General features: G+C 37.1%; 50 protein-coding genes, 1 tRNA gene, 1 rRNA gene and 1 pseudogene (1 of these 53 running past the window's edge). 22 read left to right on the top strand and 31 right to left on the bottom strand.

The genetic code is table 11. The annotated features are described in order from the left end of the window. Together DV356_RS05590 and birA are read right to left on the bottom strand one after the other, a co-directional pair. Positions 1-199: ribosomal RNA gene (locus tag DV356_RS05590) — 16S ribosomal RNA — on the bottom strand; the annotation flags it as partial. Positions 200-555: 356 nt separating this feature from the next. Next, positions 556-1,461 (bottom strand): bifunctional biotin--[acetyl-CoA-carboxylase] ligase/biotin operon repressor BirA, encoded by a 906-nt coding sequence (birA, locus tag DV356_RS05595; protein ID WP_162628638.1) that lies wholly within the window; start codon positions 1,459-1,461, stop codon positions 556-558. A 129-nt stretch (positions 1,462-1,590) separates the two neighbouring features. Here birA and guaB point away from each other — a divergent pair, with 129 nt between their 5' ends. Continuing rightward, a complete protein-coding gene (gene guaB / locus DV356_RS05600; RefSeq protein ID WP_118806647.1) occupies positions 1,591-3,057 on the top strand; it encodes an IMP dehydrogenase in 1,467 nt (488 codons plus the stop codon). A 109-nt stretch (positions 3,058-3,166) separates the two neighbouring features. Beyond that, positions 3,167-4,738 (top strand): glutamine-hydrolyzing GMP synthase, encoded by a 1,572-nt coding sequence (guaA, locus tag DV356_RS05605; RefSeq protein ID WP_105872773.1) that lies wholly within the window; start codon positions 3,167-3,169, stop codon positions 4,736-4,738. 61 nt (positions 4,739-4,799) lie between these two features. On the opposite strand, the gene rarD is transcribed toward guaA, so the two are convergent. After that, positions 4,800-5,690 (bottom strand): EamA family transporter RarD, encoded by an 891-nt coding sequence (gene rarD, locus DV356_RS05610; RefSeq protein ID WP_162628636.1) that lies wholly within the window; start codon positions 5,688-5,690, stop codon positions 4,800-4,802. Between the two features lie 119 nt (positions 5,691-5,809). Here rarD and DV356_RS05615 point away from each other — a divergent pair, with 119 nt between their 5' ends. Next, complete coding sequence (locus DV356_RS05615; protein ID WP_013525489.1) at positions 5,810-6,271, top strand: Lrp/AsnC family transcriptional regulator; 462 nt, start codon at positions 5,810-5,812, stop codon at positions 6,269-6,271. 38 nt (positions 6,272-6,309) lie between these two features. Here DV356_RS05615 and nhaA read toward each other — a convergent pair whose 3' ends face one another. Beyond that, complete coding sequence (gene nhaA, locus DV356_RS05620) at positions 6,310-7,512, bottom strand: Na+/H+ antiporter NhaA (protein ID WP_005668803.1); 1,203 nt, start codon at positions 7,510-7,512, stop codon at positions 6,310-6,312. A 187-nt stretch (positions 7,513-7,699) separates the two neighbouring features. On the opposite strand from nhaA, the gene brnQ reads away from it, so the two are divergent. Further along, entirely contained in the window at positions 7,700-9,010 is a 1,311-nt protein-coding gene (gene brnQ / locus DV356_RS05625; protein WP_065251724.1) for a branched-chain amino acid transport system II carrier protein, read from the top strand. 107 nt (positions 9,011-9,117) lie between these two features. Here brnQ and nanQ read toward each other — a convergent pair whose 3' ends face one another. Further along, the gene (gene nanQ, locus DV356_RS05630) at positions 9,118-9,585 is read right to left on the bottom strand and encodes an N-acetylneuraminate anomerase (protein ID WP_005668233.1); all 468 of its coding nucleotides are present in this window, start codon (positions 9,583-9,585) and stop codon (positions 9,118-9,120) included. A 75-nt stretch (positions 9,586-9,660) separates the two neighbouring features. Further along, the gene (locus tag DV356_RS05635; RefSeq protein WP_239990309.1) at positions 9,661-10,032 is read right to left on the bottom strand and encodes a glycosyltransferase family protein; all 372 of its coding nucleotides are present in this window, start codon (positions 10,030-10,032) and stop codon (positions 9,661-9,663) included. 300 nt (positions 10,033-10,332) lie between these two features. Between DV356_RS05635 and pnp the strand changes: the two genes are divergently transcribed. The 5 genes from pnp (at position 10,333) to DV356_RS09865 (ending at position 17,172) form a co-directional block, all read left to right on the top strand. Further along, positions 10,333-12,462 (top strand): polyribonucleotide nucleotidyltransferase, encoded by a 2,130-nt coding sequence (gene pnp, locus DV356_RS05640; protein ID WP_118806648.1) that lies wholly within the window; start codon positions 10,333-10,335, stop codon positions 12,460-12,462. An 81-nt stretch (positions 12,463-12,543) separates the two neighbouring features. Continuing rightward, on the top strand, positions 12,544-13,488 hold the full coding sequence (nlpI, locus tag DV356_RS05645) for a lipoprotein NlpI (RefSeq protein WP_112119635.1): 945 nt from the start codon (positions 12,544-12,546) through the stop codon (positions 13,486-13,488). 118 nt (positions 13,489-13,606) lie between these two features. Continuing rightward, positions 13,607-15,448 carry a DEAD/DEAH box helicase gene (locus tag DV356_RS05650; protein ID WP_118806649.1) on the top strand — a complete coding sequence of 614 codons (1,842 nt, stop codon included), beginning with the start codon at positions 13,607-13,609 and terminating at the stop codon, positions 15,446-15,448. Between the two features lie 118 nt (positions 15,449-15,566). Then, complete coding sequence (mltF, locus tag DV356_RS05655; protein WP_118806650.1) at positions 15,567-17,015, top strand: membrane-bound lytic murein transglycosylase MltF; 1,449 nt, start codon at positions 15,567-15,569, stop codon at positions 17,013-17,015. A gap of 4 nt (positions 17,016-17,019) precedes the next feature. Beyond that, a complete protein-coding gene (locus DV356_RS09865) occupies positions 17,020-17,172 on the top strand; it encodes a hypothetical protein (protein ID WP_005648810.1) in 153 nt (50 codons plus the stop codon). Between the two features lie 133 nt (positions 17,173-17,305). On the opposite strand, the gene DV356_RS05660 is transcribed toward DV356_RS09865, so the two are convergent. From DV356_RS05660 to arsC, 3 genes are all read right to left on the bottom strand, one after another. Continuing rightward, on the bottom strand, positions 17,306-17,602 hold the full coding sequence (locus DV356_RS05660) for a DUF5377 family protein (RefSeq protein ID WP_005648811.1): 297 nt from the start codon (positions 17,600-17,602) through the stop codon (positions 17,306-17,308). 19 nt (positions 17,603-17,621) lie between these two features. After that, positions 17,622-17,867 (bottom strand): alternative ribosome-rescue factor A, encoded by a 246-nt coding sequence (locus DV356_RS05665; protein ID WP_071162767.1) that lies wholly within the window; start codon positions 17,865-17,867, stop codon positions 17,622-17,624. A 67-nt stretch (positions 17,868-17,934) separates the two neighbouring features. Next, positions 17,935-18,285 (bottom strand): arsenate reductase (glutaredoxin), encoded by a 351-nt coding sequence (arsC, locus tag DV356_RS05670; RefSeq protein ID WP_118806651.1) that lies wholly within the window; start codon positions 18,283-18,285, stop codon positions 17,935-17,937. A gap of 77 nt (positions 18,286-18,362) precedes the next feature. Here arsC and DV356_RS05675 point away from each other — a divergent pair, with 77 nt between their 5' ends. Beyond that, complete coding sequence (locus tag DV356_RS05675; protein WP_005664109.1) at positions 18,363-19,412, top strand: AI-2E family transporter; 1,050 nt, start codon at positions 18,363-18,365, stop codon at positions 19,410-19,412. A gap of 115 nt (positions 19,413-19,527) precedes the next feature. Here the strand turns inward: DV356_RS05675 and secF are convergent, their stop codons facing one another. From secF to uvrA, 10 genes are all read right to left on the bottom strand, one after another. Next, positions 19,528-20,502 (bottom strand): protein translocase subunit SecF, encoded by a 975-nt coding sequence (secF, locus tag DV356_RS05680; protein WP_005686665.1) that lies wholly within the window; start codon positions 20,500-20,502, stop codon positions 19,528-19,530. Positions 20,503-20,512: 10 nt separating this feature from the next. Then, complete coding sequence (gene secD, locus DV356_RS05685) at positions 20,513-22,363, bottom strand: protein translocase subunit SecD (protein WP_005653411.1); 1,851 nt, start codon at positions 22,361-22,363, stop codon at positions 20,513-20,515. A gap of 69 nt (positions 22,364-22,432) precedes the next feature. Further along, positions 22,433-22,726, bottom strand: coding sequence for a preprotein translocase subunit YajC (yajC, locus tag DV356_RS05690; protein ID WP_005648822.1), 294 nt, complete (start codon positions 22,724-22,726; stop codon positions 22,433-22,435). Between the two features lie 107 nt (positions 22,727-22,833). Then, entirely contained in the window at positions 22,834-23,055 is a 222-nt protein-coding gene (locus tag DV356_RS05695; protein ID WP_005634417.1) for a sulfurtransferase TusA family protein, read from the bottom strand. Continuing rightward, the gene (locus DV356_RS05700; RefSeq protein WP_005648824.1) at positions 23,052-23,570 is read right to left on the bottom strand and encodes a hemerythrin domain-containing protein; all 519 of its coding nucleotides are present in this window, start codon (positions 23,568-23,570) and stop codon (positions 23,052-23,054) included. The genes DV356_RS05695 and DV356_RS05700 overlap by 4 nt, the downstream gene beginning before the upstream one ends. Positions 23,571-23,634: 64 nt before the next feature. Next, positions 23,635-24,783: a tRNA guanosine(34) transglycosylase Tgt gene (gene tgt, locus DV356_RS05705; protein WP_005645731.1), complete on the bottom strand. Its 1,149-nt coding sequence runs from the start codon at positions 24,781-24,783 to the stop codon at positions 23,635-23,637. Positions 24,784-25,126: 343 nt separating this feature from the next. Then, on the bottom strand, positions 25,127-26,218 hold the full coding sequence (queA, locus tag DV356_RS05710; protein ID WP_048946952.1) for a tRNA preQ1(34) S-adenosylmethionine ribosyltransferase-isomerase QueA: 1,092 nt from the start codon (positions 26,216-26,218) through the stop codon (positions 25,127-25,129). A 123-nt stretch (positions 26,219-26,341) separates the two neighbouring features. Then, the gene (locus tag DV356_RS05715) at positions 26,342-26,788 is read right to left on the bottom strand and encodes a hypothetical protein (protein WP_005648827.1); all 447 of its coding nucleotides are present in this window, start codon (positions 26,786-26,788) and stop codon (positions 26,342-26,344) included. 143 nt (positions 26,789-26,931) lie between these two features. Beyond that, positions 26,932-31,257, bottom strand: coding sequence for an adhesion and penetration autotransporter Hap (gene hap, locus DV356_RS05720; RefSeq protein ID WP_118806652.1), 4,326 nt, complete (start codon positions 31,255-31,257; stop codon positions 26,932-26,934). 318 nt (positions 31,258-31,575) lie between these two features. Continuing rightward, a complete protein-coding gene (gene uvrA / locus DV356_RS05725; protein ID WP_118806653.1) occupies positions 31,576-34,407 on the bottom strand; it encodes an excinuclease ABC subunit UvrA in 2,832 nt (943 codons plus the stop codon). Between the two features lie 152 nt (positions 34,408-34,559). On the opposite strand from uvrA, the gene DV356_RS05730 reads away from it, so the two are divergent. Beyond that, positions 34,560-35,066: a single-stranded DNA-binding protein gene (locus DV356_RS05730; RefSeq protein WP_005668849.1), complete on the top strand. Its 507-nt coding sequence runs from the start codon at positions 34,560-34,562 to the stop codon at positions 35,064-35,066. A 177-nt stretch (positions 35,067-35,243) separates the two neighbouring features. On the opposite strand, the gene DV356_RS05735 is transcribed toward DV356_RS05730, so the two are convergent. The 4 genes from DV356_RS05735 to bcp all read right to left on the bottom strand — a co-directional run bounded on the left by DV356_RS05735 (position 35,244) and on the right by bcp (position 37,583). Continuing rightward, positions 35,244-36,038, bottom strand: coding sequence for an energy transducer TonB (locus DV356_RS05735; RefSeq protein ID WP_038440830.1), 795 nt, complete (start codon positions 36,036-36,038; stop codon positions 35,244-35,246). A 9-nt stretch (positions 36,039-36,047) separates the two neighbouring features. Continuing rightward, positions 36,048-36,491: a TonB system transport protein ExbD gene (exbD, locus tag DV356_RS05740; RefSeq protein ID WP_005648853.1), complete on the bottom strand. Its 444-nt coding sequence runs from the start codon at positions 36,489-36,491 to the stop codon at positions 36,048-36,050. A 3-nt stretch (positions 36,492-36,494) separates the two neighbouring features. After that, positions 36,495-36,947: a TonB-system energizer ExbB gene (exbB, locus tag DV356_RS05745; protein ID WP_005648856.1), complete on the bottom strand. Its 453-nt coding sequence runs from the start codon at positions 36,945-36,947 to the stop codon at positions 36,495-36,497. Between the two features lie 168 nt (positions 36,948-37,115). Continuing rightward, a complete protein-coding gene (gene bcp, locus DV356_RS05750; RefSeq protein ID WP_005653400.1) occupies positions 37,116-37,583 on the bottom strand; it encodes a thioredoxin-dependent thiol peroxidase in 468 nt (155 codons plus the stop codon). A 100-nt stretch (positions 37,584-37,683) separates the two neighbouring features. Between bcp and dapA the strand changes: the two genes are divergently transcribed. From dapA to hpf, 3 genes are all read left to right on the top strand, one after another. After that, on the top strand, positions 37,684-38,580 hold the full coding sequence (gene dapA, locus DV356_RS05755; protein WP_005648859.1) for a 4-hydroxy-tetrahydrodipicolinate synthase: 897 nt from the start codon (positions 37,684-37,686) through the stop codon (positions 38,578-38,580). 110 nt (positions 38,581-38,690) lie between these two features. Beyond that, entirely contained in the window at positions 38,691-39,320 is a 630-nt protein-coding gene (gene bamC, locus DV356_RS05760; RefSeq protein ID WP_038439193.1) for an outer membrane protein assembly factor BamC, read from the top strand. Between the two features lie 189 nt (positions 39,321-39,509). Next, positions 39,510-39,833 carry a ribosome hibernation-promoting factor, HPF/YfiA family gene (gene hpf, locus DV356_RS05765; RefSeq protein ID WP_005653397.1) on the top strand — a complete coding sequence of 108 codons (324 nt, stop codon included), beginning with the start codon at positions 39,510-39,512 and terminating at the stop codon, positions 39,831-39,833. Between the two features lie 162 nt (positions 39,834-39,995). Here hpf and DV356_RS05770 read toward each other — a convergent pair. The 4 genes from DV356_RS05770 to DV356_RS05785 form a co-directional block, all read right to left on the bottom strand. Beyond that, positions 39,996-40,085: transfer RNA gene (locus tag DV356_RS05770), tRNA-Ser, on the bottom strand. A gap of 182 nt (positions 40,086-40,267) precedes the next feature. Beyond that, complete coding sequence (locus tag DV356_RS05775; RefSeq protein ID WP_042593467.1) at positions 40,268-41,164, bottom strand: glycosyltransferase family 8 protein; 897 nt, start codon at positions 41,162-41,164, stop codon at positions 40,268-40,270. A 202-nt stretch (positions 41,165-41,366) separates the two neighbouring features. Then, positions 41,367-41,954, bottom strand: coding sequence for an RdgB/HAM1 family non-canonical purine NTP pyrophosphatase (gene rdgB, locus DV356_RS05780; protein ID WP_042603012.1), 588 nt, complete (start codon positions 41,952-41,954; stop codon positions 41,367-41,369). 11 nt (positions 41,955-41,965) lie between these two features. Next, positions 41,966-42,691, bottom strand: a complete 726-nt coding sequence (locus DV356_RS05785) for a 3-deoxy-D-manno-octulosonic acid kinase (RefSeq protein WP_075985504.1) — start codon at positions 42,689-42,691, stop codon at positions 41,966-41,968. 76 nt (positions 42,692-42,767) lie between these two features. On the opposite strand from DV356_RS05785, the gene DV356_RS05790 reads away from it, so the two are divergent. The 4 genes from DV356_RS05790 (at position 42,768) to DV356_RS05805 (ending at position 50,867) form a co-directional block, all read left to right on the top strand. Further along, positions 42,768-43,811: a glycosyltransferase family 9 protein gene (locus DV356_RS05790; protein WP_075985505.1), complete on the top strand. Its 1,044-nt coding sequence runs from the start codon at positions 42,768-42,770 to the stop codon at positions 43,809-43,811. 322 nt (positions 43,812-44,133) lie between these two features. Continuing rightward, positions 44,134-46,314, top strand: a complete 2,181-nt coding sequence (gene hxuC, locus DV356_RS05795) for a heme/hemopexin-binding protein HxuC (RefSeq protein ID WP_118806655.1) — start codon at positions 44,134-44,136, stop codon at positions 46,312-46,314. Positions 46,315-46,389: 75 nt separating this feature from the next. Then, positions 46,390-48,087, top strand: coding sequence for a heme/hemopexin-binding protein HxuB (gene hxuB / locus DV356_RS05800; protein ID WP_118806656.1), 1,698 nt, complete (start codon positions 46,390-46,392; stop codon positions 48,085-48,087). 11 nt (positions 48,088-48,098) lie between these two features. Beyond that, positions 48,099-50,867 (top strand): filamentous hemagglutinin N-terminal domain-containing protein, encoded by a 2,769-nt coding sequence (locus DV356_RS05805; protein ID WP_118806657.1) that lies wholly within the window; start codon positions 48,099-48,101, stop codon positions 50,865-50,867. Between the two features lie 95 nt (positions 50,868-50,962). Here DV356_RS05805 and folB read toward each other — a convergent pair whose 3' ends face one another. Continuing rightward, positions 50,963-51,319, bottom strand: coding sequence for a dihydroneopterin aldolase (gene folB, locus DV356_RS05810; protein WP_005668190.1), 357 nt, complete (start codon positions 51,317-51,319; stop codon positions 50,963-50,965). A gap of 82 nt (positions 51,320-51,401) precedes the next feature. On the opposite strand from folB, the gene plsY reads away from it, so the two are divergent. The 4 genes from plsY (at position 51,402) to rpoH (ending at position 55,752) form a co-directional block, all read left to right on the top strand. Continuing rightward, a complete protein-coding gene (plsY, locus tag DV356_RS05815) occupies positions 51,402-52,001 on the top strand; it encodes a glycerol-3-phosphate 1-O-acyltransferase PlsY (RefSeq protein ID WP_005656208.1) in 600 nt (199 codons plus the stop codon). A gap of 41 nt (positions 52,002-52,042) precedes the next feature. Continuing rightward, the gene (gene narQ, locus DV356_RS05820; protein ID WP_118806658.1) at positions 52,043-53,746 is read left to right on the top strand and encodes a nitrate/nitrite two-component system sensor histidine kinase NarQ; all 1,704 of its coding nucleotides are present in this window, start codon (positions 52,043-52,045) and stop codon (positions 53,744-53,746) included. Between the two features lie 9 nt (positions 53,747-53,755). Beyond that, positions 53,756-54,781, top strand: coding sequence for a UDP-N-acetylmuramate dehydrogenase (murB, locus tag DV356_RS05825; RefSeq protein WP_118806659.1), 1,026 nt, complete (start codon positions 53,756-53,758; stop codon positions 54,779-54,781). A gap of 125 nt (positions 54,782-54,906) precedes the next feature. Further along, the gene (rpoH, locus tag DV356_RS05830) at positions 54,907-55,752 is read left to right on the top strand and encodes an RNA polymerase sigma factor RpoH (RefSeq protein ID WP_005653377.1); all 846 of its coding nucleotides are present in this window, start codon (positions 54,907-54,909) and stop codon (positions 55,750-55,752) included. Positions 55,753-55,791: 39 nt separating this feature from the next. Here rpoH and DV356_RS05835 read toward each other — a convergent pair. The 3 genes and pseudogenes from DV356_RS05835 to pyrE all read right to left on the bottom strand — a co-directional run. Next, positions 55,792-56,198 (bottom strand): annotated as a pseudogene (locus DV356_RS05835) (tRNA-dihydrouridine synthase). 20 nt (positions 56,199-56,218) lie between these two features. Continuing rightward, positions 56,219-57,085 (bottom strand): co-chaperone DjlA, encoded by an 867-nt coding sequence (djlA, locus tag DV356_RS05840; protein WP_005656217.1) that lies wholly within the window; start codon positions 57,083-57,085, stop codon positions 56,219-56,221. Between the two features lie 78 nt (positions 57,086-57,163). Continuing rightward, positions 57,164-57,671, bottom strand: partial view of an orotate phosphoribosyltransferase gene (gene pyrE / locus DV356_RS05845; protein ID WP_005656218.1) — the 3' portion only. Its footprint extends 134 nt past the window's final position; only the last 508 of its 642 coding nucleotides appear in the window; its start codon lies beyond the right edge, outside the window — the gene reads right to left on this strand; its stop codon occupies positions 57,164-57,166.

The following is a 57,671-nucleotide window of genomic DNA, read 5'->3' on the forward strand; positions in this document are numbered from 1 at the left end:
ACTTTCATCTTCCGATAATACGCGGTATTAGCGACAGTTTCCCGTCGTTATCCCCCTCCATAAGCCAGATTCCCAAGCATTACTCACCCGTCCGCCACTCGTCAGCAAGAAAGCAAGCTTTCTCCTGCTACCGTTCGACTTGCATGTGTTAAGCCTGCCGCCAGCGTTCAATCTGAGCCATGATCAAACTCTTCAATTCAAGTTCAATCGCTCAATAAACTGCTTAGCTATAAATAAAATACTACTTAAAAAAGTAATAATGAATTTTCAGTTAAGCACCTATTAAGACTTCAAAATTAAAATATTTTTAAAACAAGTCAATCAACAAGTGCCCACACAGATTGTCTGATACATTGTTAAAGAGCAAAAAATAACGACGCACTTGGAAACTTAAAAAAACTTCACAACAGTGCGTCGTTGTGTGCGGTGCATTATAGGGATTTTCAAATCCCTTGCAAGTACTTTTTGTAAAAATATTTAAAAAAATGATCTTTTGATGGAAATATAAACATTTTATTAAAAAGTGCGGTTAGAATAGTCAAACTTTTATTGCTATTATTTCTTACGTAATGAAACTTCTCCGCCATTAAACATCTGAATTTTATTGCCACATAATACTTTTAAATAACCACGTTCATCTATGCCTTGTTCAATACCTGAAATAACGCCTTGCTCAGTAAGCACATTTATTTCACTATTTGAAAACGCATTATATGATTGCCATGTTTGTTGAAATTCCTCATCAATACCATTTTGTTCAAAGATATTTAAACGTGTATATAAATGTTGTATAAGTTTGGGTAATAAAGTTTGTCGCTCTACATCAGGATCAATTTCACACACTTCCGCATAAGGCTGACTAATTTCTGTTTGTTTTGACAACGACACATTAATACCTACGCCAATCACTAAATTGAGCATGCCATTTTTATGATTAGCAATTTCAACTAAAATGCCACCTAACTTTCTTTCATCAAACAAAATATCATTTGGCCATTTCACTTGTACATTTAGCACTTCCGCAATCGCCAAACCGATGACTAAACTTAACCCCTCAATTGATTTTTTAGGATCAAACATCCAATAAAAACTAAACATGATTTGCCCAGCAAAAGGCGATAACCATTGGCGACCACGCCGACCGCGCCCTGCAGTTTGATATTCAGCCACACAAAGATCACCTTTTTTTAAGGAAGGAATATTTTGTAGTATCCATTCATTTGTAGAGGAAATAATCGGCTGATAATGGATACTATAAGGAAAAAGTGCGGTTGAAATTTGCTGAGGATTTAATAAAGGAAGCATTGGCACTAAGCGATAATCTTGTCCATCAACGAGAATATCCAAACCAATTTCACGTAATTGTTGAATATCTTCCTCTAGATTTTTAGAAAATTTTTCCAATTCAGACCGCACTTTTGTCTGACAATCCGCTAAATATGTCAATAACGTAAAATTCATCATTCATTCCTTATGGCAAATAGTATGAAAATCATAGCATAAATCCTAAAATTTCGTTTTCAAAATAAAGTGAAATCTGTATAATCCCGTCGCAATATTTTTTAACTTCAACTTAGCGAGAATATTGCAATGTCATTACGCATTAAACAAGAAGCCCTTACTTTTGACGATGTTCTACTCGTCCCAGCTCACTCAACAGTGCTTCCAAATACTGCCAACCTTTCAACTCAACTTACCAAAGAAATTCGTTTAAATATCCCAATGCTTTCAGCAGCAATGGATACCGTAACTGAAACCAAACTTGCGATCTCTTTAGCACAAGAAGGCGGTATTGGCTTTATTCATAAAAATATGACGATCGAACGCCAAGCAGATCGCGTGCGTAAAGTAAAAAAATTCGAAAGTGGTATCGTTTCTGAACCAGTAACTGTTTTACCAAATTTAACGCTTGCCGAACTTGCTGAAATGGTGAAGAAAAACGGATTTGCGGGCTACCCTGTTGTAGATGGGGAAAATAATTTAATCGGTATCATTACTGGCCGTGATACACGTTTCGTAAAAGATTTAAGCAAAACAGTTTCACAAGTAATGACGAAAAAAGAAGACTTGGTGACCGTAAAAGAAGGGGCGAGTCGCGAAGAAATTTTGGAATTAATGCATCAACACCGTGTTGAAAAAGTATTAGTGGTTAATGATAGTTTCAAACTTAAAGGTATGATTACCGTTAAAGACTTCCAAAAAGCAGAACAAAAACCAAATGCATGTAAAGATGAATTCGGTCGTTTACGTGTCGGTGCGGCTGTAGGTGCAGGTGCTGGCAATGAAGAACGTATTGATGCCTTAGTGAAAGCAGGCGTAGATGTACTATTAATTGATTCTTCTCACGGTCACTCAGAAGGCGTATTACAACGCATTCGTGAAACTCGTGCAAAATATCCAAATTTGCCTATCGTTGCAGGTAACGTAGCAACGGCTGAAGGTGCAATTGCATTAGCAGACGCAGGCGCAAGTGCGGTAAAAGTAGGTATTGGCCCTGGTTCAATTTGTACAACTCGTATTGTAACTGGCGTAGGTGTTCCACAAATCACGGCTATCGCAGATGCAGCGGCGGCATTAAAAGATCGTGGCATTCCAGTCATCGCAGACGGCGGTATCCGCTTCTCTGGTGATATTGCAAAAGCCATCGCTGCAGGCGCAAGCTGTGTAATGGTTGGTTCTATGTTTGCGGGTACAGAAGAAGCACCAGGTGAAATCGAACTTTATCAAGGTCGTGCATTTAAATCTTACCGTGGTATGGGCTCATTAGGTGCGATGGCGAAAGGCTCTTCAGACCGTTACTTCCAATCGGATAACGCGGCAGATAAACTCGTACCAGAAGGTATCGAAGGCCGTATTCCATATAAAGGTTATTTAAAAGAAATCATCCATCAACAAATGGGTGGCTTACGTTCTTGTATGGGCTTAACGGGCTGTGCAACTATTGATGAACTACGCACCAAAGCGGAATTTGTTCGCATTAGCGGTGCAGGCATTAAAGAAAGCCACGTTCATGATGTTGCTATTACTAAAGAAGCACCGAACTATCGTATGGGCTAATCTTTAAGGTGGGCTTTAGCCTGCCTTTTGCTGTTTAAAGTGCGGTTGGTTTTTGCAAAGTTTTAAATAATATGAACCGCTTACACTATCAATAATAAGAGCATTATAAATGACAAATATCCACAATCACAAAATCCTGATCCTCGACTTTGGCTCACAATATACTCAACTGATTGCACGTCGTGTGCGTGAAATCGGTGTGTACTGTGAACTTTGGGCTTGGGATGTAACCGAACAACAAATCCGTGAATTTGCTCCAACGGGTATCATTCTTTCTGGCAGCCCTGAAAGCACAACTGAAGAAAACAGCCCTCGTGTGCCTGAATATGTGTTTAATGCTAGTGTACCAGTATTAGGCATTTGCTATGGAATGCAAACGATGGCAATGCAACTTGGCGGTTTAACCGAAACGTCTGATCACAGAGAGTTCGGCTATGCTTCCGTTTCTCTTGAAAATTCAACCGCACTTTTTGCAAATCTTAACGATAATTTAACCGCTTCTGAGCCAAAATTAGACGTTTGGATGAGCCACGGCGATAAAGTAACGCGCTTACCAGAAAACTTCAAAGTAACTGGCACAACGCCAACCTGCCCAATTGCTGCAATGTCGGATGAAAATCGTCGTTTCTACGGCGTACAATTCCACCCTGAAGTAACCCATACCAAAAAAGGCTTGGAATTATTAACCAACTTCGTAGTAAACATCTGTGGTTGCGAAACTAAATGGACAGCTGAAAACATTATCGAAGATGCCGTTGCTCGCATTAAAGAGCAAGTGGGCGATGATGAAGTGATTTTAGGCTTATCTGGTGGTGTGGACTCTTCTGTTGTTGCATTACTTTTACACCGTGCTATCGGCAAAAACTTACACTGCGTATTTGTGGATAACGGTTTGCTTCGCTTACACGAAGGCGATCAAGTCATGGAAATGTTTGGCGATAAATTCGGTTTAAACATCACTCGTGTTGATGCTGAAAGCCGTTTCTTAGGCGAACTTGCAGGCGTATCTGATCCTGAAGCGAAACGTAAAATTATCGGTAAAGTATTTGTTGATGTATTTGATGATGAATCGAAAAAACTCACTAATGTGAAATGGTTAGCACAAGGTACGATCTACCCTGACGTGATCGAATCTGCAGCAAGCAAAACCGGTAAAGCACATGTGATTAAATCACACCACAACGTAGGTGGCTTACCAGACTATATGAAACTTGGTTTAGTTGAACCTTTACGTGAATTATTTAAAGATGAAGTACGTAAAATCGGTTTAGCATTAGGCTTACCGGCTGAAATGATCAACCGCCACCCATTCCCTGGTCCAGGCTTAGGCGTGCGAGTATTAGGTGAAGTGAAAAAAGAATACTGCGATTTATTACGCCGTGCGGATGCGATCTTTATCGAAGAATTACGCAACAGCGGTTGGTATGAAAAAACCAGCCAAGCCTTCAGTGTGTTCCTGCCTGTGAAATCTGTAGGCGTAATGGGCGATGGCCGTAAATACGATTGGGTTATTTCCCTACGTGCGGTAGAAACCATCGATTTTATGACCGCACATTGGGCTCATTTGCCTTATGATTTATTAGGCAAAGTGTCTAACCGCATCATCAATGAAGTGAATGGCATTTCCCGCGTCGTGTACGACATCAGCGGAAAACCACCAGCGACAATCGAGTGGGAATAAAAAATCACTTTTTTAGATAATTTCTAATTATTTCAGTAACTTTAATAAGTGCGGTTAATTTTTACCGCACTTTATTTTTGTTTAAAATCCCTTCTATACCAATCATAATGAGACTTAACCAAATAGGCACATAAGTAAAATAGTCGCTTGTGGTTATTTGATTATCTAGCACAAAGACAGCTATTAAAAAAAGCAATATGGGTTCAATATAACTCAACACCGCAAAAATACTAACTGGAATTTGTTGGCTGGATTTTAAGTTGGCTGAAAGCGAAATCGCACTCACAATACCAAGTGCTGGTAGCAATAACCAATAACGATATTCTTGCGTAACCAAAGAAAGCGTATCGCTTTGAGAAAGAATATAAATAAAACAAGGAATCGAAATTAAAATAATATCCAATGTAATTCCTTGTAGAGCAGGGATTTTCATCCATTTACGGCTTAGATAATAAAATGGATAAACCGTACAAACCCACAAACTTGTCCATGAAAAACTTTGAGTGTGCCATAATTCATGTGCAACACCGCAGGCAGCTAGTAAAAGCGCGATTTTCTGAATAAATGATAAACGTTCTTTTAACCAAGCCCATCCTAAAATAGCCATGATCAGAGGGAAAAGGAAATATCCCATCGCAATATTTATCCCTTCGCCATTTAGCGGAGCCCACATAAAGAGCCAGAATTGACTTCCCGCATCTAATGTCCCCAGTAAAAATAAAACCCAACGCGTCCAACTTTTTCCTAACGTTGTCGTGATAAGAGACAAAAGAGAGCGACAACCAATAGTCGGGAATAAAATTAAAAGTAACCCAAAGATCATGGTCAGCATACGCCACGCAAAAACATCCGTTCCGCTAAGTGGTTGGAGCCATATACTAAATAAATACAATATGCCAAATAAACATTGTGAAAAAATGCACAATAATACACCTTGAGTAACTACTTTCATTTTGAACCTCATCTCATCAATGTGATTATTATAAAATCCCAAGGCAATAAAAAATCTCAACTTTATTTTTTATTGTGATAATATTTTTCTCAATAGTTACATTTTTGAGAAATTATCTTATGCAAACACTGGATAAATTAGATCGTAATATTTTGAATGTATTACAACAAGATGCCATGATTCCGTTAAAAGAACTGTCAGAGAAAGTGAATAGTTCCGTTGCAACCTGTCAACGACGTGTGCAATCATTAACTGATTCAGGCGTTATTACAAAACGAGTTGCAGTTGTTTCCCCAAAAGCCGTTGGGCGTACGATTAGCGTATTTGTCATGGTCGAAATGGATAATCAACATTCTTATTATCAAGAGCAATTTGAACGGAAAATGCGTCAAGAAGACGAAGTGGTAAGCTGTTACGAAATCTCAGGGGACTATGATTTTATGTTGCTACTCCATGCAAAAGATATGGAAAGCTATCACGCATTCACACGCCGAGTATTGACGGGTGAATTTCATGTAAGAACTTATAAAAGTTTATTTGTAATGAATTTTACCAAAGCAGATAGTGGAATTATCTTATAGAACAAGTGCGGTAAATTTTTACCGCACTTTGTGTATGATTAACTTAGTTTTGTCGTCTGTTTTAAGAATAAATAACCAAGTATTGCCGAAACCGTTGATCCAAGTAGAATACCTAAACGAGAAAGGGTATTGACACTTTCCCCCGCATTAGCATCAAACGCAAGGCTTGCTAAGAACATTGACATCGTAAAACCGATTCCACATAAAACCGCAACAGCAAAAATTTGTTTAAAATTAATTCCATCCGGTAATTTAGCTAATCCCAATTTAACAGAAATATAACTAAATCCAAATATACCGACTGGTTTACCAATAATTAAACCGCTTGCTATAGCCAATAATAATGGCGACGAAATCATATTCACATCTATGCCTGCAAAACTCACACCAGCATTGGCAAATGCGAAAAGTGGTAAAATAACGAAAGATGACCAAGAGGCTAAAATATGCTCGAAATCATCTAATGGGCGTTCTCCTTTTTTACCTTTCAATGGAATGCTAAAACCAATAATAACGCCTGCTAAAGTAGCGTGCACACCAGACTTTAATACGGAAGCCCATAAAATTGCACCTACGACCATATAAGCGCAAAGTGCGGAAACTTTGAAACGATTTAATAATATCAGCGCAATAATTGCCACGGCAGAAAAAATTAGTGCTTGTACACTCAATCCGTGCGAGAAAAATAATGCAATAACAACTATCGCACCGAGGTCATCAATAATAGCAAGGGCAAGTAAAAATATTTTCAGTGGAAGTGGCACTTGTTTACTCAATAACGCCATAATTCCCAGTGCAAAAGCAATGTCTGTTGCCATTGGAATTGCCCAGCCATTAGCTAAACTTGGATCTTGTTTAGCGATAAACCAATAAACTACAGCCGGTATAACCATTCCGCCAATAGCTGCAATAGCAGGGAAAATAGCTTGTTGATAGGTAGAAAGCGCGCCTTCAAATAATTCTTTTTTGACTTCCATTCCCACTAATACAAAAAACACCGCCATAAAACCATCGTTAATCCAGTGAATTAAGGTTTTATTAATTGAGAAACTACCAATTTGTAAACTTACAGGCAAATTTAAAAAATCATTATATTGGTTGCTTAACGGCGAATTAGCCAGCAACATCGCAACAACAGCTGAAAAAAGCAATAATATACCGCCAGCAGATTCTAATTTAAAAAAACGTTGGATCAATTTTATCACATAAACCCCTTTAAAAATACATAGCAAAAAATTCACAAAGGGGCATCCTAGCATATTTTCGAAGTTAAAGGAAAAAGTGCGGTAGATTTTGTCGGGATTTTTAACGAATTGTCGATAAAATGCCATATATTGTGACAAAATTCACATTTTTAGTTTTACAGAATAGGGATTCTCTACACTTTGTAGTAGAATGCAGGCCTTTTTATTTTTAGAGTCAAAAATTATGTTTTCACGTAAAGATATTATCGTTTTAGGAATGATGATCTTCGCCTTATTTTTAGGTGCAGGTAATATCATTTTTCCGCCTATGGAAGGATTTTCCGCAGGACAACATTGGACGAGTGCTTCCTTAGGCTTTGTTTTAACTGGCGTTTTAATGCCATTTATTACGCTTGTCGTGGTAGCGATTTTAGGTCGTGGCGAAGAACTTACTAAAGATTTACCAAAATGGGCTGGCACAGGTTTCCTCGTTATACTTTATTTAACCATTGGCTCTACCTTTGCAATGCCTCGTATCACGAATGTTGCTTATGAAATGGCGTGGTTGCCTTTAGATCTAGTGGAAGATAATGCGAATGTTCGTTTCCTATTTTCACTCATTTTTAACTTAATCGCGATGGGCTTTATGATTAGCCCAAATACGATCATTTCAAGCGTGGGTAAATTTATGACACCAGCTTTATTAGTGTTACTTATTGCTGTAGCAATTACCGTATTTATTTCGCCTTTATCTGAAATTCAAGCGCCAAGTAATGCTTATGAAAATAGCCATTCTTTATTAATCGGCTTAACCAGTGGTTATCAAACGATGGATGTACTTGCAGCCATTGCTTTTGGTGGAATTGTCGCCCGAGCATTATCAGCGAAAAATGTGACAAAAACCAAAGATATTGTGAAATACACCATTTCAGCCGGATTTGTTTCTGTCATTTTACTCGCCAGTTTATATTTTTCGCTTTTCTATCTAGGTGCAACCAGTGCTGCAGTTGCAGAAGGGGCAACGAATGGTGGACAAATTTTCTCTCGTTATGTAAATGTCTTATTCGGTTCAGCTGGGACTTGGATTATGGCAGGTATTATTGTGTTAGCTAGCTTAACAACACTTGTTGGTGTAACTAGCGCATCTGCTGATTATTTTTCAAAATTCTCTGTGCGTTTTTCTTATCCATTCTGGGCCGCACTTTTTACCGCAATGACAATCACTGTTTCACAATATGGTTTAACGGATCTACTTCGCATAACGATCCCAGCCTTGTTATTAATTTACCCAGTAGCTATTGTGCTTGTTTTATTGCAATTCTTACGAAAAAAACTTCCATCAATAAAATTTACATACAATAGTACATTGCTCGTTACGGTTTGTTTTAGTTTATGTGACAGCTTAAATAACGTTAAAATGTTACCAGAAAGCATCAATTCATTATTGAAACACTTCCCTCTTTCATCTGAAGGAATGGCTTGGTTGGTTCCGACTTTAGTAATGTTAGTTGCAAGCATTTTTATTGGAAAAGCATTGCGTAAAACCCATTCTTAATCTCACAAAGTGTTTTATTTATCAGCCCTGTGCCGTAAAACTCCGTCCTTCAGGGCGGAGATATAAGGCACAGGGCTGATAAATTTCTAACCGCACTTTTTCAAAAATTAAATTAATTTAACAGGTACTTTTACGACTAATTTTTTAATTTTTTCTGTTTTTCCATTCACTACACAGCAAGGCTTGTGCGGTTCATAAGGATAGAATACAGCGAACATTTTTGGTTTCATTGTGACGGTGAATTTATCATCAATATCTGCACAAAGTTGATAATCATCCGCTTCGTTGTAATCTTCATACTTAGATAAATTCGGATAGGTTGCGCCCACTTCGATATTTTCCGTGCCACGAATAAGCACTTGCACATCTAAGTATTCATGATGTAATTCTGCTTTTTTACTGCTTGGTTCTGCAGTTTCTGGTTCCATTACGTTCATATAAATTTGATCGTTAATATCATGGCGACCATTTTCTAACGCATTCAAATCTAACGTATTTAAATAATCACATACTTCAGCAATCACTTTTGGTAAACCAACTTTAAAATTTGGGCTGGTTAAGCTGCTAATAATCATAGAATTTTCCTTATAGTGGATAAAAGTTACACTATGATACCAAGTCGGTTAAATGAAATAAAGCCACCGATTACATCATCTCTCTTGATTAATCCAATTAGCTCTTGTAGTACCGAGTGAAAGAGAGCAAATATTTTGCCAACTTATTGACGCATAAAGTCTAAACAATGAAATTACGGCATTAACACAAGCATTTTCAGAAAAAATATTATCAAGAGGCTTATGAGGACCTGTAAAATGAAAAATAACAGGAGAAATATCAAGAGTATTAATTGAAATCATATGAACTAATTGTAATGTTGAATAGCGTTTAGCAAAATAAAGTTGAAGATCATTTTGCCACGATTCAGAAATATCTCCTGTATGTAAAATAAAAACAGAGAGATTTTCATTGTGCATTAATAAAGATTTCAGTGTAATTTCTACATTAAGGAAGATAATTAGCATCACTAGCCATCATTACATTATACTTCATATAAAAGAACCTAATTTCAGAGAGAACAATCAATTTTTAGGAGGAAAATACTGTCGAAACAATGATAAGAAGTTGGTAATGTGAAATAAAGTTAGCCATTAAAGCCAAACATCCTGTATAATGCACGGGCTTTATTTTCTACATTAGCGTGCGGCTATCAAAAGAAATTTTTAAACGCCAAAAGTGCGGTCATTTTTTCGAAAGATTTCTTTTGCTAGTCGCAATCTGGGAAATAAGGCATTGTTTTTAATATAAATTTTAAGGAAAACATTGTGAATCCAATTGTTAAACAATTTAAATACGGTCAGCATACCGTTACTCTAGAAACTGGCGCGATTGCACGTCAAGCAACGGCTGCGGTTATGGCAAGCATGGACGATACCACGGTATTCGTGACTGTTGTTGCTAAAAAAGATGTGAAAGAAGGTCAAGACTTCTTCCCATTAACCGTAAACTATCAAGAGCGTACTTATGCGGCGGGTAAAATCCCTGGTGGTTTCTTCAAGCGTGAAGGTCGTCCATCTGAAGGCGAAACTTTAATTGCACGTTTAATTGACCGTCCAATTCGTCCATTATTCCCAGAAGGTTTCTTCAATGAAATCCAAGTTGTGGCAACTGTGGTTTCTGTAAACCCACAAATCAGCCCAGACTTAGTGGCAATGATCGGTGCTTCTGCAGCATTAACCTTATCTGGCGTGCCTTTCAATGGCCCTATCGGTGCAGCACGTGTTGGTTTTATTGACAACCAATTCGTATTAAACCCAACTATGGCAGAACAAAAACAAAGCCGTTTGGACTTAGTGGTTGCAGGTACTGACAAAGCCGTATTAATGGTTGAATCAGAAGCAGACGTTTTAACTGAAGAACAAATGTTAGCGGCAGTTGTATTCGGTCATCAACAACAACAAGTTGTGATTGAAGCAATCAAAGAATTTGCAAAAGAAGCGGGCAAACCACGTTGGGATTGGGTTGCTCCACAACCAAACACAGATTTAATCAACAAAGTAAAAGCGATTGCTGAAGCACGTTTAGGCGATGCATACCGCATTACTGAAAAACAAGCTCGTTACGAACAGATCGATGCGATTAAAGCGGATGTAATTGCGCAAATCACAGCTGAAGATGAAGAGATCAGCGAAGGTAAAATCGTGGATATTTTCACCGCATTTGAAGGCCAAATCGTTCGTGGCCGTATCATTGCAGGCGAACCACGTATTGATGGCCGTACCGTTGATACTGTTCGTGCATTAGATATTTGCACTGGTGTATTACCACGTACTCACGGTTCTGCGATTTTTACTCGTGGCGAAACGCAAGCATTAGCTGTTGCGACTTTAGGTACTGAACGTGATGCACAAATCATTGATGAATTAACGGGTGAACGTCAAGATCACTTCTTATTCCATTATAATTTCCCTCCATATTCTGTAGGCGAAACAGGTATGATCGGCTCGCCAAAACGTCGTGAGATCGGTCACGGTCGTTTAGCAAAACGTGGTGTAGCGGCTGTTATGCCAAGCCTTGCAGAATTCCCATATGTTGTACGTGTTGTATCTGAAATCACTGAATCTAACGGTTCTTCTTCTATGGCCTCTGTATGTGGTGCGTCTTTAGCATTAATGGATGCAGGTGTACCAATCAAAGCAGCAGTTGCGGGTATCGCAATGGGCTTAGTGAAAGAAGAAGAGAAATTCGTGGTGCTTTCAGATATTTTAGGCGATGAAGACCATTTAGGCGATATGGACTTTAAAGTAGCGGGTACACGCGAAGGTGTCACCGCACTTCAAATGGACATCAAAATTGAAGGTATCACCCCTGAAATTATGCAAATTGCATTAAACCAAGCAAAAAGTGCACGTATGCACATTCTTGGTGTAATGGAACAAGCAATTCCTGCTCCACGCGCGGATATTTCAGATTATGCACCGCGCATCTATACAATGAAAATCGATCCTAAGAAAATCAAAGATGTGATTGGTAAAGGTGGTGCAACAATCCGTTCACTAACTGAAGAAACTGGCACTTCTATCGATATTGATGATGATGGTACAGTGAAAATTGCCGCAGTAGATAGCAATGCAGCGAAAAACGTAATGGGACGTATTGAGGAAATCGTTGCAGAAGTTGAAGCTGGCGCAATTTACAAAGGTAAAGTCACTCGTCTTGCTGATTTTGGAGCATTCGTCGCAATCGTTGGAAATAAAGAAGGTTTGGTTCATATTTCTCAAATTGCTGAAGAGCGTGTAGAAAAAGTTAGCGATTACCTTCAAGTGGGTCAAGAAGTAAACGTAAAAGTTGTTGAAATCGATCGTCAAGGTCGTATTCGTTTAACAATGAAAGACTTGGCTCCAAAACAAGAAACTGAAATTAACCAAGAAGATTCTGTCGAAGAACAGGAATAATCTTGGAATATAGAATCAAAACTTGGTAGCATTCGCTGCCAAGTTTTGTTGTTTTCCAACTTTTAGGCATAAAGAAAGCAAATGCGGTGTTTTCGCTTATCTCGCCATTTTATAGTCTATTTATTTAGCTTATGTGCGATCTTACTCCTTGCTGGCTGTGTTCAGTCTAGGGGTGGTTTTGTGTCTAAAAATCATGTCGTGTTGGCTGAACAAAACCCGAATACTCACTTTGAACAAGAAGTGATGATCGTGCGATTAAGCCAAGTACTACTGGTTGGAAAAATGAGTAATGAAGAACGTGCATCGCTACATTTTGAACGTGGCGTACTCTATGATTCTCTTGGATTATGGGGACTTGCTCGTTATGATCTTACTCAAGCCCTTGCATTACAGCCGAAAATGGCATCTGTGTACAATTACTTAGGGCTTTATTTATTGCTTGAAGAAGATTATGACGGCGCATTGGATGCTTTCAATACGGTGTTTGAATTAGATTCAGGTTATGACTATACCCACCTTAATCGTGGTTTAAATTTTTATTATGTAGGGCGCTACCATCTTGCTCAGCAAGATTTCTTACAGTTCTACCAAGCCGATAAAAAAGATCCCTATCGTGTCTTATGGCTATATTTGAACGAACAAAAATTAAAACCACAAGAAGCCCAAACAAACCTTGTTGAACGAGCAAAAGGGCTATCAGAGGACTTCTGGGGTACACACATCGTTCAATATTACTTAGGACACATCTCTGTAGAAGAATTACAACAACGTGCAAGTGAATTTTCCGAAAATTCACAACAATATGCTGAAATTCTCACAGAAACCTATTTTTATCTAGCAAAACAAAAACTCAATGTAGGGCTAGTAGATGAAGCAGCAGCTTTATTTAAACTAGCCATGGCAAATCAGGTTTATAACTTTGTTGAGTATCGTTTTGCCGCGTTTGAACTCATGAAACTAAAACCAGTTCAAACAGAAGACGAAAAAGAAGAGAAAAGTGCGGTAACAAAAGCGATTGTTTTCTAAAAATCAATCAAAACTCACCGCTCTTTGCAGTAGAACGAATAGAAAAATTCATTCGCTCTGCTCAACTTAATAAACCGAAAGCCCGTTGAGCTTTCCTTATTTATATTCGAGTATTTTAATGACTGACAAAATTACTTTTAATGACTTAGGCTTACCTGAGTTCATCTTAAAAGCTGTTTCTGACTTAGGTTTTGAAACACCTTCTCCAATTCAACAATCTTGTATCCCGCATTTGCTCAGTGGCAATGATGTGCTAGGTATGGCACAAACGGGTAGTGGTAAAACCGCTGCCTTTGCACTGCCTTTACTCGCGCAAATTGATCCAAGTGAAAAACATCCACAAATGTTAGTAATGGCACCTACACGCGAACTTGCTATTCAAGTTGCCGATGCGTGCGAACTATTTGTTAAATATGCACAGGGCACTCGCATTGTTACCTTATATGGTGGCCAACGTTATGACATCCAACTTCGTGCATTAAAACAAGGCGCACAAGTGGTTGTGGGTACACCAGGTCGTATTCTTGACCATATTCGTCGCGGAACATTAAATCTTTCTGAACTTCGTTTTATCGTATTAGATGAAGCCGATGAAATGCTACGCATGGGTTTCATTGATGATGTAGAAACCGTCATGGCAGAATTACCAGAAAATCATCAAACTGCGTTATTCTCTGCAACAATGCCTGAACCGATCCGTCGTATTACGAAACGTTTTATGAATGATCCGAAAGAAGTGAAGATCAAAGTGAATAACGAAAATGCCCCAGATATCGACCAAAGTTGTTGGTATGTACACGGAGTGCGTAAAAACGAAGCTCTTCTTCGTTTCTTAGAAGTGGAAGATTTTGATGCAGCGATTATTTTTGCTCGCACTAAAACTGGTACTTTAGACATTACAGAACTACTTGAAAAAAATGGTTTCCGTTCTGCCGCACTTAATGGCGATATGACACAACAATTACGCGAACAAACCCTCGATCGCTTACGTAACGGCAGTTTAGATATTGTTGTGGCAACCGATGTGGCTGCACGCGGTATTGATATTGAACGTATCAGCCTTGTGGTGAACTACGACATTCCGCTTGATGCAGAATCTTATGTACACCGAATTGGGCGTACAGGTCGTGCTGGTCGTTCTGGTCGTGCTTTATTATTTGTTGAACCTCGCGAGCGTCGTTTACTTCGTAATATTGAACACCTAATGAAAAAAGGTATCAATGAAGTAGAATTGCCAAATCATCTTGTGTTACAAGAATGCCGCCGCAAAAAATTTGTCGCCAAAATTACGAAACAACTCGAGCATCACGATTTAGAGCAATATCGTAGTTTATTAGAAGACTTATTCACAGCCGATCAGGATCAAGAAGATATTGCTGCTGCAATGTTAATGTTGTTACAAGGTAAACAAAAACTCATTCTTCCACCTGATCCGCCAATGGAGAAACGTCGTCGTGAACGTAATGATCGCGGTGATCGCCGTGAAAATCCACGTTCAGCTGAACGTCGTGGCGAACGTAAAGGCTATGGAAATCCACAACCAATGGATTTATATCGTATCGAAGTCGGTCGTGCAGATGGTGTAGAAGTTCGCCATATCGTTGGTGCGATTGCTAACGAAGGTGATATCAATAGCCGCTATATTGGTCATATCAAACTTTATGATGACTACACTACCGTTGAATTGCCACAAGGTATGCCGAAAGAATTATTGCAACAATTCGGAAAAACACGCGTATTGAATAAACAAATGCAAATGTCTTTCTTAGGTGCAGTAAAATCCGATAATTCCCGTGGCAGCGATGATTTTAACGGTAAACGTAAAGGTCGTGGTGGCGATTTCCGTGGAGAGCGCGGACGTGAACGCGGCAATGATAATCGTGGAAATCGTAAATTTAATGAAAAAAGTAACCGCACTTTTAGCGACAAACCACGCCGTGATCGTAGAGCATCATTCTAAAAATAAATCGTCTGATATTTTACATACACTTAGCCCCTTGAACCTCAAGGGGGCTTTTTATTGTCTATAGTGAAAGTTTTGGCTACAATCCCATAACTTTTTTATATAGGAAAAATCATTGAAAGGTCTTTTTTTACGTATTATTACTGCTCTAGCGTTATTATTTTGGGCTATTGATATGGTGTTCCCATGGCAATTTTTACGTCATACTGAAGAAAATCATTATACTGCAATTCAAGCTAGGGGATCACTTTATGTAGGAACAATAAATAACCAGATTTCTTATTTTATTAATAAAGATAGCGAACGAGGCTTTGAATATGAATTAGCCAAAGCATTTGCTGATACTTTAGGCGTAGAACTCGAAATGAAAATTTTCGATAATCAAGAGCAGTTATTTGATGAACTTGATAAACACAATATTGATTTAGCTGCCGCCCACCTTTTATACCATCCTAAAAATGCGGAACGTTTCCAAATAGGTCCTGCATATCATTCTGCTTCATGGCAATTAGCTTATCGAAAAAATGAAAATCGTCCTAAAAATTTAGGTAACGTAAAGAAAGATATTTATATCTCAAATAATTTAGCATTAGAAGAAACGCTAAAAGAATTACAAAAACAATATCCACAATTAACTTGGAAAAGAAATCAAGCACTTACTCAAGAAGAACTATTACTACAACTGGCTGAAGGCAAAATTCCTTACGTTATTGCAAATTCTATTGATATTGCTGCAATTCAACAAATCAAACCAGAATTAGCCATTGCCTTTGATATTACTGATGAAGCAAACGTTCACTGGTATTTACCCAATAGCCCCTACCGCGATCTACAAACGGCTTTACTCAATTTTATGAATAATGCCGAAGAAACGGGACTTTTAGATAATTTAAAAGAAAAATATTTAGGACATATTTCACAATTTGATTACGTGGATACACGCTCTTATATGAACGCAATTGAAAATACCTTGCCACAATTCTCACTGCTCTTTGAAAAATACAAAGGTGAATTAGATTGGCGACTACTCGCAGCAGTGGCTTATCAAGAATCTCATTGGAATCCTGACGCAACATCGCCAACTGGAGTACGTGGCATAATGATGCTCACCAAAAATACCGCACAACATATGAAAATCAGTGATAGAACAGATCCTGAACAAAGTATTAAAGCTGGTTCAGAATACTTACACTGGTTGATTAGTCAGCTTCCTGAAAGCATTGAAAAGGAAGAAAGAATTTGGTTTGCCTTAGTTGCCTATAACATAGGACTCGGTCACTTAATTGATGCACGCCGTTTAACTCAAAATCTTGGAGGAAATCCAGATAATTGGCTCGATGTGAAAAAAAATCTGCCTTTATTAGCAGAAAAACGCTATTATTCCCAACTGAAATACGGCTATGCAAGAGGCTATGAAGCCTATCAATATGTAGAAAATATTCGCCGCTATATGAATAGCATCGTAAATTATCATCGAGTCCAAGAAAATCAAACAACGAATGATAATGCCAACAACGAAAGTGCGGTTAAAAATTTAGAAGAAATAAAAGAAAATAAGGATTAATAAAATGTTAAAACGTAAAACTTTTCTTAAAAAGAAAGCTAATTTACAACAAAGTTCTTTATCACGTAATCTACGTTTAAGACGTTTAAAACACCGCAAACAACAACAATTTTCGAGACATTCATTACAATTTGTCGTACAAGAAATTTGTTGCTAAGTAATCTATTTTTCTTATCAAAATAAAGAAAAAATAACCGCACTTTTTTATGTAATTTATATCATTAAAGTGCGATCTTTGTTTTACAATAATCGTAAAATATAGTGTGAAATTTTATAGATTAATCAATATTTTATTCTAATTTTATCCCTAAGTTTCCAATTTTCACACCGACTAGACCAATCGAGACGGGATCAAAATAATCCCCTAAAAATTTGAACAATTCATTTAACTCTGTAAAAGAACGCTGAATTTTTATTTGATCCTCCACTTTACGCACAAATTCATAGCGTATGTTATTTTCTTCAAAATAAGCTGTTAGAGTTAAATAAATCGTTTCAAAGAAATGGCTTTTGGCCCCCTCCTCTCCGGGATCACTAATACGCACATTCCACGTATTATTAAGTAGAATTTGAGGCTGTTTTGACATATTTTACTCCTTGCTATTTTTAACCTAAGAAAAACCCGATTATAAAGTTTCTGTAATCAAAAAATTTATAATCGGGCTTTTCAAGCATTTTCCCTAGGTGTTTCGCCTTACGTTGGTAACTGCCTTTCCCTTTACGTTTTTTCTCAACACGCTGACGAAATAATTTATCGCCTAGCAATGCCATCACCGCATTATCTTTTATCACGCCTCGAGTGTGCAAATAAACGGTTTCATTTTCAACCGCACTTTTTTGTTTCTTTCTCATAAATTTTCCTTAAAAAAGCCGCGGAAGGATTTCCACGGCTGGTGTATTATACATGCAAACGTTTAAATTACAAAATCTCAAGTACAGTTTCTGACGGACGCCCGATTTTAGCTTTATCGCCATTAATAACAATTGGGCGTTCAATAAGTGCTGAATGTTCACTTATCGCTTTAAATAATTCTGCTTGAGAAAGATCTAAATTATCTAAATTTAAGCTTTTATATAGTTCATCTTTCGTGCGCATCATTTGGCGAACATCATCAATTCCTAATTTTTTGGCAATGCTTTGTAATTCATTAACGGAATACTGCTTTTGCAAATACAGTTCAATAATCGGCTGAATACCTTTATTTTCTAATAATGCTAGCGTTTCACGGCTTTTTGAGCAATGTGGGTTGTGATAAATAATAACAGACATAGGATTTCCTCTTAGTAGCTATAAACACTGTAAATTTTAACTTATAATGGCAAAAAATACTTACAGGAAAAGAAATTATGCTAGAAATGTTGAAAAGCTGGTACTCACGCCGTTTAAGTGATCCACAAGCGATGGGACTATTAGCTATATTATTATTTGGCTTTATCTCCATTTATTTTTTTGGAGATTTAATTGCACCTTTGTTGATTGCTCTAGTGCTATCCTATTTACTTGAAATACCAATCAATTTTTTAAATCAATATTTAAAATGCCCAAGAATGTTAGCGACAATTCTTATTTTCGGTAGTTTTATTGGTCTAGCAGCAGTTTTCTTTTTGGTATTGGTGCCAATGTTGTGGAATCAAACTATTTCCTTATTAAGTGATTTGCCCGCTATGTTTAATAAATCTAATGAATGGCTACTCAATTTACCTAAAAATTATCCTGAACTTATTGATTATTCAATGGTTGATTCTATTTTCAATTCTGTGCGAGAAAAAATCCTTGGTTTTGGCGAATCTGCTGTAAAACTTTCTTTAGCCTCTATTATGAACTTGGTTTCTTTAGGGATTTATGCCTTTTTAGTGCCATTAATGATGTTTTTTATGTTGAAAGATAAATCAGAACTTTTACAAGGCGTCAGCCGTTTCTTACCGAAAAATAGAAACTTAGCTTTCAAAGTATGGAAAGAAATGCAACAACAAATTTCTAATTACATTCACGGAAAATTATTAGAAATACTGATTGTCACTTTAATCACTTATATTATTTTCTTAATTTTTGGGCTAAATTATCCGCTCTTATTGGCTTTTGCAGTGGGGCTTTCAGTTCTCGTCCCTTATATTGGCGCAGTTATTGTCACGATTCCTGTTGCATTGGTTGCTTTATTCCAGTTTGGAATCAGCCCAACATTTTGGTACATCATTATTGCTTTTGCTGTAAGCCAACTTTTAGATGGAAATCTCCTTGTGCCTTATTTATTTTCTGAAGCCGTCAATTTACATCCACTAATTATTATCATTTCAGTATTAATTTTTGGCGGTTTATGGGGATTTTGGGGTGTATTCTTTGCCATTCCTTTAGCCACTTTAGTAAAGGCCGTAATAAATGCCTTACCTCAAGATTAAATAATCTTTGAATTTTAAGTAGTCTATTTCAATTAGAGCTTTATATAAATAAAAAATAGTTAATCGTAAATTTTCGATTAACTATTTTTTTTAATTTATTCTAAAAGTAAATTAACTAAGGTAATTCATCAATTTCTTTATCTACTTTAGGTGGGATCATATGTTCACGACGTAAACCAACATCGTATGCAATGGCGATGGCAACAAAAATCGAGGAATAAGTACCAAATCCAATACCTACGAGTAAAGCAAGTGAAAAGTTATGAATGGAAGGACCACCAAAGAAGAACAATGCCATCACGACAACTAATGTAGTAACCGAAGTAATGATAGTTCTTGATAAAGTTTGCGTTAAAGAAATATCAATAATATCAATCGTATCCAATCGTCTAATTTTTCGGAAATTTTCACGAACCCGGTCAAATACCACAATACTATCGTTGATGGAGTAACCCACCACAGATAAAATCGCTGCGACAAAAGTAAGATCAATTTCAATTTGTAATGCAGAGAATACCCCTAGCGTAATAATGACGTCGTGCGCAAGAGAAGCGATACTGCCAAAGCCTAAACGCCATTCAAAACGTGACCCCACATAAATAAGCACCATTGCTAATGTCGCTAAAGTCGCATATACCGCGCCTTGTGCTAATTCTTCACCAACATTTGGGCCAACGAACTCAATACTGCGAATTTGAATGTCTTTATCTACATTCTGTAGCATACTTTTGACGTGTTCACCAATGGTAGAATCATTATTACTTGCAGGTAAACGAATCATCACATCCTGAACCGATCCTGTGGTTTGTACAATTGGGCTTTCAATTCCATTTTCGTGAAGTTTACTACGAATTTGTTCAAGGTTAGCGGACTGCGAGAAGTGAGTATCAAATACCACTCCACCAGTAAAATCTAAGCCCCAGTTAAATCCTTTGGTAATAATAAAAAATAGAGAAATTACCATCAAAAGTGCGGATAATATATAACCCAATTTACGCACTTTCATAAATTCAGTCAATGGGAACGGGAGCTTTATCCCATTGATTTCACGGATAAAATGTCCGTCTTTATCTTTTGTAAAAAGTTTCATCATTTCCCGCCTAAATTAATAATTTTTTAAGTTGTTTGCCGCCGTAAAGGGCATTAACTAATGCGCGAGTTCCAGTAATCGCGGTAAACATAGAAATCGCAACACCAAGTGAAAGCGTAATCGCAAAACCTTGAATTGGGCCTGTTCCTACCGCGTATAGAATAATTGCGGTTAAGATTGTGGTTAAGTTTGCATCAAAAATAGAAGTAAATGCGCCGTTATAACCTTCATTAATGGCTTGCTGAATTGAACGACCATTACGAATTTCTTCTTTAATACGTTCAAAAATCAATACATTCGCATCTACTGACATACCTAAAGTTAAAACGATACCCGCAATACCCGGCATTGAAAGTGTCGCACCGGGTAAAATAGACATTAATCCCACAAGTAATACGATATTAATAACAAGTGCAAAACTTGCAATCACACCAAACATTTTGTAGTAAAACAACATAAAGGCAATAACAGCAACTAATCCCCAAAGACTCGCATTAATCCCTTGCTCTACGTTTTGCGCACCTAATGATGGGCCAATTGTGCGTTCTTCAACAATTTGAATTGGTGCAATTAATGCGCCAGATTTCAACAAGGTAGAAAGATTATGTGCTTCGGCAATACTATCAACACCAGTAATTTGGAAATTAGAACCAAAACGACCTTGAATTGTTGCAACATTAATGACTTCTTCATGCTTTTCTAAAATGGTTTTGCCATTTTCATCTTTTTTGCCATTATCTTTATATTCAACATAAAGCGTTGCCATTGGTTTCTTGTAATATTTTTTAGTGGTCTGAGACATAATCTCGCCACCTTCGCTATCCAAGGTTACACTCACTTGCGGCGTGCTTGAATGCTGATCTAAACCAGAGCTTGAATTAATAATATGCTCCCCACCTAATACGGCACGTTTAAATAGCGCAACAGGATGACCTTGGCGATCATATTTAACTTCCGAATCAGCTGGTAACATATTACGAGAAATAGCATCAGCCGTAACATTTTGATTTACGATACGAAACTCAAGTGTTGCCGTTGCCCCTAAAATTTCTTTTGCACGTGCAGTGTCTTGAACACCTGGTAATTCAATCACAATACGCTCCGCACCTTGACGTTGAATTACCGCTTCTGCAACACCTAATTCAGCAACACGTTTACGTAAAATCGTTAAGTTTTGCTCAATGGCTAAGTCGCGTGCTTCATTTAATGCTGCAGTAGATAGCCCTAAATTAATACTATCAGCATCAGGCTCAGTAATGTCTAATGTTGGATGTAATTGGCGAATAATTCGCTCAGCTTTAGCACGCTGGCTCACATTAGCTAAGGTTATCAACGTACCAAAATGCTCAGTATTTTTAATGGCAGTATATTGAATTTTTTCTTTACGAAGTTCGCCACGCAAACTATCTTGTAATTGCTCTTGGCGTTTTACAAGTGCGGCATTCATATCGACTTCCATCAAAAAACGAACCCCACCGCGTAAGTCTAATCCCCATTTCATAGGATTCGCACCAAACATACTTAACCAAGCTGGAGTGGCTGGAGCAAGATTTAATGCGGTGGTGTAATTATTGCCAAGACGTTCAGCAATTTTATCTTTAGCAAGAAGTTGATCATCGGTATTAGTAAAGCGAGCTAGAATTGAGCCATTCTCAAGCACGATAGATTTGGTTGGAAGATTATTAGTTTTAAGCACATCTTGAACTTGTCCAAGCACGCTAGTATTCGCTTCTTGACCGCGTGTACCGGAAATTTGCACCGCAGGATCTTCACCATAAATATTTGGAAGAGAATATAAAATCCCGATGGCCACAATAAAAATAACCATCAAATTCTTCCATAATGGATAACGGTTTAACATAGTTTTCCTTTTCTTTTCTAACGCACAGAGCCACAATTCGTGGCTCTGGAAAATAATTTAATGTTATTCTTAAAGTGATTTTAATGAACCTTTAGGAAGAACGCTCACAATGTAGTTACGATTAATCGTAATTTCTGTCGTGTCGTTTAACGCAATCACGATGCTATCGCTACCTTCGGTTACTTTAGTAATTTTGCCGATTACACCACCAGCGGTTAAAACTTCAGTACCTTTTGCAAGCTCAGACATCAATTTTTTGTGTTCTTTATTGCGTTTAGCTTGCGGGCGATAAATCATAAAGTAGAAAATTAAACCAAAGATCACGAAAATAAATAGCGTGGACATTGGGCTTTGTGCTTCCATTGTGTTTTCCTTATTAATTTAAGTTAAAAATTTTGCGTAAAATACCATAAATTGCTTCATTGGGAAAGGCGAACTAAGCCCAATATCCTACGTTATGGCGATTAATTTTATTTTTTCAAGATAACGATAAATTCTTTTTCCGAAGCGTAATATTGCTCGACCAAAGCAACAGAATTTTCTTCGGCAAAAATAGAAAAATTTTCCACCGCACTTTCAAGGTTTAAGATCAACATTAGCTCATCATTTTTATCCAAATTTTTTAAGGCTTTTTTAGCACTTAAAAGAGGAATGGGGCATCGAAGTGCGGTTAAATTGAGCTGATATTTCATTCTTTAACTTGACGACGAGCACTCATGTGCTTGCCCATTTCAGTCAAAATATCCGCACTTAAGCATTCACGCCCCATTTCAAATAACGGCTCTTCTAAGGCAATATGACGATCATAACCTTGAATAAAGCGTTCAATTAAATGTTTATCAATATCTTGACGTTGTTCAGAAATAAGCTCTTCTAACTGCACAGATAATGCATTCCAATTTTCATGCAAATATTCGTGCTGTTTTTCTAATTCATCAATGGAAGTTTGTGTTTGCGGAGCCACTTTGACTAATTGAGGGAAAAAATCTAATTCTTCATCATCGTGATGTAACGGTGCGGCACGATTGAAATAGCTTAAAATCTGCTCAACATCATTTAATACAGCCTGAGTATAGCCGTGTTTTTCTAGATAATCAGGCAAAATGCTTAACTGACGACAAAAACGTTTTACCTTGCTATGACAGGCATAAAGCATTTCAATAGGTTCATTCCATGTGGCGAATTGTTGAGGTTCAAGAATTTGCATAAGATTTCCTTTGTTAAAAAGTGCGGTCAAAAAACGTTTTATTTTTCTACCGCACTTTTATTAATTATGATTTATCCGCTAATTGTAATGGCGGAACAGGTTTGCCCATGCGAGCATAGAATTCCACCACAAAATCATCAAAACGATCATCTTCAATCGCTTGACGAATTTCCGCCATTAAACGTTGATAATAGCGTAAATTGTGAATGGTATTTAAGCGCGCACCTAAAATTTCACCGCATTTATCTAAATGATATAAATAAGCTTTGGTGTAGTTTTTACAGGTGTAGCAATCACATTCAGGATCTAACGGGCTGGTATCATCACGATATTTTGCATTACGGATTTTGACAATGCCGTCTGTAACAAATAAATGGCCATTACGTGCGTTACGGGTTGGCATTACGCAGTCAAACATATCAATGCCACGACGCACGCCTTCCACTAAATCTTCTGGTTTACCCACGCCCATTAAATAACGTGGTTTGTCAGCTGGGATTTGTGGGCAAATATATTCTAAAATTCGGTGCATATCTTCTTTTGGTTCGCCTACCGCTAAACCGCCCACCGCATAACCGTCAAAACCAATATTGACTAAGCCTTCTAATGATACTTTACGTAATTCTTCAAATACACCGCCTTGGATAATACCGAATAACGCATTTTTATTGCCTAATTCATCAAAGCGATCGCGGCTGCGTTTTGCCCAACGAAGTGACATTTCCATAGATTTTTTCGCATAATCGAAAGTCGCTGGGTAAGGAGTACATTCATCAAAAATCATCACGATATCAGAACCTAAATCATATTGAATTTCCATGGATTTTTCAGGCGAAAGGAAAATACGCTCACCATTAATTGGGTTTTGGAATTTTACGCCTTCTTCGGTAATTTTACGTAATTTACCTAAACTGAATACTTGGAAACCGCCACTGTCAGTCAAAATCGGACGATGCCATTGCATAAAGTCGTGCAAATCACCGTGTTTACGCATGACTTCTTGTCCTGGTCGAAGCCATAAATGGAACGTGTTACCCAGTAAAATTTCTGCACCTGTCGCACGCACTTCTTCTGGCGTCATGCCTTTTACCGTGCCATAAGTACCCACTGGCATAAATGCAGGGGTTTCTACACTGAACGTGCCCTGTGGACGTTCAAATACCAAGCGACCACGACGAGCATTGCCGCTTGTTTTATCTAATTCATACTTCATTTTTGCTCCAACGAATAAACAGTTCGAAGATTTTTTAAACAAAAAAGCCTGTTAAAAAATACAGGCTTTGTGATATCATATTTTCAATGCTCTTTGAGCAGAGGCGGATCTACTAAGATAGTCCGCCAGTTGCCGCTGTCGGGCTATTTCGTAGATCCTGAGTTTGTTAATCATACTAAGGATAAAAATATGACTAAATTTATGATTAAGTTGGTCATCATTATTCTACTTTGCCTGTTATTGAAAAGTAGCACTGGCTATTAGTAGTTGATGCCGACAAGAGATGGTTACCGCCATCTCTTGTTCTTTATTGTAGGTGCTGACTAATTACAAGTCAAACAACTTATTCCAATCCTCTCACATTAGAATTTTTATTAATAAACATCGCATCGCCATAACTAAAGAAACGATATTTTTCTTTTACTGCATGCTTATATGCATTCATGGTATTTTTATAACCAGCAAAAGCTGAAACTAACATAATCAAAGTGCTTTCAGGTAAGTGGAAATTAGTAATTAAGCAATCCACCACTCGGAATTTTTTCCCTGGATAAATAAAAATAGAGGTATCAGAAAAATAAGGCTCAATTAAATCTGGATTGCCAAATTCTTCCGCAGAAAGTGCCGCACTTTCAATAGAACGAACAGAAGTAGTTCCCACTGCAATTACACGTTTGCCCGCTTTTTTTGTTGCGATAATCGCATTACAGACTTCTTGAGAAACTTCCACATACTCCGCATGCATTACGTGATCTTCAATATTTTCCACACGAACAGGCTGGAATGTTCCTGCGCCTACATGTAATGTAACAAATTCAAAATTCACACCCTTTGCTTTGAGTTTTTCAAGTAAATTTTCATCAAAATGTAAGCCTGCTGTTGGTGCTGCTACCGCACCTGGTACTTTACTATAAACCGTTTGATAACATTCTTGATCGGCTTCTTCATCTGGGCGGTCAATATAAGGCGGCAATGGCATATGCCCAATGGTTTGCAACACATCTAAAAGAGCGGTTGATTTATCACTTAATTCCACTTCAAACAACGAGCTATGACGAGCTTTCATTACTACTTTAATGCCATTATTTTCGCCTAATTTATCTTCCCCTAAAAATAATTCAGTCCCTTCTTTAGGGGATTTCGATGAACGAATATGCGCTAAGAAACGATGTTCATCTAACATTCTCTCAACTAAAACTTCAATTTTGCCACCGCTGGCTTTACGCCCAAACATTCTTGCAGGAATAACGCGCGTATTATTAAAAATCAACAAATCGCCTTCATCAATTAAATCTAATACATCAGAAAAAGTGCGGTGAAAAATTTCTCCGTTTTCGCCATTTAACTGTAATAAACGACAAGAAACACGATCAGTTTTAGGATAACGAGCAATTAATTCATCGGGTAAATCAAAGTCAAAGTCTGAAACACGCATAACAAAATTTAGGTTAAATAAAATAGGCGGTAAGTCTAGTTTGAATTGAAAATGATCTCAAGAAAAAATCTCCCCTCGGGGAAGATGAAATAACCAGCAATTATGCTGGTCATTTGGGATTAATTATAAATTTGCTTTTTTAGTTGCTTTTACGTTTACATCACAATTTTTGACGATGATATTATCGCTAGATTTACCTTTTTGAATTAAATTGACAGGCACAATAGAATCAAATTTATCTAACGTTAAGCCACTATCTACATTCCAAACATAATCCCCAGAAACGAAACTTGTAAAGTCATTTTGTGATTTATCACGAGTAAAATCTTTGGCAATAATGCCATCGCCCACACTTACCATTGCAGCAACTGGTTCTTGGTTTTCAAATTGATACACGGCAGTTACAGTTTGTTTATTGCAGGAATATACAACTGTTTTATCAGTGATTGTTGGAAGTGTTTGCATTTCAGCTATTTGCGCAGATGATTTTGTCATTTCAGGTGCATCCTTTGCACAAGCAGATAATACGACTGCAGCAGCAAATGCGGGTAAAATTTTAGTTAAATTCATTATTAAATCCTCTTAATTAATCCCCTATATAGGGTGCTACTTAGATACCTTTAATAAAATAAAGTTCCATTATTGGAATAAAAAAGGTGGGATCTGATCTGCCCCACCTTGTTTATCAATAAACGATAAAATTATGTTGATTTTTACCAACGATACCCCAATTTCACGCCCACATTTTGCTGTTTGCCGAGTTGTGAACCTTGAGATTTTGAGATAAAAGCGGAAAGTTGGAAATGTAAAATTTCTGCCTTTAATCCCACTTCTTTTTGCCAATAACGCCCAAATGATTGTTGCAACATCGTGCTATTTACAGTGGTTTGTACGTTAGCGTTTGAAACATCAACATAATTGACAAAGAAATAAGGCTTAACGCTGATATTATCTGTCGGGGTAAATGTATAATCAACTCGAATGCCAGCATTATAGCGATTAAATGCAAGGCTCGGTGTTTGCACTTTCACGTCTTCAGATTGATAATTTTCACGTTCAATAAAATATCGATTAACACCCAAATAAGGCTGAATACCCAATTGCCCTAAACGGAACTGATAACTTGCATTCACACCATAATTTATCGCTTTTCGATGAATTTTTCGGCTTTGTTCTTCAGCCATTTTACTCGCACTAATTCCCGCACCCACGTTTACACCAAATTGTAAATCGCCCCATTGATATTGGGCAAAACCCGACATCATCGTTAATGTCGCGTGATTTTTAACCTGTTCGTCAAAGGTATTATCTGAACGGCTATGCGAGAAAACCGCCCCAATTCGTCCATTATCTAAGGCTTTTTGCACCCCAATTTGACGCAAGTTCGTTTTCTGCTGATAAGCACGGAACGCATCAGAATCATAGCGTCTTTTATCCTGTGCGATATTTGTCCACACGGCAGATTGTGCTTGATCTACAAAAAGACGATCCAATTCATCTTGAACGGAAAGCATACTATTTACTGTTGCAGACAACTCCGATAACGCACTATTTGAGTAACGGCTGATCAATTCTTTTTGTTTGCGTTGTCTTTTCTCTTCTTCCTCTTGAGCTTGAGGTTCTTTTCCCACTTGCTGTTGGGCATTAATAGCCTCAAGTTTGACTTGTAATACCTTTAACAGGCTTAGATCAAGCGGGGGATCAGAAAACGCTTCTCTCACTGCTCTTCTTGACCGCGCTTTTTTTGTTTTTGGCTTACTTGTTTGTGTTTCAGTAGTCTGTTCAACTTGTTTGGCTTCTAATGCGTTTAACAGGCTTTGAGCAAGCGGGGGATCAGAAAACACTGCTCTTCTTAACCGCACTCTTGCATTACTTGTTTGTGTTTCAGCAGTCTGTTCAACTTGTTTGGCTTCTAATGCATTTAACAGGCTTTGAGCAGACGGGGGATCAGAAAACGCTGCTCTTTTTGACCGCACTTTTGGCTCACCTGTTTGTGTTTCAGCAGTCGGTTCAACTTGTTTGGCTTCTAATGTTCGTTCTGCTTGCTCTGCTCTTACTAAATCATTGAGCAATTCCTGCTCTTTTATTGGGTTATGCAAGCGGAATTCGCCCTTATTCTTCACTAATTTATAACGTAATGCACCTGCATCAACGTGGTCATTTTCTAAAGTAAATTTGAGTTTGTCTGATAACGGTTTATTATCTTTGCTTTCAACCAAAGTTAATTGCCCAAGGGTTTCGGGTTCTTTGCCTGTGTTGCTAACAGCTAACTTGTAAGTACCTTCAGCGTCATTGGATAATTTTAATTTATCGCTTTTATAGCCAAATAAAGATGAAGTAAATTGGAATGTGCCTTGCCCGCTCAATTTACCATTTACTGTCAATGTGTTGAAACGATGTTCTGCCGATGTTGGCGTTGTTTCCGTCTCTAATGAACGGCGGCGTGGTGCATTATTTGAGCTAGCTGAATAAGCTGAATTTAACGTAACAGTACTATTATTTAGCGTTAAATTCTGCAATGTAGTATCGCTAGGCATTGTCCAAGTCGCATTTTCCAACGTCACTGTTGTGTCTTTGTCGCCCTGAATTTGGTGCGAAAAATGGCTGTTTTTTAAAGAAAATTGAGCAGAATCCGTTAAATGCACATTACCGTTTAAAGTGGCATTGTCCACCGTTGCATTTGCGTGATTTGAAAGTTTGATATTGCCTATTTGGGTGGCATTGTTGCTCAATGTAAATCGGCTATGATTTATTAAAGTGACATTACCATTAAGTTTTGCTAAACCATTAATATTCACTGTTGCATTATCAGTTAAATTAATAGAACCATTAATTTGTGTTGTCGGTATGGAATCAATAACTTTTTTATCGGTTAAATTAACTGTTTTACAAGTCGTTAATCCTGTCCAATCTGAACGCGTGCAAATGGTATTTTGCTGATTTGGCACAACACCAAATGTGGCATTTGCATTATTGCTGACTGTCCAATTTCCCTCAATTGAAGAAACATTGCGAGAAACCACCGCACTTCCGCCTTTAATTTGGAAGTTTTCAGCTTTAAATGTGCGGTTGATCCAATCGTCATCAATAACCACTTCGCCTTGAGGTCGCCCAAGCTCGTTTGGGCGATTTAAATGATTGTAAGCGTGTGGCGTTGGGCGACCACTAAACACTAAAGTGCCGCCCTCTTGAGTAATATTGCCTTTTAAGTTTGTGCCACCTGAAAGTAGCAAAGTACGATCTTCTGTGGTTGGTTTATAAATAAGGTTTAATCTTCCATTGTGTTTATTTTCATCTGTTTCGCCAAACCAACCGTTGTAAGCAATTTCTTTGCTGTAATCAAGTTTATTAATATTATTTTTATTAGATGGAGCAGTAATACTTTCGTTCCCAGTAATAGTAATATTAGCGACTTGAGTTGTATTATGGTTCACAATCATCGCGCCCTCGTCCGTATTTTGGATACGTTTAAAGGTTAATGAATGTCCGTTAAGATCTAAGCGACCACCACGAAATCCGAAATAAATATTGTTAGGATCAACTTGATCTGCACTATTTAGTTGAACGGTAGCTCTACCACTTACAATGCCAACTTCTTTAAAGGCTTGTTTTTGGTTGTTCTCATCGGCTTGTTGATCTAAAATGACTTTGCCGTCACCTACGCTAATTGAGCCTAAGTTTTCACCTTTTGCTTGAATATGTAACGTTCCTTTACCAATTTTAGAAAGGCGATCATTTTCAACACCATTTACTTTCCAAGTAACAGTACTGTCTTCACCTACATGCACTCCGGCACCTTGCCAAGTTGCATTATTTTCTGAAGATACCGTAAAGTTACCCTCAAAATACAAACCACCAGCACCTTGATTTATATTATTTTCAATTGTTAAAGTTCCTGTTCCTCGATCGCCAAAGTAAATACTTTTACCATTATTTAGTCTTGGTTTATAAGCATTTACACCACCTGCAGCATAAACAGGTTCTTTATCTTCTGCTTTTAATGCTTCATTAAATAACTGAACCGTTCTGACTTTAAATTGAGGCATACTCACTTTTTCATTCGTTTGAGTAACCGTACCAGTTCCATTATTATTTGAAGTAAATGAATAATGACCGTTACTTCTTGGCTCTAAAAATGTTATAGGCAAATCTTCTACAAAGACATTATCATAAAACCAATTTTTTCTAATTAATTGGAATCCATTTCCAGCTCCCGAGAAAGGGTTACCAGTTTGCAATACGCCATTAATAAGCCATTTTTGTTTTATTGCATCATAAATAAACATTGGAGAACCACTATCTCCAAACGAAACACCCGTAGGAAGAGGTCCATAGTTATTTGGTTTTGTGATATCTCCACTTAAGTTTACCGTGCCTTTGCCCGCTCCACTTTGTGAATGTGTGTTACCTGCTATTCTCCATTGATAAGCATCAGCAAGCCATGAACTCTGACTTCCTTGCTTTTGTTCTTCATCAGTCCTCCACCATTGTTCACCTGTACCAATACGCACACGATCAGGATATTTACTTAAATCAGCGTAGTTATTTCCATTCATATTGTCTGTCATCTTTGCTGGTTCAGCGTCAGTGACAAATTTGTGCAAACGAGGCATGTGATAGTCACCATGATAAGGGTTATCTTTGTCTGGCTTATAATTATTTCTTTTTACAATTTGATAAGTAAAACGATGTTGATCGGGATTTGGACCTTCTGCTCCAAAATCAACGCTATTATATCCACCGTTATGTGCCACACTCACTATATATTGATCGCCTACTAATGTCGCCACGCCGTTACGCGACACCACGGAAAAATCAATCATCGGGGCTTTTGTCATTGATGTGCCAACTAATTGCCCTTCTTTGTTATAAACCTCAATATTTTTAGCCCCAACTGTGAACTTCCCTTTGTTCTCGGCAAAATCACGATAATATTGGTAGTCAATACCAAAATAAGTGTGACCTGCCCAGGCTTGTGATGCTATCCCTAATGAAACACAAGCGGTTAAAAAATTCAGACGAAATACAGTTTTTTTCATAATGTTTATTTAATTAAGTAATTTTTCGTATTAAAAAATACGTGGTTAAACGACTATTGAACAATAAAAGTGCGGTGATTTTCTAAGGGATTTCAGCTAAAAAAACGAACTAAAAGGCACAAAAGAAAATAAAGCAGTAAAACTATATAGTAATTAAGCCAAAATTTCTAGGTTTTTGCTTAATACTTAGTGGGTAATCTTATCTTGCGATGGATTAATATTATATGTAATTTATACAGATAACTAAAATTAAAACAATATCACTAATAAAATAACCGCACTTTATGTGAGTTTTCTCTGAAAGTGCGGTCATTTTTTCTAAGGTTTTTCTAAAATCGGTTTAAGGAAGCGGGCGGTGTGGGAACTTTCTACTTTGGCAACTTGCTCTGGTGTACCCGTCGCAATAATTTGTCCGCCGCCACTGCCTCCCTCTGGGCCAAGATCGACAATCCAGTCTGCGGTTTTAATCACATCAAGATTGTGTTCAATGACGACGATAGTATTTCCTTGGTTGCGTAATCGATGCAGTACTTCAAGTAATTGCTTAATGTCAGCGAAATGCAAACCAGTCGTCGGTTCATCTAAAATATATAAGGTTTTACCTGTATCACGTTTAGAAAGCTCAGTCGCTAGTTTCACTCGTTGTGCTTCGCCGCCTGAAAGTGTTGTAGAAGATTGACCTAATCGAATATAGGATAATCCCACATCCATCAAGGTTTGTAATTTTCTTGCAATCATTGGAATCGCATCAAAAAACTCGCGTGCTTCTTCCACCGTCATATCTAAAACTTGATGAATCGTTTTGCCTTTATAACGAATTTCTAAGGTTTCGCGATTATAGCGTTTGCCTTTACATTGGTCGCAAGGAACATAAACATCGGGTAAAAAATGCATTTCAACTTTGAGTACACCATCGCCCTGACAGGCTTCACAGCGTCCACCTCGTACGTTAAAGCTAAAACGCCCAGGATTATAACCTCGCGCACGTGCCTCTGGCACCCCTGCAAAAAGCTCGCGAATTGGGGTAAATAAGCCTGTATAAGTGGCTGGATTTGAACGTGGCGTGCGTCCAATCGGGCTTTGGTTAATATCAATAACTTTATCGAAATGTTCTAATCCCTCGATAGATTGATAAGGTGCGTAATCCGTCTTTTCCGCTCTATTTAACGCATTTTGCGCAAGTGGAAATAAGGTGTCATTAATAAGTGTGGATTTTCCTGAACCAGACACACCAGTTACGCAAGTAAACAAACCAACGGGAATATCTAAATTCACATTTTTTAAGTTATTACCTGATGCGCCTTTAAGTTTGAGCCATTTTTTCTTATCAAGTGCGGTGCGTTTTTTAGGAATTTCGATTTTATCTGCGCCCGATAAAAATTTTCCCGTGATGGAATTTGGATTGAGCATAATTTCATCGGCATTTCCTTGCGCAATAACTTGTCCGCCATGCACGCCAGCACCAGGCCCAATATCAATAATATGGTCAGCTGCACGAATCGCGTCTTCATCGTGTTCCACGACAATTACCGTATTACCAAGATTACGCAAATGAATTAACGTATTAAGTAAGCGTTCATTATCACGTTGGTGCAAGCCAATAGAAGGTTCATCTAATACATACATTACGCCAACAAGTCCCGCACCAATTTGACTCGCAAGGCGAATACGTTGTGCCTCCCCACCTGAAAGAGTTTCAGCAGAACGAGAAAGAGAAAGGTAATTCAAACCAACATTGACTAAAAACTGCAAACGCTCGCGGATTTCTTTAAGAATTTTTTCCGCAATTTGCGCTTTTTGACCAGTGAGAGAAAGTGCGGTAAAAAATTCGAGGGTTTCGCCAATGCTTTTTTCCGCAATTATCGGCAAATTGGTTTTTCCAATATACACATTACGCGCCTCGGGTCTCAAACGAGATCCACCACAATCTATACAAGGTCGATTGCTAATATTTTTTGCTAATTCTTCACGCACCGACATTGATTCTGTTTCTTTATATCGGCGAGCCATATTATTCAAAATCCCTTCAAAAGGGTGCTTGCGAATAACCACATCGCCACGATCATTCATATATTGGAATTCAATTTCCTCTTTGCCTGAGCCATGCATAATGATGTGTTGAATTTTCTTTGGCAAAGATTCATAAGGGGCTTCAACATCAAAATCATAATGTTTCGCCAGTGAGGTAAGCATTTGATAATAATAGAAATTACGACGATCCCAACCTTTTACCGCACCACCAGCAAGAGAAATAGTTGGATTTTGCACCACACGATCTTCATCAAAATATTGCTGCACACCCAAGCCATCACAAGTTGGGCAAGCACCTGCAGGATTGTTAAAGGAAAACAAACGAGGCTCTAATTCTGGCACAGAATAACCACAATGCGGACAGGCAAAATTTGCTGAAAAAATTAATTCTTCCGCTTTCGGATTATCCATATCTGCCACAATCGCAGTGCCACCTGAAAGCTCTAATGCGGTTTCAAAAGATTCGGCTAAACGTGTTGCTAAATCTGACCGCACTTTAAAACGATCAACCACTACTTCAATAGTATGCTTTTTCTGTAAGGCTAATTTTGGCGGATCAGATAAATCGCAAATTTCGCCATCAATACGCGCACGAATATAACCTTGCGCAGCAATATTTTCTAAAATCTTGAGATGTTCGCCTTTTCGATTTTTGACAACTGGCGCAAGTAACATCATCTTACTGTCTTCTGGCAAACTTAATACTTTATCCACCATTTGACTAATTGTTTGTGCCGTTAATGGAACATTATGATCGGGACAACGCGGCTCCCCTACTCGTGCAAACAATAAACGTAAATAATCGTAAATTTCCGTAATTGTTCCCACTGTAGAACGTGGATTGTGTGAGGTAGATTTTTGTTCAATGGAAATTGCAGGGGAAAGTCCCTCAATAGAATCCACATCAGGCTTTTCCATTAAAGACAAAAATTGACGTGCATACGCCGAAAGAGATTCAACATAGCGGCGTTGCCCTTCCGCATAAAGTGTATCAAAGGCTAAAGAGGATTTTCCCGAACCTGAAAGCCCAGTAATCACCACAAGTTTATTGCGTGGAATAGTTAAATTAATATTTTTCAGGTTATGGGTTCTAGCCCCGCGAATATCGATATTTTCCATAAAATAACTCAAAAGTATGAAATAAATGTAAATTTTGCGATCATTATCGCATATTTTAATATCTGTGCAAATATCCAGTTAAAATATATAGATCTTTTCAAAAATTTCAGGCAAAATAACCGCACTTTTTTAGATAAAAAATGAGGTTTTTTATGGCTGGAATTAATAAAGTCATTATTGTAGGTCATTTAGGTAATGATCCTGAAATTCGTACTATGCCAAACGGCGATGCCGTTGCAAATATCAGCGTAGCAACCAGTGAAAGCTGGAACGACCGTAATACTGGCGAACGCCGTGAAGTAACAGAATGGCACCGCATTGTATTCTATCGTCGTCAAGCAGAGATTTGCGGCGAATATTTACGCAAAGGTTCTCAAGTGTATGTGGAGGGTCGTTTAAAAACGCGTAAATGGCAAGATCAAAACGGTCAAGATCGTTACACCACAGAAATTCAAGGCGATGTAATGCAAATGCTTGGTGGACGTAATCAAAACGCAGGTGGTTATGGTAATGAGATGGGATCTTCACCACAACCTTCTTACCAAGCTCGTCAAACTAACAATGGTAATAGTTATCAATCATCTCGCCCAGCTCCACAACAATCTGCACCACAGGCTGAACCACCAATGGATGGATTTGATGACGATATTCCGTTCTAAATTACATAGATTGAAAAGTAAATGATAAAAATCAGAGAGAAGCTGAATAAAAGAGAGCTTCTCTTTTTATTTTACTAATTAAAAGGACTAAACCTATGATTATAGATTTAGTCCTTAATTTTATAGCTTTAGTTTTAGGGAAGATTAATTGCTACCATTTATCTTCCATATCACATTTTATTGAAGAGTAAAACTAATTTGCACACTTAAACTCGAAGGGAATCCTGCGGGTCTTGTTCCAACAGAGCGAGATACGTTAATAGCGTCTAATGCCGCCTTATCTAAACTTTCATCGCCTGAGGATTTTGTAACCTTAGCACCACTTAATGAACCATCAGCTCCTACATTAAAAGATACACTCACTTTTCCTTGTTTGCGCATTATCTTCGCTCGAGTTGGATAACGTTTATGGCTTTCAATTTCACGGCGGATTGCAGAACGGTAAGCCGCTATTTCACTCGTATCCCTTCCACTTCCTGCTACCTGTGCATTGCTATTAGCTGCACTTGTTGTACTTGCTTTATCATTTACGTTGGCACTTGAATCAATATTTTCATCGCCTTTTGGTAGCTCTTTATTGATTGGTTTCTTTTGTGGTTTAACCTCTTTTTTAGGTTTCTTCTTCGGCTTTTCTTTTGGTTTTGGCTTTTCCTTTTCTGGTTCTTTGATTTTTTTCGGTTCAGGTTTTATTGTTGGATCTTCTACAATTTCTTGTTTTTCTGGTTCTGGCTCTTTTTGTACATTTTCTGGCTCAGGCTCTGGCTCTTTTTGTACATCTTCTGGCTCTGGAGCAGGTTCTTCCAACACCATGCCCTGTAATAGTTCCATAGAAATACTTGTAGATATATCGCCTTGTGCGCTATTTGCACTATCACTTGGCTCATTCCAATTCCATAAGATAAATCCTATAACAATACCGTGTACGATCAAAGAAATAAGCAAACCCAATAGCGAACGTTTTGTTTGCTGCATAATTATTCCTTACGGCGTAGTTGGTACAGATTGGGAAGGAGTAGATTCTTGAGAATTTTCACCCGCACTTTTTCCCTTATCTTTCATAGAAACAATTGCCACATTTTTGATTTCATTTTTAGAAAGCATATCTGTAATCGTCACAAAATCTTGGAAAGAGGCTTCGGCATCAATTTTTAAAGTTACTTTCTGATCTTTATTCCATTGAGCAATTTCTGCCTCTAGAGCTTCTTGAGAAATAGGTTTATCATTAAAATAGAGTTGTTTATCCGCTGTCACTGTCAATAATTTAGCTAGCTCGTCAGATTTAAATGCGACCGCTGTACTAGCTTTTGGTACATTTACTTGAATTTTACCTTGAGAGATAAAAGATGCAGTAATAAGCACCACAGTAAGTAGCACCAACATAATATCAATGAAAGGGATAATGTTGATTTCATCGAATTTTTTCACGAATTATTCCTTATCTTTTTGTTCGCTTAATACTTTCCATTTTAAACGATTAACTTCAACTTTACGCCCCAAACCGTTATAAAACACCATAGAGGGAATAGCCACTAGAATACCTAATGCAGTTGCTTTTAATGCTAAAGATAAGTGCAACATAATTACACTTGGATCAATGTCGCCACCGCCGTGACCGATTTGATAGAAAGTTAATAAAATCCCGATAACTGTACCAAGTAATCCAACATAAGGCGCATTTGCACCGATGGTAGAAATCACTGTCATATTACGGTTTAAATCAATATCTAATGCGTGAATAGTAGAATAATGTGCCACGCTTACCTTTCTTAAAAAAAGATAACGTTCAATTACCATCGCAAGCATAATAATGCTCATCAGTAATAATAAACCGATGATAAAATAATCACTATACTGTTGTAAAAAATCAAAAAGTTGTACCATTTTTTTTCCTTGTTATTTGAGAAATTTTTTTGAGAATATAATTGAGAATGAATTTCAATCACTCGGGGAATTCTAGCAAAGGCTGAATAATGCGTAAACCTTGAATTTAAAAATTTCTGAATTTTTTACCGCACTTTATGTGGAAAAGTGCGGTTATTTTTTGAAATATTATAGGGAACGAAGATAATCAATGATCATTTGATGATGGTCTTTTATCTTAAATTTATCAAATACTTGCATAATAGTTCCGCTTTCATTGATTAAAAAACTAATTCGATGAATACCGTCGTAAGTTCTCCCCATAAATTTTTTTTCGCCCCATACGCCAAATTGCTCCGCAACTTGATGATCAGGATCAGAAAGCAATGTGAAATTAAGTTCTTTTTTCTCAATAAATTGAGCTAATTTTTTCGGGGCATCAGGACTAATACCAAGTACAACTAAGCCTAGTGCATCTAATTCAGATTTACTGTCGCGCAATCCACAGGCTTGTGTGGTACAGCCTGGAGTGAGAGCCTTTGGATAAAAATAAATTAAAACTTTTTTACCACGAAAATCACTTAAAGAAACAAATTTTTCTTGTTGATTTAATAAGGTAAAAGCAGGTGCTTGATTACCAACAGATAATGGATTCATAAAAAACTCCTTTAATGAAAAAAAATTTGCAAATTAACGTTATTTTAGCGACTATAACAAGTGAAACCAAATAATAAAATTAAAAACCGACGGAGGTTATATGTCAGCGCAAAATTCTTTATTTTCGGGTAGCATAGTTGCCCTTGTTACGCCAATGAATCATTATGGCGAAGTCGATTTTTCCTGTTTAGAAAAATTAGTAGAACACCACATTGAAGCTGGTTCTAATGCGCTTGTTTCTGTGGGTACAACGGGAGAATCCGCCACGCTAAGTATTGAAGAAAATGTAAAAGTCATTGAAAAGACTGTTGAATTTGCCAAAGGACGTATTCCTATTATTGCGGGAGCGGGTGCAAATGCGACGAGTGAAGCAATTACAATGACCAAATTATTACGAGACAGTGGTGTAGCAGGATGTTTATCTGTTGTGCCTTATTATAATAAACCAACCCAAGAGGGAATGTATCAACATTTTAAAGCCATTGCGGAATGTACTGATTTACCACAGATTCTTTATAATGTTCCTAGTCGCACAGGCAGTGATATGAAACCTGAAACAGTTGCTCGTTTAGCTGAAATTGAAAATATTGTAGGCATTAAGGAAGCAACGAGAGATGTTAGCCGAATAGTTAAAATTAAGCAGCTTGCAGGTAAGAATTTTATTGTTTTAAGTGGCGATGATGCAACAGGCTTAGAAGCAATAAAATTAGGTGCTGAAGGAGTAATATCAGTAACAAATAACATTGCAGCAAAAGATATGGCTGATATGTGCCGTTATGCACTTGCGGGAGATTTTGATAAAGCGGAAGAAATTAATGCTCGTTTAATGCGTTTACATCACGACCTGTTCATTGAATCTAATCCAATTCCAGTGAAGTGGGCAGCTTATCGCTTAGGCTTAATTAAATCGCCACATTTACGCTTGCCACTTACAACACTTAGTGAAGAAATTCAACCAAAAGTAGAAGATGCGCTAAAAATCGCAGGATTGTTATAAAAATAAAGGGGTAAGTAATTACCCCTCACTTTTATGTATTATAGATCAGTAAAATGATCAAAAAGTGCGGTCAGAATTTATCAAATTTTCAATTTAGTTAAGGTTAATATATGAAAAAAATAATATTGAATTTAGTAACGGCTATTATTCTAGCTGGTTGTTCGTCTAATCCTGAAACCTTAAAAGCAACCAACGACTCATTTCAAAAATCTGAGACGAGCATTCCCCATTTTTCCCCTTTGGCTACTGGAGGTGTACAGTTACCAAAAGCTGATGATGCCTATTCATTACCTAATATTGAAGTGAAAAAAGGGGAAGATATTGATATTCGCCCACCATTAATCCCTCTCGCTATTATTCAAAATTCGATAACAAAATTTGATGGCGAACGTTCGTTGATTGTCTATCCAAAACAACAGGCAAAACTATATAATCTTCAGCAAGTTAAGCGTTTGTTGAAAGATGAGGGTATTTCATCAACAACAGATGGTTCGATTTTAACAACTGATTGGGCAAAAACAGAACGAATTGGCGATAAATCTATAGAAATAAAATATCAAATAGAACAAGTTATGACAGCTGATGTAAGTGCGCTTACCGTATCTATTTTACATATGCGCCGAGATGGTATTATTTTTACACCAAATGTATCAGATAAACAATATTATACTTCGGAACGTTTAAATCGCATTGTTTTAACACTCACTACCGCGTATAACAAACAATTACAGGATTTATAAAGTACTTTAATTCAATAGGGGGCGTCATATAATAATTTCTCTAAAATAATAAATGTTTAAAAATGAGACATAGATCATCCTTTTGAAAATTACTCTGATATTTATCTTTAAAGCACTTGAAAATCTAAAATAAGAACACTATTTTGTTATTAACTAGAATTTAAATCACGCAACAAAGAGGTAAATGCTATGACACTTAATATTACCAGTAAACAAATGGATATCACTCCTGCAATTCGTGAACACTTGGAGGAAAGACTTGCGAAGTTAGGTAAGTGGCAAACGCAGTTAATTAGCCCACATTTTGTTTTAAACAAAGTACCTAATGGATTTAGTGTCGAAGCCTCTATTGGCACACCCTTAGGCAATTTATTAGCCAGTGCAACTTCAGATGATATGTATAAAGCAATTAATGAAGTGGAAGAAAAATTAGAACGTCAGCTTAATAAACTTCAACATAAAAGTGAATCTCGCCGAGCTGATGAACGTTTAAAAGATTCTTTTGAAAACTAAATACTGTAAAAGATAAAATCTAATCTGGCAGTCTTATTGTAAAATAATATGTCTGTCAGATTAATTTTTTCTTAAATTGGTTTTAATAGAAATAAAGACTAATGAAAGATACAGATTGTATTTATATTTTTTAACGAGATAGATATTATTTGACGGGATTAATGGCGGTGAGAAAGGGATTTGAACCCTTGATGCAGTTTCCCACATACACGCTTTCCAGGCGTGCTCCTTCAACCACTCGGACATCTCACCGTAAAAGGTTCGCAAACTATAAAGATTTACTCTGGTTTAGTCAAGTTTTTTACTCTAAAAAATAAAAATCTTTAAAAGATTAGTTAAAAAATAGGCAATAAAAGCTATTGAGCTAATTCAGAGTTAGAAGATACTAATAATTTAGTAAGATGTAACCTTGATAATTATTAAAACAGTTGATTTTAATAGATACCATATATTAATTTATCTCTTATTCTCTTTCTTAATCTTTTTATTTTAATTAAAAAAGGGATTTTCTCAAAATGATCATACCAAGATGATGGTATATCAATAATTTTATCCATTTCTTTTAAAAGTAAATTTCCTATATGACAATTTAAGTGACTGCATTTTTTGTGCCAAAATTTATTTGGACCACAATAATGAGAAATAACTATTGGCATTTTTACGCATAATAAATTTTTCTTTTTAATCAAATCTCGATCCGTTGGTGTAAAATTAAATCTATTATTAATAAATTTTACTTTTCCTTTACAGATACCATTTAGAATATCTTGATCTTGGTATTTCATAACATTATTGTATTTATTCATCCAATTTATTGATTTTTGGAAAATATTTTCTTCTTTCCATTTATTTAAATTAATTAATAATATGCCCGCATTAAAATAAAAATCTCCTTCTAAACCAATTGTTTTTTTATAAGCTTCATTTTTTACATCAATAAAAGTATCTCGACATGCTGCCAAATAATAGTTCGTTATATCTATATTCCAAAGTTCTTGAAGTGAAGAGTTTGTTAATGTGTCCACATCAATATAAATAGCTTTTTCTATATTCTTTATGTATTTAGTTAAATTTAGTCTAGCGTAAGTAGCTAAAGATATATAATCTATTGTTTTTGGAAAGTTTTGAAAATCTGACTCACAAACTGGCAAGAAAAATACTTTACAAGAATATTCGCTTGCTAAATTATTTATTATGGTCTTATTTTCCTGATTTATTTTCATATCAAGAATATAAAAATTTATTTTTTTAGGTGTATTTTTAATAATGCTAAAAATACTTACAGCTAAATAAGGTGCATAATAGTTGTCAGACGAAAATATAATATTCATTGTCTGACTGACAGTCTGTCTGTCTGTCTGTCTGTCTGTCTGTCTGTCTGTCTGTCTGTCTGTCTGTCTGTCTGTCTGTCTGTCTGTCTGTCTGTCTGTCTGTCTGTCTGTCTGTCTGTCTGTCATGAAATTATCTCTGATTAACGTGTGAATTATTATTTTTAGGGTTATTTTTTTGATAGATTAAATAATTTTATTAACTTTATAATTTACTTTTTAAAACACTCAATGCCTTTGCTCGATGAGAAATTTTTTTCTTCTCAACCGTTTCTAATTCAGCAAATGTGCAACCTTGTTCTGGGCTAAAGAATAAACTGTCATAACCAAAGCCATTTTCGCCTTTTTCTTCAAAACCAATCACGCCACAACACTCGCCTTCGGAGATAATTGGCGATGGATCCGTTGGATGTTGTAAAAACACGATACAACTCACAAATTTGGCTTGGCGTTTATCTTGTGCAACATGAGCAAGCTCTGCCAATAATTTCTCACGGTTTTTAGCATCATTGCCCTCTTCACCAGCATAACGAGCAGAATACAGACCTGGTGCGCCATTAAGTGCGGAAACCACCAAGCCTGAATCATCCGCAATAGCAGGTAAACCTGATTTCTCTGAGGCATAACGTGCTTTTAATAACGCATTCTCAACGAAAGTTAAGCCTGTTTCTTCTGGGCTTTCAATGCCTAAATCTGTTTGCGCAATCACTTCAAAACCAAAATCAGATAGGACATCAGCCATTTCTTTTACTTTTCCTTTATTGCCTGTAGCAAGTACAATTTTTTGTTTCATAATTAGTCCTTTTATTGATGATAAGCTGCCGTTAAGTCAGCCCAGTTTTGCTCGGTAAATTGAATATTCATTCGTCCAACTTCTTTTTCGAAGGAACGTTTTAAACGGTTCAGGTTCTGCACTTTCCAAAAATCTCCAGATTTTTCGCCGCACTTATCAAAATCCAGTAACCAACATTTTTGCCCTTGTTCAGTTTGTTGAAGCAAAATATTATGTGCATTCAAGTCTGTATGGCAAATCTGTAAATCATGTAGTTTTCGAATCAAACGACCAATTTGCATCCAAGTTTCTTTTGGCAATGTTTGTGTTTGTAAAAGTGCGGTTAAATCCTGCGCGTTTTCGATTTTTTCCGTCAAAATATCCGCTTGATAGCAAATACCTAACTTGCCTTTTTGAATACGTGCAGCAATGGGTTTAGGCACAGGTAACCCCGCTTCATACAAACGTTGCAACAAATGAAACTCAGCAAAACTACGGGTAGTTTCAAGAGCAGAAAAACGATAACGATCTTTGTTCAGTTTACCCCAAAGTCCACCGCGATAATAATGACGCAACGCACAATTTACACCAAACCAATCTTCCGTTTGCAAGAAATAAGTGACGCCTCGACCTTTTGCACTTCCTATCACTCGTTCTTGTTTTTGCCAAAATTCCGCTTGGAAAAACTTGGTTGCTCGCTCAAAAGTGCGGTCAAAATTAAAGATAAAATATTGGTTATCTTGTTGGAATTGCTGCATTAGAACGTTGTTATGAATAGAAAATGGGGTCATTCTACTTTAAAATAGGCACAAATTAAATGATAAAGGAACGTCAATGCCATTTTTTACCGAAGCTCCAAAATCTCTTTGTATTCTCCGATTGTCTGCTGTAGGCGATGTTTGCCACGCCTTAGCGGTGGTTCAGCACATTCAAGAATATTATCCCCAAACAGAAATGACTTGGATTGTAGGCAAAACTGAAATGGGTTTGCTTTCGGGCATTCCTAATATCACGCTTATTCCTTACGATAAAAAAGCGGGATGGAAAGGCGTTTTATCACTCTGGAAACAATTAAAAAATAAGCAGTTTGATGCACTATTAAATATGCAAACAGCATTTCGTGCATCAATCCTTTCTTTAGGAATTAAAGCAAAATTCAAAATTGGATTTGGAGAAAAACGTTCTCGCGAAGGGCAATGGCTATTTGTAAATCGTCGTATTACAGATCCTTTTTCCCCTCACGTATTAGATGGATTTATGGCTTTTGCTGAATATATTGGTGTACCGAAATCAGAACCAAAATGGGAATTAGCTATCTCAGAAGATGATTATAAATTTGCCGATCAATTTATTGATTTCTCTCGTAAAAATTTATTGATTTCCCCTTGTTCTAGCAAAGCAGAAAAAGATTGGCTAATTGAACGTTATGCAGAAATTGCCAATATTGCCCATCAGCATAATATCAATGTGATTTTCTGCAGTTCGCCAGCGAAACGTGAATTAGAAATAGTCGAAAAAATTACCGCACTTTGCCATTTCACGCCAACCAATATTGCAGGAAAAACAAACCTAAAACAGCTTACTGCTTTAATTTCTAAGGTTGATCTGGTGCTTTCGCCAGATTCTGGTCCTGCCCATATTGCGACAACACAAGGAACACCCGTTATTGGCTTATATGCCTATCACAATCCTTTGCGGACTGCACCTTATAATAATTTAGATAACGTGGTATCAGTATATGAAAAAAATGCCCAAAAAGAATTTGGCAAACCATCTTCTGAACTACCTTGGGCAACCAAACTAAAAGGGAAAAATTTGATGGCAGAGATTCAAGTGGAACCCGTCATTGAACAAATGAAAAAATTGGGATTATTTTGAAAAAATAATCTGTATCTCAAAACTTAGATGGTTTTAATATAGCCAACTTGAAAGTTGTTTTTGGAAAGTAAGAACTTTATTTTTTTAAGTTAAAAATCAATAACTTGCTGTCAAAATAATTATATTTAGTCATAAAAATCTATACCTTAATCTCTCGCTTATTTAGTCCAATTTTTGCAGGTACAGATTGAAATCCAAAATTAGTTTGAATTTTACGCAATTAAATGCAAATGATTATAAATAAACCAATTGATTATTATTGTAATCATCGTTATTATCATCGCCATTCTCCTATTTTTAATTATTACAATAAGGAAAACAGATGCGATTTTCTAAACTTTCCCTTGCAATTACAACAACCTTAGTGACAGCAAATGCGCTAGCGCAATCCGTTGAATTAGACTCTATCAACGTTATTGCGACACGAGATCCAAGTAGGTTTGCTTATACGCCAGAAAAACAATCTAAAGATAGTCTTCTTTCTAAGCAAGCGACTAGTGTTGCAGATGCCTTAGAAGACATTCCCAATGTTGATGTTAGAGGCGGTTCGAGAAGCATTGCTCAAAAACCTAATATTCGAGGGTTAAGTGATAATCGTGTTGTGCAAGTTATTGATGGCGTAAGACAAAATTTTGATTTAGCACATAGAGGTTCTTATTTTCTTCCAATGTCACTCATCCAAGAAATTGAAGTAATCAAAGGACCAAGTAGCTCCTTATGGGGTAGCGGTGCATTGGGTGGTGTTGTGGCAATGCGTACGCCAAATGCTTTAGACTTATTGAAAAATAATGACAAATTCGGAGTTAAAATTCGCCAAGGTTATCAAACTGCTAATAATTTATCGGAAAAGGATGTTTCTGTATTTGCGGCAAATGACAAATTCGATGTTCTTATTAGTGGTTTCTATAATAATGCGGATAATTTACGCACTGGTAAAGGCAACAAGCTAAATAATACCGCCTATAAACAGTTTGGGGGCTTAGCAAAATTCGGTTGGCAAATTAATGATGCGAACCGCGTGGAATTATCCCACCGCGAAACTCGTTTTAAACAAACAGCACCAAGCAATAATGAGGTGGAAAACGAACTTACTAATGAACAAATTACAGATCAAATCAAAAAGTTCCACGGACAAAAAGACGATCTTCTTCTTCCTCCTACAACACAACCATCACCATCAGAAAGATCAGAGTTTTACTCTAAAGTGAAAACACGTTTAGGTAGTGTCAGTTATTTAACTGATCAACAAATTCCTGATCAAAGCACGGTATTTAACTATTATTTAACGCCAGATAATCCTTATCTAAATACGCATATCGCACTGTATAACAATAAAACTATTGAGAAAGAACAGCGTAAAGTCAGTGGTGTGAAAGATCAGACTAAATTGACTACCCGAGGTATAAATTTACGTAATTCTTCCGAATTATCTCACATTTCCTTTGTTTATGGGGTGGATTATATGCGAGATAAAATCCGTACCGAACGAGGCACAAACGGTAGCGATGCGAAGTTTCGAGCGGACCCCTATAATGCGAATTCAAACACTACAGGCGTTTATTTAATCGCCCATATTCCGCTATTTGGGGAAAAATTGCTAGTTTCGCCAAGTGTACGTTATGACCACTACGATACCTCAAGTAAAACCGTAAAATACAAGGATAATCATTTATCTCCTGCCACAAAATTAACTTGGATAGTGACCAATTGGTTAGATTTTACTGCCAAATATAATGAAGCTTTCCGAGCACCATCTATGCAAGAGCGATTTGTGAGTGGTGCTCACTTTGGGGCAAATACTCTAGGGCTAGATCACATCAATAGATTTGTAGCAAATCCAAATTTGCGCCCTGAAACAGCGAAAAATAAAGAAATTACCGCAAATCTACATTTTGATAGTCTGTTTAAACAAGGCGATAAATTCAAAATTGAAGCGACTTATTTCCGTAATGATGTGAAAGATTTTATTAACTTAAAAATATTTAATGATGCAAAGACAAGTGCAAGTGCAAGTGCAGGTGCAAATCCAAATACAAATGGAGCATTGTTGCCAAAAAATTCCCAGTATCAAAACATAACTAATGCCCGTTTAAGCGGTATTGAATTGCAAGCTCAATACCAAACAGAACGTTTAACGCTATTTACTAACTATGGCAGCACCAAAGGTAAAGATAAAGATAGTGGCGAAGCTTTATCAAACATTGCCGCAAGCAAAATCGGCGTAGGGGTAAATTATGCTTTAGTAAAAGACAAATTCACGGTGGGAGCGACAGTAACCCATTACGCTGCTCAACGCCGAGTGCCTAAAGATCATAGTGTTACCTACCCAAGTTATATACTGACCGATCTTCGTGCTACCTATGCACCATTAAAAGGCGAATGGAAAAACCTGCGTTTAGATTTTGCACTGGAAAACTTGTTTGATAGAAAATATCAACCCGCGTTTAGTTTAATGGAAGGCACTGGTCGTAATGCGAAAATTAGTGCAGTTTATAGCTTCTAAATTTACTTTGGAAAAACGCCCTAAAGCTGTTTTCCCTCAATTTTTGTAATTTTATCAATTAATAGGACATAAGGAATGAAAATGAGACCTCGTTATTCGGTTATTGCAAGTGCGGTCAGTTTAGGCTTTGTTTTGAGTAAATCAGTGATGGCATTAGATCGGCCAGATACTGGATCATTGAACCGTGAACTAGAACAACGTCAAATTCAATCAGAAGCCAAACCTAGTGGCGAATTATTTAATCAAACGGCAAATTCGCCTTATACTGCACAGTATAAACAAGGACTGAAATTTCCACTTAAGCAAGTACAGATTTTAGATCGAAACAATCAAGAAGTCGTCACAGACGAGCTTGCACATATTTTAAAAAATTATGTAGGAAAAGAGGTATCGCTGTCAGATTTAAGTAATTTAGCAAATGAGATCAGCGAATTTTATCGCAATAATAATTATTTAGTGGCAAAAGCAATTTTACCACCGCAGGAAATTGAGCAAGGTACGGTAAAAATTTTGTTACTCAAAGGTAATGTAGGCGAAATACGCTTGCAAAATCACAGTGCATTAAGCAATAAATTTGTATCCCGTCTCTCTAATACAACAGTGAATACGTCCGAATTTATTTTGAAAGATGAGTTAGAAAAATTTGCTTTAACAATAAACGATGTTCCAGGGGTAAATGCTGGTTTGCAACTCTCCGCAGGCAAAAAAGTCGGCGAAGCGAATTTACTGATTAAGATTAACGATGCAAAACGTTTTTCTGGTTATGTTTCAGTAGATAACCAAGGTAACAAGTATACGGGGCGTTACCGTTTGGCTGCTGGGACAAAGGTAAATAATTTGACTGGCTGGGGCGATGAATTGAAATTGGATTTACTGAGTTCTAATCAGGCTAATTTAAAAAATGCTCGTATAGATTATTCCTCTTTAATTGATGGTTATTCTACGCGTTTTGGTGTAACTGCTAACTATCTCCACTACAAATTAGGTGGTAATTTTAAATCATTACAATCTCAAGGGCATTCCCATACCTTAGGGGCTTATTTGTTGCACCCAACAATCCGTACACCAAATTTTCGTTTAAGTACTAAAGTGAGCTTTAATCATCAAAACCTTACGGATAAACAACAGGCGGTTTATGCGAAACAAAAACGGAAAATAAATAGTTTAACTGCAGGGATTGACGGTTCTTGGAATCTTATTAAAGATGGGACAACTTATTTTTCATTATCTACCTTGTTCGGTAATTTAGCGAATCAAACTAGTGAAAAACAACATAATGCAGTAGAGAATTTTCAACCACAATCGCATTTTACGGTATATAACTACCGCTTGTCTCACGAGCAAATTTTACCAAAATCTTTTGCTTTCAATATTGGTATAAACGGTCAGTTTGCCGATAAAACCCTTGAAAGCTCACAGAAAATGTTGCTTGGTGGTTTGTCTGGAGTACGTGGACATCAAGCTGGTGCGGCTTCTGTGGATGAAGGGCATTTGATACAAACAGAATTCAAACATTATTTACCAGTCTTTTCCCAAAGTGTGCTAGTTAGTTCATTGTTCTATGACTATGGTTTCGGGAAATATTATAAAAATAGCCAATCTCTCGCAAAAGACGTGAAAAATAACGTGAAATTACAAAGCGTTGGTGCAGGACTTTCTTTTTCAGATGCTGGCAGCTATGCCATCAACGTCAGTGTCGCCAAACCGCTTGATAACAATATTGATAATGCCGATAAACACCAATTGTGGCTTTCTATGATTAAAACTTTCTAAGGAGGTATGCTATGTATAAATTAAATGTAATTTCTCTTATCATTTTGACCACTTACACTGGTGCGGCATATGCCTCTACACAGGGTTTGCCACAAGAGGATAAAGTAGTTGTTGGGCAGGCAACTTTTGATAAAACTATTGCAGATAAAATGACGATTAATCAAACGTCCGATAAAGTTCAAATAAACTGGCATAGTTTTGACATCGGTCAAAATAAAGAAGTGGAATTTAAACAGCCTAGCGAACATGCTGTGGCATATAACCGTGTAATTGGCGGCAATGCTAGTCAAATCCAAGGGAAATTGAAGGCAAACGGTAAAGTTTATTTAGCAAACCCTAATGGGGTTATTATTACCAAAGAGGCAGAAATTAATGTAGCTGGTTTATTTGCAACAACCAAAGATTTAGAGCAAATCAGTGAAAAGGGCAATAGCAATAGCTATCAATTTACCCGTAAAACAAAAGATGGTCAGGTGCCAAAAGAAGGTCAGGTGGTAACAGAAGGTCAAGTTATCAATAAAGGGAAAATTAAGGCGAAAGATTTCGTGGTACTTAATGGCGATGAAGTTATCAATGAAGGGGAAATTGACGCTACAAACAATGGCAAAGTATATTTATCCTCAGGCGATAATTTTACATTTACCTTATTACCAGATAGCGGTATAAGTGTGGCACTAGAAGATAATGCAGTACGGGGTATTGTTAAAAATGAAGGGATTATTAAAGCAGGGGACATTACGCTAAATGCAAAAGGGCGTAATCAAGCATTAGATAGCTTGGTTGTGAATAATGGTGTGTTAGAAGCAACTAAGGTTAGTAATAGAAACGGCAAGGTTGTGTTATCTGCTGGCAATGTTGAGTTGAATAATAAAAGTGATATTAAAGGGGAGATAGTTACTTTTGGGGCTGATGTTACCTCAAATAAGGAACTTAAAGACAATATAAAAATCACTTCTCAAACTGGCTCAAAAGTTACCTCGCCTAAAATCGACTTTAAAGGCAAAAGCGTTAATATCAATGGTAACTTTGGACGTGACGATGGTACAAAGCACTATAGCGATGAGCATAAAAGATTAAATACAGAAGTTAATATTGACGTGCCAGACAATGAAAATATTCGTATTGCGGAGAAAGAGAAAGAGAAAGAGAAAGAGAAAGATAAAACGGGTACGGGTTCATTTATACAAACAGATGCGTTAAGTTCATTACTAGCTAATAATGGAAAAGTGAATCTTAAAGGAAAGGACGTTAATATTTCAGGAAATATTAATATAAATTCCTTTAAAGGCTCAGATTCGCTATTAAAGCTAACTAACCAAGGTCATATTAATATCAATAATGCGGATATTAATTCAACAGGTCGTTTATTTTTTATAACCAGTTTGCAGAATGAGAAAGATTCTCAATCAGATATTACCATTACTGACAGCAAAATAAATCTTGGTAACGGAGCTATGGGATTGGGGCGTAGTATCAATAAAGACAACTGTGATCACCCAAGATGGTGTAGAACGGAAATCACACAACGCAAGAAGTTTGATGTTCATATGCGTAATGTAGTATTTGATCAGGTTGATGATGTGGTTGTAGCAGGTGGATTTAAAAAAGTTAATTTAGATCACATCGTTGCCACAGGACAAACGAATTTTTACATTGATGGGGGGGTATCCCGTAATAATTCAAGATATGAATACGGTGTGTTAGATTTAGACAAACGTACGCAGTTATCGGAGTTAGATCAACGCAAACGCCGTTGGAAATATTACAATGATTTAGATTTAGATATGAATAAAGCCTATTGGCATCGTTTTGATATGTTTGCCACTAAAAATACAGGGCGAACAGCTATTAAAGATACAGAAATTAATATTTCTAACAGTAATATTAATCTGAAAAATGGATTTGTACATTTACTGGCAGAAAAAATTAACTTAGATAAGAGCAAGATTGATATTACTTTTGATAAAGATAATTCAGAAGATATTTCAACTCAAATTAACCGTTTAGGAATGAATGGTAAAGTCTCAATGGTAAACTCACATATTAAAATCGTGGGCGATGAGAAAAGCGATATATCTGCAAAAGCACCTTATGCTACGATGTTTTTAATCGGGGAATTAATAGGGGAAAAAAGTTCTATTTTTGTGAAATCTCATCAGGGTTACACCTTTAGAACTGATGGCGATACAAAAATTGCAGGTAAATACAGTAAAGATGACTTGAAAATTACCGCAATTAACACTGGAGGAAGAACTGGGAAAGAAGTGATCATTAATGGTGCGCCTGGCTCAATTGATAATGATGCGAATATTGCCAATATGGCATTTACTATTGGTGATAACGCAAATACCAAAACAACCATTGAAAATGCTGACATCACTGCCTTAGCACCAAACGGTGGGACAGCTTATTTAAGCTCCAAAGGGGTAGAAATTGAGGTAAAATCAAATTCAAATTTCACATTCTTTGAACTTCCTCGTGAGAAAAACTTTAATCAAACAAAAATTAAAGGCGATTCTACCAAACTCAGTGAACGTAGTTTTGCTAGACTTTATGACAAAATTAACGGTGTGCGAGCCAGCAACTTGTCTGCTGAGCAATTGAATGTTACGGACTCAAGCGAAAAAATCATTAATACAAAGTTAGTGAGTAGCTTAGATGTTGAAAAACTTGTTTCTGTTGCAGTTTGTGATGCAGGTAACGGTTGCGAAGAACAACAATTCGGCGATAAAGGTAATAATACTAAAGTGAGTGTTGGAGAGTTAGAAACTGAACAATAACTATTCAGAACACAAGGTAAAAGCATAAAGCCAATCTGACAGACATCAATTAAATTGCATGCCTGTCAGATTTCTTAATAGCCACTATCGCTACATTATTTTAAACAACCACGAACAATCAATACGCCAACATTTCGAGCTTGCGCGACGGCTTTTGGTTTACTCAGTTTAATTTTTAATCCTTGAAGTTGATAACGTGACTCAAGCAAATCCGCCACTTCATAAGCCACTCGCTCAATCAGCAAGAAAGGTTTACTTTCCACATAATCAATAATCGCTTGGCTCACTTCAGCATAATTCAAACAATATACAACATCATCCGTTTCTGCCGCTTGTTTACAATCCCAAGCCATTTCTAAATCAAACACAAGTTTTTGTTTTATTTGCTGTTCCCAATCATATACACCGATTTGTGCAAAAACAGTCAATTCTTCAATAAAAATGCGATCCATAAGGTTTCCTCTAAAATTATTGTAGGCGTATGCTATCAATTTTGGGTAGAATAACGAACAGTTTTTCTTGCTGGAGTGCAAAATGAGCCTTTTCGCCCTTTTTTATATGCTTTTTGCCTATCTTTTAGGCTCAGTTTCCAGTGCGATTTTAATTTGTCGCATTGCAGGCTTGCCAGATCCACGTCAAAATGGTTCACACAACCCTGGGGCGACAAATGTGTTGCGCATTGGAAATCGTAAGTCTGCCTTGGCGGTGCTTATTTTTGATATGTTAAAAGGGATGATTCCTGTATGGGCAGGGTATTATTTAGGTCTTACTCAATTTGAATTAGGAATGGTCGCACTTGGTGCTTGTTTAGGGCATATTTTCCCAATTTTCTTTCAATTTAAAGGTGGCAAAGGTGTTGCAACTGCCTTTGGGGCAATCGCACCGATTTCTTGGGCTGTTGCAGGTTCAATGTTTGGTACGTGGATCTTTGTTTTTCTTGTTAGTGGCTATTCTTCATTAAGTGCGGTTATTTCTGCATTACTTGTGCCTTTTTATGTGTGGTGGTTTAAACCTGAATTTACTTTTCCTGTTGCACTGGTGTGTTGCCTATTAATTTATCGTCATCACGATAACATTCAACGCTTATGGCGTGGTCAAGAAGATAAAGTTTGGGCTAAATTTAAAAAGAAATAAAAATTTTACCGCACTTTTCTAAATTTCCACTGGAGTTTCCTGTGTATACTAAAGGTTCCGTTTCCACCCGTATTGCGAAATATTTATTTATCATTCTTATCGTTGCTGGTGTGATTAGTTCTCTGAGTTTGGCAATTATGAGCAGTAATAAATATGATGCCGAAGCCATTAATATTTCAGGTTCTTTGCGTATGCAAAGTTATCGCTTACTTTATGAAATGCAAGAACAACCAGAAAGCGTGGAAACGAACTTACGCCGTTATCATATAAGCCTTCATTCATCTGCTTTACTAGAAGTTCAAAATCAATTTTTCACACCGAATGTATTAAAACATTCCTATCAAAACATTTTGCAACGTTGGACGAACATGGAAAAATATGCGCGCCAACAGGATGTAAAAAACTATAGTAAGCAGCTTACTAACTATGTGGCAGATGTTGATTATTTTGTGTTTGAACTACAACGTTTTAGTGAGCAAAAATGGATTTTAGGCGTTTCAGTATTAGGTTTTGCGATGTTGTTAATTTTGCTGATGGTGTCTTATGTGATTTGGTATACAAACCGAGAAGTTGTGAAACCTTTGCATTTAATGACAAAAGCCAGTATGCAAGTGCAAATGCGTCAATTCAATCATATTCCGCTTGACACAAGGAAACAAAACGAACTTGGCACACTGGCTCGCGTATTTACACAAATGTCCACAGAACTGGGACAGCTTTATTCCCGTTTAGAAGAAGCGGTAAACGAAAAAACGCAAAAGTTGCGTCAAACTAACCGCACTTTAAGCACTCTTTATCAAAGTGCTCAACTTCTGAATACAAACACAATTAACGATAAAATTTTAAATCAAGTTTTGAATTACATTTTTATTAGCGACCATTTGAACTTCGTTAAAGTGGAAGTGATGGGGGCTGAACATTGGGATATTACATTGGGTAAGCAAGATGCTAATAATGAACTACAAATCGAAACCCTTTCTGTGGATAACGAAGAATTAGGAGTACTGTCTTGGCAAGCAGGATTACCTTGTCCAGATCCCCGAATTATGCAAAATTTAGCGCAAATGCTTGCTCGTGCGCTTTATTTCCATAAAAATTTACGTCAGAAAGAACAGATTTTATTAATGGAAGAACGCTCAATTATTGCGCGAGAGTTGCACGATTCTTTGGCTCAAGTCTTATCATTTTTACAAATTCAACTTACTTTGCTCAAACATAACCTGAAGAAAGAAGACGAACAATCAAAAGAAAAGAGTTTGGCAATTATTGCCAATTTTGAACAAGCCCTTTCTGGTGGTTATGCACAGTTACGTGAGCTTTTAGCCACTTTCCGTTTAACTATACAAGAAGCGAATTTACAGCTTGCACTAAAACAAGTGATTGATTCATTACGCTCGCAAACAACAATGCAAATGAATGTGAATTGTCAATTACCCTCACAAAGTTTGAACCCTCAACAGCTGGTTCACGTTCTGCAAATTGTACGTGAAGCCACCACCAATGCGATCAAACATTCTCAAGGCACGGTAATTGAAATTAGCGCAAGAATTAATGCGGAAGGCGAGTATGAAATTTTAGTTGAAGATGATGGGGTTGGCATTCCAAATCTTGAGGAGCCTGAAGGGCATTACGGCTTGAATATTATGGCGGAACGTTGTCGTCAGCTTAATGCACAATTGCATATTCATCGCCGTGAACAAGGCGGCACACAAGTCAAAATTACCTTGCCAGATACATTATATTAGGACATCAAAATGCAAAATTTACAACCTTTTCACACTTTCCACATTCAGTCTAATGCTCGTGAAATTATTGAAGCACATAGTATCGAACAGCTACAACAAGTGTGGGCGCATTCTAAATCAGAAAATTTACCCACTCTTTTTTTAGGTCAAGGAAGTAATGTTCTATTTCTAGATGATTTTAATGGCATCGTGATCCTTAATCGTTTAATGGGGATTACGCACGAACAAGATGCAAATTTTCACTATCTTCACGTCAATGGCGGGGAAAATTGGCATAAATTGGTGGAGTGGTCTATTAATAATGGTATTTATGGCTTAGAAAATCTGGCTCTGATTCCCGGTTGTGCAGGCTCTGCCCCCATTCAAAATATCGGTGCTTATGGCGTTGAATTTAAAGATGTATGTGATTATGTGGAGGTACTTAATTTAAATACGAACGAAACCTTTAGACTCGACACAGAACAATGTGAATTTGGTTATCGTGAGAGTATTTTTAAACATCGTTATCAGCAAGGTTATGTGATTACAGCGGTTGGATTAAAGCTCACAAAAAATTGGCAGCCTATTCTAAAATATGGTTCGCTTGTAGAGTTCGATCCGAAAACGGTCACCGCTAAACAACTTTTTAATGAAGTCTGTCATATCCGTCAAAGTAAATTACCTGATCCCAATGAAGTGGGTAATGCAGGGAGTTTCTTTAAAAATCCCGTTGTCAGTTCAGAACATTTTGAAGAAATCAAAAAACATCACGAAAATCTACCGCACTTTCCACAGGCAGATGGCTCAGTGAAATTAGCGGCAGGCTGGCTGATTGATCAATGCAATCTTAAAGGTTTTCAAATTGGTGGGGCTGCGGTTCATAAAAAACAAGCATTAGTATTAATTAACAAAAGCGGGGCAACAGGACAAGACGTGGTCAAACTCGCTCATCACGTTCGCCAAACTGTTGTAGAAAAATTTGGTGTATATTTACAACCTGAAGTACGATTTATCAGTGCAACTGGCGAAGTAAATAGTGAGCAAATTATCACGTAATTTTATAATAATTGAACTTTCAATTGATAAAATCTGTCTTATTAACAAATTGGTTCAATAAGATAGCTTATTGTGCTATAACTAAGTACATTGATTGGCAAAAGCCAAAATAAAGAAGGGAAACGATGGATAAAGAAACACAAATGATGTTAGTTCCTCAAGGCAGTATCGAAGGTTATATTCGTGCAGCAAATGAATATCCGATGCTGACCGCAGAGGAAGAAAAGGAATTGGCAGAACGTTTGTATTATCACGAGGATTTAGATGCAGCGAAAAAACTCATTTTGTCGCATCTTCGTTTCGTGATCCACGTGGCGCGTGGCTATTCTGGCTATGGTTTGCCACAAGCTGACTTAATCCAAGAGGGCAATATCGGTTTAATGAAAGCAGTTAAACGTTTTAACCCTGAAGTTGGTGTACGCTTGGTGTCATTCGCTGTACATTGGATTAAAGCTGAGATCCACGAATATGTTCTTCGTAACTGGCGTATCGTAAAAGTCGCAACCACGAAAGCTCAACGTAAATTATTTTTCAACCTACGCAAAACTAAACAACGTTTAGGTTGGTTCAATGAAAATGAAGTTGATATGGTCGCAAATGAATTGGGTGTTTCCAAAGAAGATGTGATCGAAATGGAGTCTCGAATGAGCGGTGCGGATGTCGGTTTTGATTTACCTACTGATGATGCAGAAACAGAGACCTATTCTCCAGCCCTTTATTTGGAAGATAAAAGTTCTAATTTCGCAGCAGAGCTTGAAAATGAAAACTTTGAAAGCCAAGCAACCGAGCAATTAAGTGCGGCGCTACAAAGTCTAGATGCACGTAGTCAGGATATTATCAAAGCTCGTTGGTTAGATGATAACAAAGCTACATTGCACGATTTGGCAGCAAAATATAATGTCTCTGCGGAACGTATTCGTCAATTAGAAACTAATGCACTGAAAAAATTAAAAAGTGCGGTGAATTTTTAAATAATTTAGAAAAAGAAAACCTGCTGATTAGCAGGTTTTTTATTTCTCATTTAACCGTAATTTCAAATCTTCAGCAGTTTGGCAGGTCTTAATCTTATCAAACACTTTGTTCGCTTCATCATATTCCTTATTCAAATAACGTAACCATTGTTTAATTCGTGCCACATGGTAAAAACCGCTGTCATATTCATTTTCGACATTCGCATATTTTTGCAAGATTTTTTGAATCTCATACCAAGGCATTCTGGATTCTGCCCTAGCAACTGCACTCGCACAGGCGTACCAGAAGAAGTAAAGCCCTGATTTTTTAATTCAGGGCATAAACGATAAAATACTTTTTCAGAGAGAAGTTGATCAACTACGCGAACAAATTCTGTTATACATAAATCGTAGTCATTCACTTCGGTGAGAAGTTGGCGTACAAAGGGATCAAAAACCCCTTGCATAGGCGCAAGAATAACACACACTATTTCCAGCCTTTTGCTTTACAAATTAAATCGTAAGCGGCTTGAATCTGTTGAGTTTTTTCTTTTGCCATTTCCATCATTTCTGGCGGTAAGCCTTTCGCCACAAGTTTATCTGGATGGTGTTCATTCATTAAACGACGATAAGCACGCTTAACCGTGCTTTGCTCGTCGGACTCAGTTACACCCAATACTTTATAGGCATCATTTAAAGTTGGGCCAGAAGCATGTTGGTAACCACCACTATTTTGTTGCTGATATTGGTAGCCACCTTGATATGCACCTTGTTGATATTGCTGATAAAAACCGCCTTGAGTAAAAGCTCGCGCAGCCATTTCCATCGCAATCATTTGTTCAAATTGCATACGAGAAAGACCAAGTTCTTCAGCGATCACATAAAGCACTTCTTTCTCATTTTCGTGAAGTTCTGAATCGGCAAAAGCCGCTTGAACTTGCACTTGTAAGAACATTCGCAATAAATCAGCACGTTGCCCACAACCAATGCGAAATTCACGGATAACTTGGCGAATCGGGAAATCAGATTCTTTACCACGACGAAACGCATCTTGCGCTAATTTACGCCCAGCATCATCCAGTTTAAGCTGAATCATTAATTGATTAGCTAATTGGATATCTTCTTCTGTTACACGCCCTTTCGATTTACTTAAATGCCCTAACACCGCAAAGGTGGTTTGCATAAACAAGTCTTGACGCGTTGTTTTCTTTTTAAAGAAACTAGAACTTACCGAGCCAAGTTCATACAATTTTTTATCTGCAATAGAACCTAAAATGAGCCCAGCTATCGCACCAAAAAATCCACCAACTTTCCAACCTAAAAATACGCCTATAATTTTTCCAATAAATTCCATTCTTTCCTCTGTTAAGTTAAAGTGCGGTTATTTTTATAATGTTATTTATAATGATGATAAAAATTTATTTCTCAAGTTTTATACGCCAAATTCGGCACGATAAGCACGCATTTCTAGCAAATGGCTACTGTATCGAGGATCTTGTTCGATAAATTGCATCAAATCATCTAAATCAATGATTGATAGCACTTGGCATTGATAATCACGTTCTACTTCTTGAATTGCTGAAAGCTCGCCTTTTCCTCGTTCCTTACGGTTTAGAGCGATCAATACCGCCGCAAGCTCTGCCTTATTTGCACTGATTAATTCCATAGATTCACGAATTGCAGTGCCAGCCGTAATCACGTCATCCACAAGCAAAATTTTTCCTTGCAATGGGCTACCAATTAAATTGCCGCCCTCTCCGTGATCTTTCACTTCTTTGCGATTAAAACACACGGGTTTATCAATACCATAACGATTAAATAACGCCACCGAAACTGAAGTGCCAATTGGAATGCCTTTGTAAGCAGGGCCAAAAACCACATCAAAATCTACCGCACTTGCTTGAATTGCCGCAGCATAGAACTCGCCTAAACGCGCTAAA

It is taken from the genome of Haemophilus influenzae (assembly GCF_003494325.1).
GTDB classification, from domain to species: domain Bacteria; phylum Pseudomonadota; class Gammaproteobacteria; order Enterobacterales; family Pasteurellaceae; genus Haemophilus; species Haemophilus influenzae_I.

Bases quoted from the DNA above. Each gene is read 5' to 3' on its own strand.
- queA (WP_048946952.1), bottom strand. From the start codon at position 26,218: ATGCGTGTTTCAGACTTTGACTTTGATTTACCCGATGAATTAATTGCT.
- murB (WP_118806659.1), top strand. From the start codon at position 53,756: ATGCAAAATTTACAACCTTTTCACACTTTCCACATTCAGTCTAATGCT.
- nlpI (WP_112119635.1), top strand. From the start codon at position 12,544: ATGCGGTGTTTTCGCTTATCTCGCCATTTTATAGTCTATTTATTTAGC.
- hxuC (WP_118806655.1), top strand. From the start codon at position 44,134: ATGCGATTTTCTAAACTTTCCCTTGCAATTACAACAACCTTAGTGACA.
- DV356_RS05715 (WP_005648827.1), bottom strand. From the start codon at position 26,788: ATGAATTTAACTAAAATTTTACCCGCATTTGCTGCTGCAGTCGTATTA.
- folB (WP_005668190.1), bottom strand. From the start codon at position 51,319: ATGGATCGCATTTTTATTGAAGAATTGACTGTTTTTGCACAAATCGGT.
- DV356_RS05615 (WP_013525489.1), top strand. From the start codon at position 5,810: ATGCAAACACTGGATAAATTAGATCGTAATATTTTGAATGTATTACAA.
- DV356_RS05785 (WP_075985504.1), bottom strand. From the start codon at position 42,691: ATGCAGCAATTCCAACAAGATAACCAATATTTTATCTTTAATTTTGAC.
- DV356_RS05730 (WP_005668849.1), top strand. From the start codon at position 34,560: ATGGCTGGAATTAATAAAGTCATTATTGTAGGTCATTTAGGTAATGAT.
- guaB (WP_118806647.1), top strand. From the start codon at position 1,591: ATGTCATTACGCATTAAACAAGAAGCCCTTACTTTTGACGATGTTCTA.
- rdgB (WP_042603012.1), bottom strand. From the start codon at position 41,954: ATGAAACAAAAAATTGTACTTGCTACAGGCAATAAAGGAAAAGTAAAA.
- dapA (WP_005648859.1), top strand. From the start codon at position 37,684: ATGTCAGCGCAAAATTCTTTATTTTCGGGTAGCATAGTTGCCCTTGTT.
- rarD (WP_162628636.1), bottom strand. From the start codon at position 5,690: ATGAAAGTAGTTACTCAAGGTGTATTATTGTGCATTTTTTCACAATGT.
- hap (WP_118806652.1), bottom strand. From the start codon at position 31,257: ATGAAAAAAACTGTATTTCGTCTGAATTTTTTAACCGCTTGTGTTTCA.
- uvrA (WP_118806653.1), bottom strand. From the start codon at position 34,407: ATGGAAAATATCGATATTCGCGGGGCTAGAACCCATAACCTGAAAAAT.
- bcp (WP_005653400.1), bottom strand. From the start codon at position 37,583: ATGAATCCATTATCTGTTGGTAATCAAGCACCTGCTTTTACCTTATTA.
- tgt (WP_005645731.1), bottom strand. From the start codon at position 24,783: ATGAAGTATGAATTAGATAAAACAAGCGGCAATGCTCGTCGTGGTCGC.
- exbB (WP_005648856.1), bottom strand. From the start codon at position 36,947: ATGGTACAACTTTTTGATTTTTTACAACAGTATAGTGATTATTTTATC.
- brnQ (WP_065251724.1), top strand. From the start codon at position 7,700: ATGTTTTCACGTAAAGATATTATCGTTTTAGGAATGATGATCTTCGCC.
- secD (WP_005653411.1), bottom strand. From the start codon at position 22,363: ATGTTAAACCGTTATCCATTATGGAAGAATTTGATGGTTATTTTTATT.
- DV356_RS05660 (WP_005648811.1), bottom strand. From the start codon at position 17,602: ATGTCAAAACAGCCTCAAATTCTACTTAATAATACGTGGAATGTGCGT.
- djlA (WP_005656217.1), bottom strand. From the start codon at position 57,085: ATGGAATTTATTGGAAAAATTATAGGCGTATTTTTAGGTTGGAAAGTT.
- DV356_RS05700 (WP_005648824.1), bottom strand. From the start codon at position 23,570: ATGCAAATTCTTGAACCTCAACAATTCGCCACATGGAATGAACCTATT.
- DV356_RS05695 (WP_005634417.1), bottom strand. From the start codon at position 23,055: ATGAAATATCAGCTCAATTTAACCGCACTTCGATGCCCCATTCCTCTT.
- DV356_RS05650 (WP_118806649.1), top strand. From the start codon at position 13,607: ATGACTGACAAAATTACTTTTAATGACTTAGGCTTACCTGAGTTCATC.
- DV356_RS05805 (WP_118806657.1), top strand. From the start codon at position 48,099: ATGTATAAATTAAATGTAATTTCTCTTATCATTTTGACCACTTACACT.
- DV356_RS05790 (WP_075985505.1), top strand. From the start codon at position 42,768: ATGCCATTTTTTACCGAAGCTCCAAAATCTCTTTGTATTCTCCGATTG.
- plsY (WP_005656208.1), top strand. From the start codon at position 51,402: ATGAGCCTTTTCGCCCTTTTTTATATGCTTTTTGCCTATCTTTTAGGC.
- DV356_RS05635 (WP_239990309.1), bottom strand. From the start codon at position 10,032: ATGCTAATTATCTTCCTTAATGTAGAAATTACACTGAAATCTTTATTA.
- rpoH (WP_005653377.1), top strand. From the start codon at position 54,907: ATGGATAAAGAAACACAAATGATGTTAGTTCCTCAAGGCAGTATCGAA.
- arsC (WP_118806651.1), bottom strand. From the start codon at position 18,285: ATGTCTGTTATTATTTATCACAACCCACATTGCTCAAAAAGCCGTGAA.
- yajC (WP_005648822.1), bottom strand. From the start codon at position 22,726: ATGGAAGCACAAAGCCCAATGTCCACGCTATTTATTTTCGTGATCTTT.
- hxuB (WP_118806656.1), top strand. From the start codon at position 46,390: ATGAAAATGAGACCTCGTTATTCGGTTATTGCAAGTGCGGTCAGTTTA.
- DV356_RS05675 (WP_005664109.1), top strand. From the start codon at position 18,363: ATGCTAGAAATGTTGAAAAGCTGGTACTCACGCCGTTTAAGTGATCCA.
- bamC (WP_038439193.1), top strand. From the start codon at position 38,691: ATGAAAAAAATAATATTGAATTTAGTAACGGCTATTATTCTAGCTGGT.
- hpf (WP_005653397.1), top strand. From the start codon at position 39,510: ATGACACTTAATATTACCAGTAAACAAATGGATATCACTCCTGCAATT.
- secF (WP_005686665.1), bottom strand. From the start codon at position 20,502: ATGAAACTTTTTACAAAAGATAAAGACGGACATTTTATCCGTGAAATC.
- DV356_RS05775 (WP_042593467.1), bottom strand. From the start codon at position 41,164: ATGAATATTATATTTTCGTCTGACAACTATTATGCACCTTATTTAGCT.
- guaA (WP_105872773.1), top strand. From the start codon at position 3,167: ATGACAAATATCCACAATCACAAAATCCTGATCCTCGACTTTGGCTCA.
- DV356_RS05665 (WP_071162767.1), bottom strand. From the start codon at position 17,867: ATGAGAAAGAAACAAAAAAGTGCGGTTGAAAATGAAACCGTTTATTTG.
- DV356_RS05735 (WP_038440830.1), bottom strand. From the start codon at position 36,038: ATGCAGCAAACAAAACGTTCGCTATTGGGTTTGCTTATTTCTTTGATC.
- DV356_RS09865 (WP_005648810.1), top strand. From the start codon at position 17,020: ATGTTAAAACGTAAAACTTTTCTTAAAAAGAAAGCTAATTTACAACAA.
- birA (WP_162628638.1), bottom strand. From the start codon at position 1,461: ATGAATTTTACGTTATTGACATATTTAGCGGATTGTCAGACAAAAGTG.
- nanQ (WP_005668233.1), bottom strand. From the start codon at position 9,585: ATGATTATTAGCAGCTTAACCAGCCCAAATTTTAAAGTTGGTTTACCA.